Below are 57,671 nucleotides of genomic sequence, written 5' to 3' on the forward strand. Positions count from 1 at the left end.
GCAATGCCCCAGCCAGCATCTACAGGTGTAGTAGTTGACACGAGTTGTCTAATTTCTTGTTGTTGTTCTTCCGTCAGAAATGGCACGCGACCAGGCGGCAACCGACGATCGAGTAAATGATCGAGCCCTCCTTGATTAAACCGTGCAACGTAAAGGGCAACGGATTGACGGCACAGATTGACCATTTTTGCGACATCTTTACCGAGGTGACCTTCCATGACAAGACGAACAGCGGTCACCCGAGCACGAAGTGAAGCGTTTTTGATTTTCCGTTCTTGTTTCCGAAGGGTTCGAGGCGTCCAGCCGTGATCATTTGTGATTTTTAGACGTTTCATGTCTTTTCCGCTCCTTTTATATAGAAATATTTAGGAGCAGTATAGCCATGAAAAAAGGTGTTCATACAGAAGTCATGGTTTTAAGGTGCATGTATATAGATAGGGAGGAAAGAAACAAAACCTCGCTCATAAACTTTTTCTATGTAGGGGCTGAATAGTTACTTTAAAATTAGTTTTCTTTGTGTTAATATTTTAACATGATTATTAAAATTAGGAAGAGTGTTTGTCAAATGAAACAATATTATTTATCTACCGAAACCATTAGACAAGCATATCAAGAACTTACAAAAATCAACTTAAAAAACACTAGCATTCTTTTTAGTTTTTTAATATTGAAAGGATGTGGTTTCAACAATATAGCCTTCGAACCTTTAGATAGCATTTCTACCAGAGGATTGAACTTAGCTAAACGACTTAGTTGGTTATTTGCTCCGAACGAAAAACATCCCGATAAGTGTAACTTTATAAACCCTTTTAATATGGCTGAATGGGGAGCTAATCCTAAAGAATCCCTAGAAAAATGGATTAGAACGAGACTGAAAAATAATATTATTGGTGGAGCGACCACATGGAGAAATATTATTAACGAGGACTTAAAGCTAAATCAAATAAAATTCACCTATAACTATCTTGACGAAATTAAACAACTTACGAATATTGAGCAAAATAAAATAAATCTTATTGCTCTGGCGATTTGGAGTAACCGTTTTACTCCTTTTTCTCGAAAAGCTACAGTTGGTGACTTATGCGGAGAATTTTTAGAGACCTTCTGCTTAACGAAACCGGAACAGAACATATTTTTCCATACACAAAATACCATAGATTTAAATTACCAAGAATCGTTACATGATACAAAAGAAATTAGAGCTTTAATCGGAAAGCCAGATATTACCGAAGAATGGTTATCTGTACAAAATATCCCTGATCATCAATTACACACATCCCCAGAATTTTATCAAACAAAGGTGAGTTCTATGGAAAAAAGCAATCTTAATCATATCTCAGAAGAAATGCTTTTGAAACTATTAAAAAATTATTATCAAGTAATTTTGAGTGGCCCTCCCGGAACATCAAAATCGTACCTATGTTCTCAGATTGCAAAAAAATTTGATTCTGTAAGAAAGATCCAATTCCATCCTCAATATTCATACCAACAATTCGTTGGTGGTTATGTCGTTGAAAAAGATGAAGTACACTATAAACGCGGTTTATTATTAAATTTCCTTGAAGAAATTAAAACTCTAGAACAAAATAATCCAGACAAACAACTACAACATCTTTTAATAATCGATGAAATAAATAGAGCAAATTTAAGTCAAGTTTTCGGGGAAGTAATACAATGTCTAGATAGAGATCATCATACCCAAATAATTGTTGATGGTGAATTAGAGGAAATTAGATTACCTAAAAATCTATATATAATTGGAACTATGAACTCCACCGATAGAACACTAGGATCGGTTGATTACGCATTGAGAAGAAGATTTTTGAATATTTATTGTCCTCCTAATACAGAATTGTTGCTTGAGCTCTGTCCTGCACAAAATGGAATTTCTGTCTATGATTTATTAAAGAAAATTAATGAAAATCTTATTCAATCCCATAAAAATAGGGAGCTAGTTATTGGTCATGCCTTGTTTTTGAACGAAAATGTAAAAGATAGTAGGGATAATAGATATTATTGGAACGGAGAGTCTTTAGAAATGTTATTTAACTACAAAATTTTACCGATCATTGAGGAATACTGCTATGGAAACCCAACTCAAGTAAAAGCTGTTTTAGGTGAAAAATTACCATTAAGACTACAAGGGGAGGAATTTATTAAAGCTATCAAGGATTATATATATAAATGAAAAAAATTGTAATTGAAGAGAATTCTTTCTTAAATCTAGAAGACAAATACCTCCCCTTTGTAAAGGAAATCATAGAGTTAAATGAAAATACCTCTATTAGGCTAAATGAAAATACAGTTTATTTTGGTGAATATACTGTAGGGATAATAAAATTAGATGATTTAATTATCGAAATCCGATCTAGAAATGAAGCTATAACAATGAGCACGATTTTTGAAATGTATTGGTTCGTTAATAATGGTCAAACAGAATTTAGAATGGAAACTATGGGCTTTGATTTAAATAGTTCTTTTGAGCTTACTTCTGTTACTGATTTTTTCTACAAGATCTGTTCGAAACTATTACAAATGGGTTTAACCGGTAGCTTTAACAAGTATAAGGATTTTTCTCAAATAATTAGAGGAAATATTGTATTTGAAGAATACATAAAAAAAGAAATTACTATTAGGGGATTAAGTGTTATTACAGAAGAATACTCAATAAATTGTTTAGCTAATCAGTTAATAAAAGCAGCAATTTTTAAACTTATTCAATCAGAGGTAAAGGAAGAAAATATTATTAAGCTAAATTCTTTGCTTCGTGAATTTGCCTACGTGGATGATTTACGTTTTACACAATCAGATTTAAATAGAATTGAAATCCTAGTAAAAACTTTTTATTCATCAAATCCATATTACCCTATTGTTATAGAAACTTCTTTAAAAATTCTTAGGGATTTAAAAATCTCTTATAACAAGGGCAATTTAGAGTGGTATATGTTTTTAGTAAACTCCAATGATTTATTTGAAAAATATGTGCGAAAAATGCTTCAAATTGGGATGGATGAAAATGTTATAAAATGGAAAGAACCTAAAAAATATGCTACTATCGTAAGTGAACAAGGTATAGGATATAAATCTTTCTCACCAGACATCATCATTGATTACAACGAAACATACGATCAAGGTAGAATCGTGTTAGATGTAAAGAATAAAAAGTTTAATCCTGCTACTCAGAATATTTCTGAATTAATAAGTTCAGCAGATTTATATCAAATTTTATTTTATTGTCGGCAACTCAAGACTAATGCAGGCGGAATCATCTATCCAACTAATAGCAACTTTGAGCCTATAAAGATTGAAATCAATGACGAAAACAATCCTTTACTATACTTATTTTCAATAAATATGACAGATGTTTTTGAAAATAGGCTAATAAAGCTAAAATCTGAAATTAAAAATAAATTATTATCATATACTTAATCAAAGTGCTAACACTTAAGTGTTAGCACTTTAATTCTAAAATTAATTGTTCAGGCTCTTTTATTGGAATATTTGCCTCATAGTAATAAATCATTTTATCAACTATTGCTCTTACTACAGGAACAGTTACAGCATTCCCTAATTGTTTTTTTGCTTGTACATTCGAAACATTAAACTCAAACCATTCAGGAAATCCTTGAAGTCTTTTGCATTCTTCAACTGATAGTCTCCTTTTTAAATCCCAAAGTTTCGGCTCTCTTGAAGCAATAATCGCAGGCGCCACACTATCAAGACTACTGTAATAAGCCTCCTGTATCTGTGTTTTAGCCTTATCACCTATATGAAAACGAAGAGTATTATCAGGTTTTAAATAAGAGTAGATTCCGTACTTCCCTTTTTTTGTATTAGGAGCGTATTTAGAATTATCATGCTTTACCCTAACTTCATTGGAACTAAAGTGAAAATTTATACGATCTATTTCAAACTGGCTTAATTTTAAAGATTCGTCATTATTATTTATGTCAACAATATCCCTAAGAACTTTTCCACGTTGATTTCCTTTGGGAAATTCAAAATAGATCTCTTTATCAAACCCTACACAAAACCATCTCTGTCTATATTGCGGCACCCCAAAATCATAACTATCCAATATTTCCCAGTAAATTGTATAATCTAACTGTTTAAGGGTGTCCTCAATAATTTTTAACGTTTCACCCTTTTTATGGGATTTTAATCCTTTTACATTTTCCAAAATAAACATTTTGGGTCTTTTTTCTTTTAAAATACGAACTATATCAAAAAATAAAGTTCCTCTTACTTTATCTTCAAATCCCTCTAGACGCCCAGCATAACTAAAAGGTTGGCAAGGGAAGCCAGCGGCTAATATATCAAAATCCGGAATTTCACTTGCCTTAATTTTTGTAATATCACCAGCCGGGATATCTCCAAAGTTATGCTTGTAAACTTCTCTTGCAAATTTATCAATTTCCGAAGAAAATACACATTCCATATTATGAGCACTTAAACTTTCAAAGGCGATTCTAAACCCACCTATTCCAGCAAATAAATCAATAAATTTGTAATTTCCCATTTAAACCACATCCCTTTTTCAAAGATGTATAAGATTTTCAATTACAACATTTTATTATAACATAATTTGTCCAATTTTGTTCAAGTTAGTCGATTATTTTTATATAAAAAATCACGGTTTTTGATTATCCAAAATTAGGTGTACACCTCCCACATATTTGGGCATACTCAAATAAGACAGCTGCCATCTCCGATTTCCATTTGAGAGGAAGTTTCCCAGAGAAAAACGACGGACAAACGAAAGAAAAGAAAGGGGCGAGGTTGTCCGTTTTTCCGTGCGATGATATAGCCATCGCAATAGTGTGTTTGGCAAGTAAAAAATACACAATATAGCGGTGAATTTTTACACAATCTTGCCAGTTCCCATTATTTATCGATTTTTTTGAGATAGAGCGTTCCGAAATCGACTTGAGCTTCTCCCCCAGGATGATGCAAATCCACGTACGTTTCTTGTGCTTCTGCTAATTCTGTGTATTCCGTCCTTTTTGTACCAGAGAATTTGCAAAAATAATAGATTAGAAAGGTGACTCCACTGTTCCCAGAGCAACAATGTGTAGAGTGCTTTTTTCGTCAGCGGCCGAATCAGCTATAATGGAATCCGAAATGCAGCAGGGCGAGTGGCGCGATTGTTATGAAACGGTCGGTAAGTTAATGCAGTGCTTTCTTTTTCACCACTTTCTTATTGCTGAGGAAATTTTCTTCATTTCCTCAGCTTTTTATTATTGTTTAATGGATATCATCTATTTGCCTCTATCCATTGAGCGCTTCTTTAAGATTACGTTAGGTCACATCGATAAGCTTGGTGATTATTTCCTTACCCATGAAGTATATATAGGTGATATATATAAAGATAGGTGGTTTTAGGTGTGTGGCAGTTTTTTCGTTTACAAGTCGCGCAAATGGTGAAAGATGTTTATAATGGAGATGTTCTATTGGAAAAATGGGTAGCGTCAAAAAATCTATGAAAAGTCATCATGTGCTACCTTTTGAAGGAAAATAAAGAGGATAGTGGAATTGGATTCGCCCTTGACCAACACTCGCCAAAGGAGAAAAACGGTCAGTAAGGGCAAGGACAGAAAAGAAGGGCATAGGAAAGCAGCCCTTGCCCTATCCTGATTTTACCTTTGGCGAGGTTCGGATGGTCAAGGGTACGCTCCGCCGAATCCGTCCTTAGGATGCGGCTTGTTGGGTCAACATCTCTTGAGCCATGACAATGAGCCTTGCCCAACGTGCCGGCATATGCGGAAGGCTCTCTAATGCTGGGATGACGACCGGTACCCGTTTTTCTAACGCGCTATGCGGACGCAAGAAGTTGAAATACGCCACAAAGAGTGTGACAAAGGAAACCGAGCCTTCTTCTGCGCCAAAGCCGTGAGTCGGTCGGTAGTTGCCTTTAAACGTTCGGTTGAATCGTTCAATGATCTGTTTGAGTGGTCGATATTCCTCGGACACAGGATCCTCGTTTGTCAGCCCGATGACTTGGCGAACATCGAAAGAAATCCCGTGTTGGGCGAAAAAGTGCTGTGCCAACAAGTAGATCGGGTTGCCATCGACGACAAAAGACAAATCTTCAGGAATCGACGGCAGTTTCTTGAGGACATCGTCGATCGCACGGATGGCAGAGAGTGTATCCCGATGTGGAGAGACCCGATAAGACAGCACGACCTTTTTCACGGCATCAAACATAAAGAACAAGTAATGCCAGCGTCCTTTGACGCGGATATACGTCTCGTCGCCGCAAAAAGAACCAGACAGTTCGTAAGGAAAGTGATCGATGAAAGGTTTGACGATCAGCGCAACACTATTGGCATAGTTGATGACCGTTTGGTGAGAAATCGACAACCCATGGACGTCTTTCATGATACTCGCCGTTTTTCGTGCAGAGAGCCCATAGTTGACGTGATACGTCAAGATGAGTCCGAGTGTATGCGAAGACACGGAAAGACGCGACAAATCCACCTTCGATTGTATCGGTGACGACGGTGCCAACGGCTGAAAATCAAAGAGAAACTCACGGAAAATGTATCGAACTTTAAAGGCATACGGTGCGTATTGAAACTGTTCTTTTTCCTGAGGTGTCATCTGTCGCAAGTTTGCTTGGTAAAACGAACAATCATCATTCTTACATTTGTGGATGTAATAATCGTTGCGCTCTTTGATTTTCTCGAGTGCCTTTAAACAATGTGGGCACCGAAAAATCACTTCTTTGGCAAAACGGCTGCGATGGTTGAAACGGCAATGGCATACTTTGCATTGATACTGACCTTTGCCTCCGTTGTTGGCGTACACGTACGCAGAAGGAGCTTGGCATTGTGGACACGTCAATGTATCTGGCACCGTGGTTTTTGTGTTTGTATGCCTTTTAATCGGTTTCAATGGTTTCCCGTGTTGTTGTTCGTATTCGACCAGAAGTTGGCGATAATCCAAACGCGGAAGCGTTTCGATGACAGGCAGTTCATCGACTTGGAGTTTCTGATACGATTGATTCACCGGTTCTTCGTCATCCCAGTCTGTGAGGGACTTTTCAAAAAGTACACCTAGTAAATAAATAATGATTTGATATTGGATCTTGATTATTTGGAGCATTTTGATTAATAATTGAGGTAACAAGCTTGTCACTCCTTTGTTTTGATTGGGTGTGGGGTTACCTCAATCGTACCAAAAACAGCAGGGGTGGCAAGCTTTTTTTGTCGAGAACTGCAGAAAATCAATAAAAACTTAGGGTATGCCTTTAAAACTTTTGACAATACCGAAAAATGAGATGAGGTGAATGTATGGGTATCAACAAGATCGAGCGTCTTTTTCAGTATCTCATTGAACTAAGCAATCAAGGAAGTAAGGTGATCCGCAAGTATCGTGAATATAACGATTTTTACATATGGGATGCAGAGCTTTTTAAGCTGGAGAACTGTACCGTATTTCCAAGTGAACTTCATGATGTGTGGCTAGAAGTACGAAAGGTACATATTGACAAAAAAGAGGAAGTTCCACCGTCTCCTCCGAATTCGCTACAAGGGTGGCTTGAGGATAATTATAGTGACTGGAAGCTTGAAACCGTCCACGCGAAGCCGATGAGGGTCATAGAAGGAGAGGATGGTGAACGTCCAGAACGCTTTGCCGACGATTTTAATCGCCAGCGCGCATATGAAACGTGGCTTGCAGAATGGAAAAACTGGAGAAATCGTTTAGCGCGTAAAAAACGTGAGAAGAAAATATATGAGGATCTTTTCCAAGTGTATCAACGTTTTGAACGCGAAGGGGAGCGACTAGAGTTCGTTTTTGGGACAGGAATGCTCACATGGAAAAAAGAAGAGAGTATTGAGCATCCAATCGCGACGGTGCGCATGGAACTGGAGTTTTTAGCGGAAAATGGCGTATTCCATCTCAAGCCGGCAACGAACGGTATACAGGCGGAATTGGAAGTATTAAGTGGATTTTCTATTCCAAATGCCCCGCAAATTCAAGACATGGCAGATCAATGGCGAGAGATGGAACTGACGAAGGATATCTTTCATGTACTCGATGAGTCGTTTGTGAAACTTGTCCATTTGCTTGATGCGAATGGAGAGTATGTTCGGGATACTCGTGTACCGCTTTCCGCTGGGGATGCTCCAAAGCTGTACCAGCGCTTTTTGTTTATGGTGCGCCCGAAAGATCAACGCGTGCTAAAACGGGATTTGCGCATAATTTTGCAAGGGATTCAAAACGGAACGCTTGAGGTGCCACCGACGATTCAATCACTTGTCGGGGAAGCGATAGCGGCTGTCCCAGTTGATTCCGACGAATGGAAACAAGCACAAGAAGACCTGTTTTTCCCGCTTCCGGCCAATGAAGACCAAAAAGAAATTGCTAGACGTATTGCAGTTTCTTATGGTGTGAGCGTACAGGGCCCACCAGGAACAGGGAAGTCACATACGATTGCCAACTTAGTGTCACATTTGCTTGCGCATGGAAAAAAAGTGTTGATTACAAGTCAAAAAGAAAGTCCGCTTCGGGTATTACGTGATAAAATTCCAAAGGATATTCAGAGTCTATGCGTCCCGATGCTTGGTGGCAGCCGTGATTCGTTACAAGAAATAGAAAATGCTATCAATTCCATCTCGGAAAAGCTAGGGAGTGCCAATATTAATCAATTGACTAAAGACATTGAACAAGCGAAGAAGGCTCTAGAGAATAGCCGTAGACGGGAAGCGCAATATCGAACAGAGTTACGGCGTTTGGCGCTGAAAGAACATGAAACGGTTCATTGGGATGGAAAAGCCATTTTCCGTGCGGATGCAGCACGTATGTTGCAAAAACCACCTGTCCCATATGATTGGATTGCGGATGATATCGAAATGAATCGTTCGGTGCCGATATCGGAGGAACAATTCGCAGAGCTTTGGAAATTGAGGGGGGAGCTGACGTCAACCGATTACCGTCTCTTGATGTATGAATTGCCGGAGCGTCAATCACTTCCTTCATCAGGAGATTTTCACACGCTTTTAGCCGAAGGGGAGGCACTGGCAGAGCGGGTGAGAGCGGGAGAAACTGATTTGTCCGTTCCATTGCCGAAAGAAGTGTTGCATGAGGTGCTAACGATACTGAACCACATTTTAGCGGGCGAGTATTTGTTTGAACGACCGCTTTATCGCGCAATACTACAAGATGTCGACAGTGGTGGTGTGCGCAAAGAAATTTGGGAGCAGTTTGCTTCTGAAGTCAAGCAGACGATGGAGTCGTTGCTTCTTTCTTATAAGAGATTGAGTGATTATGTTATCTCTCTCCCTGCAAAACCGTTGTTTGTGTTCAAACAAGATGTCATGAAAGCGAAAGAAGCGCTACAACAAAGAAAAACAGGCGCGCTGTACTTTTTGTTAAAGGGAAAAGATGTAAAATATTTATTTAAGGAACCAGTACTTAACAACAAACCGGTTGAAACGGTGCAAGAGTTTGAAATCATCGAACAATACATCGAGGCGCAAGAAGAAAAAGAGCGACTTATTCGAAAATGGAACAACATGATGGAACCACTTGGGGGAACACACATTGAGGATAGCCCGACTACGATTAGCCAAATGGATAATGAATTAGCGGTCGTTTATCAAGTGTTTGAAATGGTGCGGAAGATAGACCAGCTTCGCTTAATGCTCAAAGAAGCCGCTGCCTCTATGTCTTTAAAATGGGAGGAACTGTCGACATATCATCTTATTCGACAAGCAGTCGAGCAGGAGATTCGTAAGTGTGAGCTGCGCGAATGGGAAGAAAAATATGAAGGAATTCAAGCAGAATTGAAGCAACGCATGAAGCAACATAACATCCATCAAATATGGGAAGAACTGTTACAAGCACTGCAAACGAGAGATGTAGTCGCTTGGAAAACAGCGCTTGACAACCTTAATCGCCTGCAAGAAACGAAGCAGAAGGCAGCCCGCTTCGAATCGCTACTTACTGTGATGAAGAACGTTGCACCAAAAACTGCACAGTGGATCGAAAGTCTGCTCGGACAAGATGAACCGATGCCAGCATCGTTTCATGTAGCTTGGAAGTTCAAGACTCTTCATACATGGCTACATGAACTAGATCGTTTTGATTCTGTGGAACTGGAAAAGTCTATAAAACTGGAGCAACGTACTCAACAAAAGCTTATTCAACAAATCGTTGCGAAATCGAGTTGGAAATATCAGCTTGAAAACATAACAGAAGAACAAAAACGGGCCTTGTTTGCATGGAAAAAGTATATTAAGCGCTATGGAAAAGGAACAGGGAAAAATGCGGCGATGTATTTACGAGAAGCGCAGCGAGAAATGGCAAAATGCCAAGGAGCGATTCCTGTTTGGATTATGCCGATTCAGCAAGTGTTGGAGAACTTCCCGGTCATGAATGAAAAGTTTGATGTTGTGATTGTCGATGAAAGTAGCCAATGTAACATTTTAGCTTTACCTGTGTTGCTTCGTGCAAAACGTGCCATTGTGGTCGGGGATGATGAGCAAATCAGTCCGTACGATTTAGGTGTAAAATCGGAAGATGTCACGAACCTCGTTCAACAATATTTGCAAGGCATTCCAAACGCGAGATTATTTGATTTGCAAACGTCGTTATACGATATAGCCGATCAAACTTTCCCAAAATCGGGACGGCTCATGTTAAAAGAGCATTTCCGTTGCGTCCCAGAAATTATTCAGTTTTCTAACGATTTAAGCTATAACGGCAACATGATTCCTCTCCGTTTGCCGACGAAGGAAGAAATGTTGACACCACCTGTTCTAGCGATTCGTGTAGTAGACGGCTATTGTTCAGAAGGAACAGAAGCAATCAACAGATCAGAGGCGGAAAAAATTGTTCAGGATATCGCCGCGCTACTAAAAGATCCCGCATATGACGGTCAGACAATTGGTGTGATAGCGTTACAAGGCAATAAACAGCACGAGCTCATTGAAACGATGTTGCGTAACACAATCGGTGAGCAAGCAATTATTGAACGAAAAATTCGCTGCGGCAACGCCTACGCATTCCAAGGGGATGAGCGCGATGTTATGTTCTTGTCGATGGTCGTCGCGCTGAATCGTCGTTTTCAGTCACTGACGAAGAAAAACTTCCAACAAATTTTTAACGTCGCTGCAAGCCGTGCACGCAATCAAATGCGCCTCTATCATTCGGTCGGATTAGAAGACTTGAAACCGGAGGATTTGCGGCATCGATTGCTTTCGTATTGTTTAAATCCAGCGCGCATGCAAGAGGAGATGAAAGAGTTAGAACAAATGTGTGATTCTCCATTTGAAGTGGAAGTGCTTCACCGCATTCGCGCACGGGGATTCCGTGTCATTCCGCAAATGAAAGTAGCAGGACGGCGCATTGACCTCGTGGTGGAGGGGATGCGTAATCGTTTGGCAGTGGAGTGCGACGGGGAAAAATTCCATGGAATTGAGAAGTGGGAAGCGGACATGGAACGTCAGTATATGTTAGAGCGGATTGGTTGGACGTTCTGGCGCGTGCGCGGCCGTGACTTTTACCGCGACCCAGATCGCGCGCTTGCAAGTTTGTGGGTTAAATTAGAGGAAATGGGGATTGAACCTTATGAGGTGCAGTCGAATATTGAATGTACGTCGATAAATGAAGAGATTACGTATGAAACTCAGAGTCAGTCTGTTGTTCGTCAAGTCGCGTCCGACAATCCAAAGGTACACTCAGCTCATGAACGAAGCAATGTTCGCGATTTCGCTGTTCAAGAGAAAGAAGGGGATGATGTCAGTGATTTCGAAATGGCGTCTTCCGCTCACGAATGGGAAGGTTTTGAGGATAATTTCACAGTAGAACAACAAACGGTTCACGTTGATTCTCGGAATGAAGAAGCTGCCGTTTTAGCGAACGTCAAACTAACGCCTGAACTAAAGTCCACTGAAGCACAGACGGTTAAAAAGGTAGCTGCAAGCGAGGGGAAAGTTGGGGAAGTAGGCGACCATTTTAGTAAGGAATGGGAACGCATCGACAGCAGCAATATTGTCGATTATTTGCGGTCCAAAGGATTGGAAGTACTCGACAATCGAGAAAACAACGGAGTACTTTGGGTGCTAGGAAACGAAGAGCTGGAAGAACTATTAAGTCCATTAAAGTCGCATCGTATTACTTTTCGTTATTCACCGAACGGTGTTCAAGCAACTGCATACCGTGCTGCCTGGTATTGGGCAGGAGAAGATTGGGAAATGTAAGGGGAAGAAGGTTAGCCCTCTTATCACGCGAACGATGCACAAGGCACGTTGGTGGTTCACCAGCGTGCCTATTTAATTTTCCAAAAAATGTGATAGGTGAAATATAGAATAGTTTACCTATTTTTTAGAAACCGCGTTATAATGAATGTGGATGAGAATAATTAGGAGTGTTGTGGAGCCATGGACAACGCGAAGTATTCTTTGTTGATTTTTTCGCCTGATCTTCAACTGTCGTTGTTTCAGGAGATTTGTCAGTATGTTCAGAGTGGACGAAAAGTATATATGTTGACATTTGATGATCCGGAGCTATTGTTGGAAAATCCTATTTTTCAAGAAGCTCATCAAAAAGAATTATTGAACATATCGATGGTTCGCTATTCCAAAGAATGGGAAGGACGTTCATTGTTTATTGAAGATGGCCGTGTAGATGATCCGAGGTTATTAGATTATTTGTCACAAAACAGCTCGTTCAATAAAGAACAATATTTGCTCGAACACGATCATATGAGCAGCCATTACATCGTCAAAGCAGGTGCAGGTACGGGAAAAACGACCACAATGATTAACCGTATTATGTTTCTTAAGCACATCGATCCTTCTTTCGATTTACGCACCGCTGTCATGATTACTTTCACGAACGAAGCGGCGGCGCATATGCGATCAAAATTGTTGCAAAAACTAAAAAACTATTATGATATGACGAAAGACCGAAAATATTTAGAGTGGATGGAACAAATCGATGGCATGACGATTGGAACGATTCATTCGTTCGCCCGCAAATTTCTTGTGACAGAAGGGCAAGCACTCGGCTTTTCCCGTACGATGAAAATTCGCTCATATAAGCACGAACGACGAAAAACGATTGAAAAATATATTGACCAATTTTCTCGTGAGCAACCAGATATATATAATCGTTTTCGCCACATTCCTCATTATCAAATTATTCGTTCGTTGAATGGGATCATTGAACAAATTCAAAATAAGTCGATGTCTTTGGAACGAGTGCACACGCTTGATTTCGGTAGCGATACTCATTATTTTCACGTGTTCGTTGATTATGTGGTCAAACGCACGATTGTAGAGTTGGATGAACAGAAACAAATGGAAGAAACGTTGGAAATGAGCGATTTAATTAGTCGCCTAACGTTGCTTTCCGATCTCCCTTCTGATTCCTTAAGGCTTGACATTCGCTATTTGTTTGTTGACGAGATGCAGGATACAGATGAGATGCAAGTCGAGTTTATTAGTTGGCTTGTCGAAAAATATGGCTGTCAGCTATTTGCAGTAGGAGACGTCAAACAAAGCATTTACCGGTTCCGCGGCGCCGATTATACCGCATTTTCTCAACTGCAACAGCGCCTTGAAGAGATAGGAGCGTTATATCGTTTATATGCTTTGCAAAAAAATTACCGTTCCACGCCAACGCTGCTTCAGCAATTGAACACGTTATTTCGAAAATGGCCACATGTCGTGACAAAATTTTCGTTCGATTCCACCGATGAACTACTTTCTGGACGCGAAGATCTAGAAGAGGAAGAAGGGTTAGTGGCACTTGAATTGGATGATGTATCGCTCCAATATTTGCTTTCTCGTTTAAAAGGGAAAACTATCGCCGTGCTTGTTCGCTCGAACCGTGAAGTGCTTGAAACGGTCAAACGGATTGAACATCTTGGATTTTTTTGCGATGCAGTCATCTCAGGAGATTTTTACCGCTCATTACCTGTTCGCGAGTTTTATTTATTAGTCCGACGCTTAACCCATCCGAAAGTAGCTAAAGATCGGTATTTGTTTCATCAAAGTTCTTATGGCGAAAACGACCTAACGATTGCTCGTGTGCTCTCCTCTTATTCTGCAGAGAAGCAGTTTATTCTCGAATTGCTCGAGCCGTTTGATCGGTCTGTCTATGAAAATTACAATTGGCATACGGAAGCAGCGCTTGATGTGCTGCAAAAGATCATTGCTGACATCCGACCGCATGAAGTGTTCCGGCGTCGCTATTATGCATATTTGCGGACGAAGTTTCCAGACGGGAATGTGGAGATGCAGAAAAAAGAGGCGATTGCTAAAATGAAAGAGTATAAGTTGAACATCGATAAACTCATGTATTTGTTGAAAAAAGAGCTCGGAGGCTTTCGTGCTACCTTATATGATATCGAAGCATTTTTGGCGGTAAAGATGGCGACCGACACAACAGAAAACGAAGAGAAGTTAGAAGAAGAAGTGGCTCACCGTATTAAAGTGATGACTGTGCATAAGGCGAAAGGACTGGAGTTTGAGTATGTCATATTGCCGCTGACGAAAAACCATTTTACAAAACAAGGAACGACCGATGTATTTCTTACCTCTCACGGTTCTAGATGGAATGTCGGCTATTACGTCAATTGGGATGGGTTTGAATTACAAAATAACCACTATAAAGAGCACATAGGGGAAGAAAAACAAGAGATAGTAGCAGAAGAAGCAAGGCTGTTATATGTCGCTTTAACACGAGCAAAAAGGGCGGTGTACGTTAATAGTTCTTCGCCAATGACTCAATACACGGCGCAATGCTGGGACGATTTGCTTGAGAGTGGAGGAGTGCTGTATGTTTAAAGTGAAGTATTATAAGCATACAAAAAAATTTTATGAGCAATTCCGCATCCAGAACGGAGAGATTCATATTACCCAAAGTGCTGCTTTTGCCGACTACTTAAGCAGTATCGGCGGTCAAGCAAATCGCGTCTGGTCATATCCGCCATTTATTGAGGCACTGTTTCCGCATTGGCATCATCCTTACACGGAGGTGTACATACGCTCGCTCGTTCGCGATTACGTACATCGTCACGCACCGAAGGAAAAGGTGACGTACTTTGAAAAACGGCTCGATGATTTTTATGCATCTGTCCGTTTTTTGGCAGAAATCGGGCCATTTTCTTTATCTCCTCTTCCTTCGTTAAAGTTAAACGAGGAGCAGAGGTTTTTCATTGGCATGATGGAAACATTACGCTCTGATAATGTCTTATTAGAATATTGGAAAGCGCGCGCCCACCTTTCGCGAAAAAGCGTAGCCGAAGCGTTGGGACTTGAGGATGACGCACATGTGATTTGCGTCCATCACGTCGATTATATTGACGCACCTAAAATGTTGCTATTTTATTTGCTCGCACAAGTTGGATTTGATGTTGTTTTTTACATTCCGTTTAACCCAGGGGCACCAAACTTATATAAAACGTGGTGTGACATTTATCGGCATGTGAGCAATGATGAAGGGAATTGGGAGTGCGTAGAAGAGTCGCAGCCACTACGGGGAGCGAAGTTTGCCCAGTACGTCGATGCTTCTTTTTCGATTTCAGATGATTCGTTTGACGGCATTAATTTTCTTTCGTTTGCTCATCCTACGGATTTAAAAAACTATTTAGAACGGTGTCCGATCGAAAAAGAGCGGCATGAGGTGTTGGCGACTTACGAAGAAGAGTTGAACGTGTACGTCGGTCATCATCGAAATTCTCATTTTTATGCGAGTCGATACGGAAAATTTTTTCTATCGTTGCAAAGATGCAAAAAAACAGAGGCGGGCGTTCTTCTGACGTATGACGACTATGTGAACATGATGACCTCCGGATGGGTGCATTATGGAGCAATTGACGGGTCGCAAGCACTCACATTGTTAATTGATTTACGTAATTACATGGAAGGGGTCGCGACATTTGCGGATATTATAGATCGGTTGCAATCACTCATTAATCTGCAAGAAGTAAGCGCAGCTTTTGATGAGGTTGCCAAAGAGCAAGCGGGCCGCCATCGACTTAAGCAATATTTGAGCAATCCGTTCCGCAGCTTTTCATACGTCCATCGTTCTCGATACGACATCACTATTAAGCAGCTAATGGAGTGTACGAAAGACTTAGCGCGCAAAGTGCAGCGTTTGTTACTAGGGGAGCGAGAGAAGCGAAATGTTCGTGCGTATCTTCAAGAATGGAAGCAAGTATATGATTCTGTGAAAACACAATGGGACGCAAAGTCCCAAATGAAGATGGAGATGCTCTTTTCGCTTTCGATACCGGAGCATTGGGAGTTTGCGAAAGAAGAAATGCACTTGTTTCTTTCCCTCCATTTCGGAGCGAAGGAACATAAGCACGATAAAATTTTGAATTTCGATCAGTTAGTGGGCAAGGCATTGAGTGCGAAACACGTGCATCTGACAGGCATGTCGTTTCAACTGTTTCCATGGAAAACGCCGGAACTGCCAAACGTGCTGACGTATACGTGGATGAAAGAATGCATTCGCCGCTCGTTTATCGGCTTGAACCAAACGATGCGGATTAACGCTTTGTTAGTCGATTATTATTCGCGGCATGCAGCTAACAGCACGGCTGTATACGCTCTCTACCACTTATTAGCGTTTGGAAATGAAACGGTCACGTTTAGTTATATCCAAAATTGGCGGGAACATGATGGACCAAGCATTTATTTTACTATATTGCAAGAATTATATGGAATGAAAGAAACGACGTTTGTGGAAGAAGAGAATGAGTTGTCGTGGGAAGTTCCGACGCTTGAGGAACAGTCATTTCCGGTGGAAGCGCTTCGACACATTCCTGATTTGTTATGGATCGACAGTGATTTTTGCAAGCGAAAATTCTTCTTGAACGCGTTGGTTGAACATCATCCTGTTTATGAAAATGACTTCCACCAACAGCAAGTGTTTTCAATAATTGGTCGTCTTCTGAGCGAACAAGGGGATGGGGAGGCGTTGTTCCGCGAAACGATATTTCCACTCTTTCCGCAATGGACGAATGCGTTCAAGCAAAACTTGCTCGATACGTTAGGAATTTCAGGATTACGTGTCTACAAACAATACGAGAACATCTATTATCCGAAGGCGATGAAATATCTTCAGCGTTTGAAAAGTAAGTATCTTGTCACAAAAAATTGGAAGGCAAGACATCAGTATGATAACGATACATTTAAAGTGGACGAACATATACGCGGGTTGATGGACTATGTCGGCGTCTATGAAGTGGAAGCAGAGAGCGGTGCGCATTGCCGTATGTGCCCATTCCTTCACGTATGTAAGGACGGTGAATATGTCATTGATGCAGTCAACAATTAATCTTCATAAAAAGCGGCTTGATTTTGCGAAAAAATCGGCAAGAGCGTGGCAAAATTATTTTGATGCCCAAGGTCTTTTGCCGAATATTACGTTGAGCGCGGAACAAATTTCCGTTGTGCAGCAAGAAGAAGAACAAATGTTAATTAATGGGTCGGCAGGTAGCGGCAAAAGTTTAACGCTATTGTATAAATTGCTGAAAGTGATGGAGCAGGAAAATGAACCGCGCCGCATTTTATATTGTTCCTTCAATACGACGCTCATTGAAGATGCACGAAAACGAGTTGCGCAATCGCAGCGATTCCATGAAATGAAAGACAAGCACACGCTTCACATGACGACGTTTCACAACATGGCTGCTGAACTGTTAAGAGAAATAGGTTTTAAAAATGCTGAGTTTTTGCGAGTAAATTTACAAAATATACGCCGATACGAGGAGGCAATTATTCGTCGTACAATCGCTCTCGTTGATTCATTTATGGATAGCGATGAATATCAACAACTGCCGCCTGAGCAAAAACTTTATAAAACACACGTGGGAACGTTTTTAATGGACGAAATTCTTTGGATGAAAGCGAATGGTTTTATTACGGAGCAGTCATACTACGATTGTGAGCGCTCCGGCCGAGGGAACAATCCGCGTTTAACAAAAGAGCAGCGCCGTACAATTTTTCATTTATACAAACAATATCAAGAGTTGTTGAAAAAACAGTTTCATAATTATTTAGATTTAGAAGATTACGCGTTGCTACTTTTGCAACATTTAGAAGATATTCCAGAGTCGTTAAAGTATGATTATATTTTTGTTGATGAGGTACAAGATTTGCAGGCGATGCAGTTGAAGGCACTCATCGGGCTTGTAAAAAAATCGATTGTCGTTTCTGGAGATCCGAAACAGCGTATTTACAAGCGTAGCCCGTTTTCGTACCGTGAGTTAGGGTTGCACATTGAAGGGCGGAAAACAAGGAATTTGCGGACAAACTATCGATCGACAAAAGAAATTATGAAGCTGGCGAGCAGTCTGCAGTTCCTAGATGAAGAAAATGATCGCTTCGATGACCAGCGATTCGTACGTGAAGGGAAGAAACCTAGTATTTATTACTTTTCGCATGTGAGCGAATTGAACCGTCATCTCATTAGTCAAGTGAAAGATATTCACCGCCGAGATCCAGAAGCGACAATCGCGGTCATCCATCGCCATGACGCGGATGGTCATCTCATTCGTCAATGTCCTGTTTTCCATGAACTTAATCGTAATTTTGATGTCGTGACGGTGTCGCAATATGGGAAGCGCTTTGATTTGAATAAACAAAAAAAGCCGCTCTTTTTCACTGATGCGTTCAGCGTGAAAGGGTTGGAATTCGATTACGTCTTTTTAATTCATTTCGATCGCGAACATTACCCGAACAAAAAAAGAATCGAGGATTTGGACAAAAGAGCGGGCGACAATAAAAACAGTGACAGCTACAACGCCGATTACGACGCGATATTAAACGATGAAAAGAAAGTGTTGTATGTTGCGGTGACGCGAGCGAAGAAAGAAGTACAGCTCATGTATACAGGTAAGACGTTCCGCAGCATTTCACCGTTTGTGCGCGATTTTTACCGAGCGGATTATGACGCCTTTGGCTTTGATTCAGCCATTTATTCGAAATAGAGGTGACGTGTCATGTCGAAAATTCAGTTTGATATTAAACAAAAAATTGCCGTTTTGTCGGAATCAGGGAAGGGATGGAGCAAGGAGCTTAATCTCATTAGCTGGAACGGCTATCCGGCGAAATTCGATATAAGGGATTGGGATGCAGCTCATGAGAAAATGGGAAAAGGGGTTACGTTGACGGAGGCAGAGCTTAAGGCGCTGTACCACGCTTTGCAGCGCTGGTTTGAGGGGGAAAATGAGAGGCAAGTTGTTTCGTGGCACGGTTTATTAGAGCGATGGACACAGCGTGCCCCCTTGTTTATTCAGCAGTTGAAAAATATTTTATTATATTTGCAAGAGCGCCAATACCCGCTGGAGAAACAAAGACAGCTGCTGTATGCCACCGTCTTTCCAGAGTTTGAAGAGGCGCTCCGTTATGAAATAGAAACTATTCGTAGCATACACGAAGTCGAGTATACCGAATTTGTCCAATTGCTTCGAACATTAAAACCGGAACAGGTGGAGCAGTTTTTTGTGACATTGAAACAGTAAGTATATTAAGCAATCGGGTTCAAACACTGTTTTCTGAATTCTTAACTAATGAGGTGTATATACGATGACACATGGAAAAATAGATGCCGATAAAAGAGTATTACAGAAAATTTTCTCTCCAGATTTTTGGTTTGTTATACCAGAATACCAACGTTCATATGTTTGGCAATCGGAAAATATACAGGATTTAATTGACGATTTGTATTACGCATTTATGAATAAACGCGATAGCGAGTATTTCCTTGGTTCACTTGTGTTAAAGCGAACCAAAAACAAAGACTTTGCGGAATATGAAGTGTTAGATGGGCAACAACGGTTAACGACATTTTTTTTAATGTTTGCTGTGTTAAGGGATTTATTAGAAGAGCGAGCGTTTAAAAATAACCTTCAACAAAAAATTTATCAAGAAGCTGATGAACTCGATATGGTACCTGAACGGCAACGTATTACTTATCAGATTAGGGATCAAGTAGAAGATTTTATAAAAAAATATGTCATTGCCCCGGATGGAACTACTTTCGTCGATGAATTAAAACAAGAAAGCGAAAAAGATAATGTGTCAATTTCCAATATGGCGAATGCGATACTCGTATTAAGAGAACAGCTAAAAGATAAAGAAGAATTAGGAGAGTTTGTTAAATTTATTTTTAATAAAGCGTTGGTTATTTACGTATCAACGGACAATACGGAAGATGCGTTTAGGATGTTTACAATATTAAATGATAGAGGTATCCCTTTAACGAGCGCAGATATTCTTAAATCAATGAACATTGGGCAATTGCATAATGAAAAAGAAATAAAAAAGTATGCAAAATATTGGGAAGAAATCGAGGGACGTTTTGGAGAGGGATTTGATCGTTTTCTAAACTTTGTCAGAACCATTATTGTAAAAGAGAAAGCGAGAACGAATTTATTGGAAGAATTTGAGGAAAAGATTTATAAAGCTGGGAAGCTGACGCAAGGAAAAGAAACGCTGGATTTTATTAAACAGTATGATGAAGTGTACGAAAATGTCATCGAATTAGCTGACAATGAGTTGAGTAACGCATTTAAAAATCTCATTACTATTATGAAGATAGGATTCCGTTCAGAGGACTGGATACCTCCTGTCATGTATTATTACGCTAAGTTTAAAACAAATAAGATAGATGAATTTTTACGGAAGTTGGAATTTAAGTTTGCTGGTGATTGGATTTCTGGGGTAAATTCAACTCCGAGATTAGAAGCGATGAATAATATTTTAAAAGCCATTGAACAAACGGATGCGTCTAATGTGAATGATTTAATAAATAATGATGACATTTTTTCAGTGGATGTGGAGGAGTTTAAGCGACAGATTAGCGGTAACGTGTACAAAAAGCAATATGCAAAGTATTTGTTGTTAAAGATGGAGTATTTATTTGGGGATAACACCGTTCATTTATCTGGTTATAAAAACATAAGCGTGGAGCATATTTTGCCGCAACATCCGGACAAAGATAGTCAATGGGTACAAGATTTCACAGAGGACGAGAGAGCGTATTGGACAGATAAAATTGCTAACCTTGTCCTCATTAGCAAGAGAAAAAATAGTTCGTTAAGCAACTTAGATTTTAAGCAGAAAAAGGAACGTTACTTAAAAGGACATATGGACGTTTTCAAAGGAAGCAAAGTATTTATTGACCAGAAAGATGAGTGGACACCAAAAGTTTTAGAAGAACGCCAGCGACAAATGATTGATTTATTGGCAAGACGCCCATGAACAATGAACCACCGGAGGATAATCAATGGCTGTATATCAATTTTACGCAATCATTCAAAAAGACGAAGAGGACGGTGGCTATATCGTCACGTTTCCGGATTTGGACAACTGCTTTACTTATGGAGAAACGTTGGTGGAGGCAGTAGAGATGGCAGAGGATGTATTGTTGACAGTGCTCGACTATATGGAAGAAATAGGGGAGGACATTCCTATTGCTTCTTCTGTCGAAAAGTTAAAGGGACTCTTGCCTAGCGGCGCCAGCCTTGTAAGTATTGAGATTGATACAGATACACTTACAAACGTGAGCTAGTTTCCGTGATTTTAGCGAGAAAGCTCCTGTCTTTAGGCATAGGAGTGAATCACATTTCATCTTCTTGAATCGGACGCACAGGGCGCAAGGCACCATCGAGTAGGGTCTTGCGGAACAAAGGCGGGTTCTGCACGTAGGTGTACGGAAAAACCTTTTGTACGCAAGAACCCCGCGACTTTAGTCGTTGGGAGATTCAGGGATTGGCTACCGTAGGCAACGGTACGAGCGACTAATAGATGAAGGGGCATTTTTATGAGAAGATTATCACAAATGACCATAGATGAATTATATGATCGTGAGGAACAACTTCTTGAAGAGCTAAATAGCGGTGAGGCAAAAGATTGGATTTATCATGAAATTGTAGGTGTGTATGAAGAAATATGCCGTCGCTTATCGAGATGTTCGATAGAAGAGAGAAAAGAACACGGGTTTGAATATGTGAAAAAACAGCTAGTCAAATATTTGATTCGTTACGGAACGTATTTGAAAACGCAGCTTATGAAAGATGATTATATGGCGAAAAAAGCTTTTCGAAATGCGTTGAGGTATGATAAAACGAATCCGGTTGCCCATTATCGTCTCGGATTTTTAGCGTATAAGGAGGAAGAGTACGCAACGGCACAGCGTTACTTTGAAAAAGCGCTTGAATATCAAAAGGGATATTCGAATCCGGAGTTTTGCTTAAATGAACGACAGCTATATTATGCTCATCTGTATTTGGCGAATAGCGCTTTGTTTATCGCAGAAAAAACGTATCAATCGCTTGAGAAATTTCCTGATTACATAAGCGATCAAGAGAAACCTGCGGAACTTTCATTTTTGCATGAATGGTTGCAGCGCAATGAAGCTATTTTAACGATGCAAGCATTTACGAAACGGACGTCGAGCGGAAAAGAGTATTGTTCAAAAGAACAATGTGAACAAGTGATGATGGATCCTCCTAAAAATACAGTCGTTCTTTATTTTTCCGATCATGAAAACGTTGTATCTTATCACTGTAGGAAAGTATGTTTGCCACGCGATCCTGCGGAGATGCTCTGTTATTTTTTAGTGAAGACAAATGAAACGCGTCCGGCAACGAAATATGATATGGAGGCATTTTTTCAATTGAGACAGGATGGGGACATTCCTACAAATACGTTCGTTCAAAAAATAAGGCGTCTTCGGGAAAGGCTGCGATATGTTCAAGTGCCTGCTCTGATCGACTCATGTCAGTTTCGAGGGGAAACCGCCTACTATTATAACGGCTCTGTCGATTATATCGTCATGTATCGCAGTGACTATACGTTTTTGTTTCGTGACGAATTGTGATGACATGTGTGTCATCGCTCTTTTTTTATACTAAGTTTGTAAATAATGAAAAGGAGCGATGATGAGATGAAAACATGGAATCAATTATTTACTCGCCAAGGTTTTGTGGTAGAGGAAAAAAGTCCAAATGAGTTTATTTGCACGAATGAGAGAAAAGAAAACGTTGAGTTTTTATTAGAAAGCTTGGATAAAGCGAATGTGAAGTATTTGTTTTTTGCTGATGTATTAACGATTGATAGCCCGCCGATTAGCGAAAAACAATGGCTCCAAGCAGTCGATTTTCCAAAGCGTGGAGTTTGGGAAGCAATCGGGGTAGAAGAACCAAAAGTATTTGAGTTAGATACGTATATGAGCGGTGTCATTCGTGAGTTGAATCGTCTTGGATTGCGTACAGTGTATTGTTGTGATGGTCATGGTCAACGTCGTCCTTATGTATCTTTCGGCGAGCAGACGAATATGGAAAAAGTGATGCAGTTGTTCCATGCATTGGAAGTCGATGTGAGTTTGCGGCCGTCTCGTTTTCCTAGGGTCGTGTTTTCCGTAAACAGAGAACGACTCCTTGATCTTGCTGAACAAATGTGGAAAGTACAAATCGATTGGTTAGAACAAGGGGAAGCCTATATCCGCAAAATGCTATTTCTCTATGAGCTTGAAGAATTGCTTAGCGTTTCAGGGGAGAGTGGGAACGAAGATGCTATTCGTGCAGTTGTATATGAAAAACTTGCGCCATATGTCGATCACATTACAATCGATCGATACGGCAACTTGCTTGCGCAAAAGACATGCAAAACAGGGAATGGACCAACGATTTTGTTAAATGCACATTTAGATACGGTAGAATCCTTCGTACTAGGAAGAACGATTGTGAAACAAGGGGCGATTTGGTCGAGCAGCGAAGGGATTTTAGGAGCGGATGATCGCGCTGGAGTGGCTGTGTTGCTTGAAATAGCGAAATGGCTTGACACCTCTTCATTTAACGGAACAATAAAATTTGTTTTTACCGTAGAAGAAGAGTGCGGACTTGTTGGTGCAAGAAAGCTTAGCGAATATTTTCTATGGGATGTAGATGCGGCGATTGTCGTCGATCGGCGAGGAACAGGGGATATCGTCACATCATGTGGTACCACTCAGCCATTTTGCGATATTCGCTACGGACAGTTTTTTGAACAAGTAGCTTACGATGCGGGATTAACTGGTTGGAAATGTACTGCTGGTGGAAGCAGCGATACGAGAATTTGGGCAGAACATGGCATTCAAAGTGTAAACTTATCTGCAGGATACGAGTGGGAACATACGAACGACGAAACATTAGATACGGATGCTTGTTACGGAACGGTGCAACTCATTCAAGCGGTGCTTAATCAATGGCGAGACTTTTCAAGAATGTTGCGAGATGTGCGTATGGCCAATCGAGAAGGTGTAACAGTGATGCGGATGTAAGGTGGAAAAAGGGACGTCATTTAGGCGTCCTTTTTTGGTGGTTGCATAAGAAAATGACCCCAAATAGCTCATGAAATGTTGTATAATGGAAAAAAGAAGGTGAGATACATGTACATAAACAACGCATTTTCGTTTATTGTGTTTAGCCTTTTATCTTTTCTGCTAGGGATTAGCGGTGTTTTTAGGTTAAGTGATTCAATGGACTCATTTGACCGAGTACTCGGATTCGTTCTTGTCGTATTAGGTTTTCTTAGTGCTTTTCTAGGCATAAAGACGTGGTGGGGAGATCGAAAGCTAAGAAAAAAGCGGAAAAGATGATAAATACACTATAATAAAAACATATGGAAAGGAGTGTATGTGTGTGGGTCATTCGTTGGAAGATTACAAAGAATCAATTGTTTTATCTTATCAATATGCGTTTCGCTTATTGCTTCATTTAAATAAAAAATGTGATTGCTGCTTCTAAGCAAATTCCGGCGGAAGATGAGTTAATGAAAGAAGTATATCGAGATTCAATCGTGAAGAAATATGAAATTCTCGAAGATCAACTTTGGAAGTTACTATCAAAAATTTTTAAAGCATCTGGGTTAGAATTACATAGTCCGAGAGCGTGTTATCTGCAAGCTTTCAAAGAAGGATGGATTGAACATATCGATATATGGAACGATATGTTAAGTTCGCGTAATGCAACGGCACATGTATATAATGAAGAAGATTATGAACAAATTAAGCAAAAAATTGTTGATGAATATGTCCAGCCAATCGAGGCGTTGTTGCAAAAAATAAAAGAAGAAGTGATTGATCGTGACAACATATGGAATTAACCAAACCGTATTTGAACGCTTAATGGCATATTTTCAAAGTGAAGAAGAGATCCGACGAGTTATTTTATTCGGCTCGCGTGCGAAAGGGATGGCACGCTATAACTCTGATATTGACCTATGCATTGATTATACAGGAAAGCAAAAGTGGAAAGTCATCGATGCGATTGATGAAATCGTCGGTATTTATTCGTTCGATGTGTTGTTTGCTGACTCGTTGAACAAAGAAATTGCACGGCAAATTAAGCGTGATGGGGTTGTGATTTATGAGAAATGAAAAGCAGGGGACAATCGTCCACCTGCTTTTTTGCTTACACCGTCACCGATGCTTTTGTTTTTTTTCGAAGGTCAAAGCGGTCAGCGTTCATCACTTTTACCCAAGCTTGAATAAAGTCGCGGACAAATTTTTCTTTGTTGTCGTCTTGGGCGTAAAATTCCGCGTACGAGCGGAGGATCGAGTTCGATCCAAACACTAAGTCGACACGCGTTGCTGTCCAGCGGACTGCCTTTGTTTTCCGATCGCGAACGTCATACAAGCCGTCTTCTTTCGGTACCCATTCATAGTTCATATCCACGAGGTTGACGAAGAAATCATTCGTTAGCACGCCGATACGATCTGTAAATACGCCGTGAGGAAGGTTGCGATACGTTGCCCCTAACACGCGCAACCCGCCAACTAATACAGTCATTTCTGGAGCGGTTAAGCCGAGCAATTGCGCTTTGTCGACAAGAAGCTCCTCTGGTGTGACGCTGTATGCTTTCTTTTGATAGTTGCGGAATCCGTCCGCAAACGGTTCTAATACCGCAAAGCTTTCGACATCCGTTTGTTCTTCGGTTGCGTCGCCTCGTCCAGGCATAAACGGTACGCGAACGTCAAACCCAGCATCGCGTGCGGCTTTTTCGACAGCGGCGCTACCGCCAAGTACGATTAAATCCGCGAGGCTCACTTTTTTCGGAAGCTCACGTTGAATATCTTCGTAAATAGCAAGCACTTTGGCAAGTCGTTCTGGTTCGTTTACTTCCCAATCTTTTTGCGGTGCGAGTCGAATGCGCGCCCCGTTTGCGCCGCCGCGTTTATCAGAGTTGCGGAACGTGCTAGCGGACGCCCAAGCGGTTTTCACAAGCTCGCTTACTGTGAGTCCTGATTGTAAAATGCGTGTTTTAATGTCTTCGATTTCTGCATCCGTTAATTCCACATTTCCTTCTGGGATCGGGTCTTGCCAAATGAAATCTTCTTTTGGCACTTCTGGACCAAGGTATCTCGTTTTTGGCCCCATGTCGCGATGAATAAGTTTAAACCACGCACGAGCAAATGCATCCGCAAATTCCTCTGGATGTTCATAGAAACGGCGGGCGATTTTTTCATATTCTGGGTCAAAGCGTAACGCTAAATCGGTCGTCAACATCATCGGTGGTACTTTTTTGTTCCCATCTTCGACATCTGGTGCGAGATGTTCCTCTTTTAAGTTCACTGCTTCCCATTGATACGCACCAGCTGGACTTTTCGTTAGCTTCCATTCATATTCAAAAAGCAACTGTAAATAGCTGTTATCCCATTGTGTAGGTGTTGGTGTCCAAGCGCCTTCAAGACCGCTTGTAATCGTATCGCGCCCTTTTCCTTTTCCATATGAACTGATCCAACCTAATCCTTGCGCTTCAATCGGAGCAGCTTCTGGATCTGGACCGACGTGTGACGCATCGCCAGCTCCGTGCGCTTTACCGAACGTATGACCACCTGCGATGAGCGCGACCGTTTCTTCGTCGTTCATGCCCATTCGTTTAAACGTCTCACGAATGTCACGTGCGGCTGCAAGCGGATCTGGATTGCCGTCAGGACCTTCTGGGTTGACATAAATGAGTCCCATTTGCACAGCGGCGAGCGGATTTTCTAATTCGCGGTCGCCCGTATATCGTTCTGAGGCGAGCCATTCTTTCTCAGCACCCCAATAAATGTCTTCTTCTGGATGCCATACATCTTCACGGCCAGCGCCAAAACCGATCGTTTTTCCACCCATCGACTCAATCGCCACGTTACCAGCTAATACGATTAAGTCCGCCCACGAAATTTTATTACCGTACTTCTGTTTAATCGGCCATAACAAGCGACGTGCTTTATCTAAATTCGCGTTGTCTGGCCAACTGTTTAACGGGGCGAAACGTTGTGTACCGGTTGAAGCGCCACCTCGTCCGTCGCCAATGCGATATGTTCCTGCAGAATGCCAAGCCATGCGAATAAATAGCGGTCCGTAATGCCCATAGTCGGCAGGCCACCAATCTTGGCTTGTCGTCATAAGCTTGCGCAAATCTTCTTTTAACGCCCAATAGTCAAGTGTTTGAAACTCCTCGGCATAATCGAACGTTTCATCATGAGGGTTCGTTTTTCGATCATGTTGATGAAGAATGTTTAAGTTTAGTTGATTTGGCCACCAATCTTTGTTCGTTGTTTTGTTCGAAGTATGATTTGTCACACTACCATGAAATGGACATTTGGATACGTGTTCGTTTTTGTTTTCCATTCTTTTATTCCCCTTTCGTGCATATAAATCAATAAAGTCTAGTTGCTTACTCAACGATAGTGATAACGATTAGTACATTAGAATTATACTAAATTAATATTTAATAGTAAAGTATAAAAAATGTTTTTATTTAAAAATTATAAAAATCCCCCATTTCATTCTGTTCGCAGAATAAAATGGGGGATTTATACGTTTACATCTGTTTTTTCGTTCATCGTTTCACTCCAATCTTTAACTTTGGATCATATGTTGAACTTGTTCTGTTGTTAAGTTGCGAATAAATTCGATCAAATCGATCGCTTCGATGCCAAACTCATGGCATTTTTCGACGTATCGTTGATAAGCTTTTGTGTACATATCCATAAACAAAAACCCCTTTCACACGTTTCTTTTGTTAATTACATTGTAATATAACAGATTTAAAAAATCAATAACTGTTATATAATTATTTTAACGAATGGTTTTGATATTTTGTATGTACGTGTAGTAGAAATCGAACGTTTGTAGTACAATGAAGTAGGTCATGAAAAGGAATTATACATATTTCACCAATCAAGAAAGGATGGACACGAATGCATATTATTGAATTAATGAAAGCGATCATTTTAGGGCTAGTCGAAGGGGTGACAGAGTTTGCGCCTGTTTCATCGACGGGGCATATGATTATTGTTGACGATATGTGGCTAAAGTCAAGCGAGTTTTTGGGGAAATATGGGGCGAATACGTTTAAAGTTGTCATTCAGCTCGGTTCCGTCTTAGCTGCCGTTGTTGTGTTTAAAGATAAGTTTTTTGAGTTGCTTTATTTGCGTAAACGTGAAAGAAAAACAGGACCGCATTTAACGCTCATGCACATTTTCATTGGACTTGTGCCTGCTGGGGTGTTAGGAGTTTTATTCGAAGACTATATTGATGAACATTTATTTTCCACAAAAACGGTGCTCATCGGACTTGTGCTTGGGGCGTTTTTAATGATCGCAGCAGATCGTTTCGGAAAACGAACGGTCGCACAAACAGTAGATGATATTACATATAAGCAAGCGTTTATTGTCGGTCTTGTTCAATGTTTATCGCTTTGGCCAGGATTTTCTCGTTCAGGATCGACCATTTCAGGCGGGGTACTTGTCGGCATGAGCCATCGTGCAGCAGCCGATTTTACATTTATTATGGCGGTGCCAATTATGGCTGGAGCGAGCGGCATTTCGTTGTTGAAAAACTGGGAGTACATCACGATTGATGCTTTACCATTTTTTGTTGTTGGTTTTATTAGTGCATTTATTTTCGCCTTGCTAGCTATTCGCTTTTTCTTGCGTTTAATTAACCGCGTTCGTCTCGTTCCGTTTGCGATTTATCGCATCGTACTTGCAGCGGTCATTTATATCGTTTATTTTTCATAAGTGAAAGGCTCCTTTCGTGGGAGCCTTTTATACGTTTAACTGTTTGATTATTTTTGCTGGGTTGCCCCCGACGACAACGTGATCAGGAACGTCTTTTGTGACAACAGCCCCAGAAGCGATGACAACGTTATTTCCGATTTTGACGCCTGGATTAATGATTGCCCCGCCACCAATCCACACATGATCGCCGATCGTCACGGACTTTCCGTATTCTAAACCGGATGCTCTTTCGATTGGATCGATCGGATGCGTTGCCGTATAAATATGAACGCCGGGACCAATGAGACAGTTGTCCCCGATACGAATTTCACATACATCTAAAAAGACGCAATTAAAATTGGCAAAAAAGTTTTCCCCGACGTGAATGTTATATCCGTAATCGCAATAGAAAGGGGGTTCAATGTATACGTTTTGACCTGTCGAACCAAACAGTTCTTTCAATAAAGAAACACGTCGTTCATGCTCCGTTTCTAACGTTTCATTCAATAGTCTTGTTAATTTACGGGCATGTTCACGTTCTTTCACTAACTCTGGATCGGTAGCCCGATACAATTGACCGCTTACCATTTTTTCTTTTTCTGATTTCATTTTTTTCAGCTCCTTTATTTTCCTTATTCCATTTTAGCATAGGGATGTTTAAAAAATCGTCAAAAACATGCGCGTGTATCACTAAAAAATAAGCCTATAATGAATGTGAAAAATAACACAAGAAGCTGGTGATGGAATATGCATAAACATGCGCATGAGGTAGATTATAATGAAAATCCGTTTATCGTCATTTGGGAAGTGACGAGAGCGTGTCAGTTAAAATGTGTACATTGTCGTGCGGACGCCCAGCCTCTCCCTGATCCGCGTGAACTAACATATGAAGAAGGTCTTCGATTGATTGATGAGATATATGAGATGAACAATCCAATGCTTGTATTTACGGGCGGAGACTGTATGATGCGTGAAGATTTGTTTAATCTTGCTGAGTATGCGATAAAAAAAGGAATGCGTGTTTCGATTACACCGAGTGCAACGCCGAATGTGACGAAAGAAAAAATGAAAAAAGCAAAAGAGATTGGATTGACGCGCTGGGCATTTAGCTTAGATGGGCCGACGGCTGACATCCATGATCGATTTCGCGGTACACCAGGATCATTTGATTTAACGATTGAAAACATCCGCTATTTAAACGAACTGCATATGCCGTTGCAAGTGAATACCGTCATTTCGCGCTATAACTACAATCATTTGGAACAAATGGCGAAATTAGTTGGCGATTTAAACGCAGTGATGTGGTACATTTTTTTACTCGTTCCAACAGGTCGTGGACAAATGAATGACTGCATTACTCCAGCCGAACATGAAGAAGTGTTTCGTTGGTTATATGAATTAAGTAAAACAGCACCATATGATATTAAAACGACAGCAGCGCAACATTATCGTCGCGTTGTGATTCAACAAAAAATGCGAGAAAAACAAATTGAAGCGGGTGATATTCGTTATGAACATGCGATGACGACTGACCGTGCTTCAATCATTGACGGCTTAAAACGAGCGCCAAAAGGCGTGAATGATGGTAATGGCTTCGTTTTCGTTTCCCACACAGGAGATGTCATGCCAAGTGGCTTACTTCCGATCGTATGCGGCAACGTACGTGAACAACCTTTAGCGCGCATTTATCGTGAATCGGAAGTGATGAAACAATTACGCCAACCAGATTTATATAAAGGAAAATGTGGCATTTGTGAATTTCGCTACGTTTGTGGCGGATCGCGTGCTCGCGCCTATGCAGTCACTGGCGATTATATGGAAAGTGAGCCGTTTTGCGTATATGTTCCTTTAGGCATGAGAAAAGAAAAAAACCGAACGGTGTTCGCTTAACGCGAGCGCTGTTCGGTTTTTTTGTTTTGACTTTTTTTTCGAAACAGATGGAGGGATGTATCAAGTATCCATAGGACGATCAGAAAAAACAAAACGCCTAGTTCGACGGGCTCCATCACTTTAAATGGATTAAAAATATCAATAAACGCTTGGTACATGCTCATCCCTAACAATACATTCATACTGATGGCTAGACCACCTAACAACATAGGGATAAGAACAGAAATGACGACAAGCTTCATTTGTTCCTCCATGAATATCTTTTTTAGACTAGCGTGCAACTTTTTGACGTGTTTTATTCCTTTTTGCATAACATATGCATTTATTGCTTATTCTAACCATAAGCGATAGTGAATGGAGAGAGGCGAATGTGGTTGCGGTTAAGAAATCAGAACAAACAGCAAGCATATCAATATGATAAAGTAGCGCAAGAAGGAATATATGGGACGATTGAGCGAGATTTACACGCAAATATAGAAAAGGTACGTAATATAACGGGAAATAGTGCAGATATTGTCATTCGTCATTTTTTGCTCGGGAAAGAAGATAACCTTTTATCAGCTCTCTGTTTTGTTAGCGGAATGGTTGATGAAAATATGGTTCAACAATTGTTCATTGAAGCAAGTGTACAACTGTCTTTTCCTTCAATGTGTTGTGATCAATTAGACTATATTGAGAAAAAGATCGCTACAGCCAATACAACGAGACGTGTTAAACAATGGAATGACGTATTTTCCTTGCTCATGTCTGGGGAAAGCATTTTATTTATTCACGGTATGCAAGAGGCAATTAGTATAGCGGTAAAAGGTGGAGAGTACCGTGCCATTACAGAACCGAGCACACAATTATCTATCCGTGGACCACGCGAAGGGTTTACAGAATCACTAGCAACAAATGTAGCCATGGTGCGCCGACGCATTCAACATCCACATGTATGGGTAGAAGCCATTACAGTTGGTGAAGTGACACACACAAACGTACGTATAATGTATATCAAAGGAATTGCGGATGACAGCATTGTCGAAGAAGTACGTAACAGACTGCAACGTATTTGTATGGATGGTGTACTAGAATCTGGATATATTGAACAACTTATTGAAGATGAAACGTTTACGACGTTTCCAACCATTTATCATACAGAACGGCCGGATAGTGTTGCAGCAAACTTATTAGAAGGACGTGTTGCTATTTTTGTAGAAGGGACGCCTTTTGTTCTTATTGCACCAGCGGTGTTTATTCAATTTTTTCAAGCGGTTGAAGATTATTATGCACGTTTTGATATTGCAACAGCACTTCGTTTTTTACGCATACTCGTATTTTTCATCTCACTTGTTGCGCCGTCTCTGTATATTGCAGCGACGACATTTCATCAAGAAATGATTCCGACTTCTCTCGTTATTGCGATTGCCGCACAACGTGAATCTGTTCCGTTCCCTGCGTTTGTAGAGGCCGTTATCATGGAAGTAACGTTTGAAATTTTACGCGAGGCGGGAGTGCGGTTGCCCCGAACTGTGGGACAAGCTGTATCGATTGTCGGTGCACTAGTCATTGGACAAGCAGCGGTGGAAGCGGGATTTGTTTCTTCCGTCATGGTTATTGTTGTATCGATTACAGCAATTGCTAGTTTTGCTACACCATCATTTGCCATTGCAGTTTCCGCGCGTCTCATTCGCTTTTTGTTAATGGTGCTAGCTGCATTGTTTGGTTTTTATGGTATTTTAATTGGATTAATTTGGATGACTATTCATTTATGTAGTCTTCGTTCATTTGGTGTACCGTATATGACACCGCTCGCTCCGCTTATTCCAACGAATTTACGTGATACGTTCGTACGTTTTCCTTTATGGGCATTAACTGATCGACCACATGGGATTGCAGAAGAAACAAATATCGTTCGTCAAGGGGACGAACAACGTCCGAAGCCTAATCAGGAAATGAGGAGAGAAGGGGATGAAAATTAAACGATATCCTTTTCTTATTTTTACGTTGTTCATATGTACGCTACTTTTCGGATGTTGGAGTAAAAAGGAGTTAAGGGATTTAGCATTAATTATTGCAGTTGGTATAGATAAAAAGGATGGAAAGTATATATCGACGTTTCAAGTCGTCAATCCCGGGAACGTAGCAGGGGCGACGCAAAGAGGTGGGGGAAGTACAGGGCTCCCTGTAGCTTTATATACCTCAACAGGCGATACGTTAGTGGAGGCGAGTCGGAAAGCGTCGAAGCAAATATCTCGCATTCCATACTACGCTCATACGAATCTTGTTGTGGTTGGGGAAGAACTTGCGAAGGAAGGAATTCAGCAAATTTTTGATGTTGTTGAGCGTAATCCGCAATTTCGCCCAACAGCAAATATTGTGATTGCTCGTAGGCAAACAGCAAAGCAATTGTTATCTGTGCTCACACCAGTCGATAAAATCCCAGCAAATCAAATGATTAAAACGTTAGAATTAACAGAAATGATGTGGGGAGAAAATGTTGGCACTCGTTTACGAGAAGTAATTGAAAGTTTTTCGCTTGCTGGAAAGGAAGTCATAATGAGCAGCTTTCATGTAGACGGAAATCGAAAGCATAGCGACGATCAAGAAAATGTTCGTACGATGGAGCCTACTGCACGTCTTCGAGCGAGTGAATTAGCCATTTTTAAAAGAGGAAAGCTTGTCGGATGGATTGGAAAAGAAGAAGCGCGAGGAGTATTATGGATTCTCGATAAAATCAAACAGACAGCCGTTACAGTTGATTGGAAAGGAGAAAAAGAAGCATTGTCTTATAAAGTAGTGCGGGCAAAAACAAAAGTGACAGCACAATTAAGAAATGGGAAGCCTATCATATTTGTTACAGTTGAAACAGAAGGGGATATTGGTGAAACATTTGTTGCGATTGACTTTACCGATCCGAAACAAATCGTTGCACTCGAAAAAGTGATGCAACAAGAGATTAAAGCAGAAATTGAAAAAGCGGTACATGTTGCTCAAAAGAAAAAAAGCGATATTTTCGGATTCGGAGAAGTTGTTCATCGTACATATCCAAAAGAATGGAAGAAGATGAAAAAAACGTGGGATGATAAATATTTCCCGAAATTAGATATTCAAGTAAAGGTGGAATCATTTATTCGAAGAACAGGATTGCGAACTCGTTCATATATTCAGTGAAAAGGCGGTGAGAAAGTGGAGCGAGCGCGTATAAGTGCGCGACAGCTATTTATGCTCGCGATTTTGTTTGAACATGGTAGCGCGATGGTTATTCCACTTGGGGTGGATGCGAAACAAGATGTTTGGCTTGCCATTTTATGCGGCATGGTTTTCGGTGGCGGATTGTTGTTTGTCTACTATCGCCTTTTCACGTACTATCCGAATCTCCCTTTTACATCGTATAGTCAGCGCATTGTGGGTTCCTTCTTTGGAAAAGTACTTGCGCTCATATATGTGCTTTATTTTTTATATATTTCTGCTCGTGTATTGCGTGATTTTGGAGAGCTGTTATTAACGTTTGCATATCCTGAGACACCCTTGTTTATTTTAAATGCGGTCATGATGTTGACTGTGATGTATGCTGTATATAAAGGGATTGAAGTGATCGCACGAGCGAGTCAATTATTTTTCTTTTCCCTTTACTGGATACTTATGTTAGGTTTCGTGCTGATTATTATTGCAGGAGAGATAGATGTTCGCCGCTTACAACCAATATTAGAGGAAGGCTGGTCACACATTTTTCATGTTGTATTTACGCAAACATTATATGTTCCGTTTGGAGAACTTGTTGTTTTTACAATGATTTTTCCTTATTTACAAAGGGAAGAAAAAGTGTGGAAGGCAGGGTTTCTTGCATTATTGTTAAGTGGCATAAATTTAGCAATGATTATGGGGATGAATGTAGCTGTATTAGGCGCAGATATTGTTTCACGTTCAACTTTTCCACTACTAAATACGATTCAAGAAATTCGCGTGGCAAATTTTTTAGAACGGTTAGATGTACTATTTATGATTGCATTAATTGTCGGCGGATTTTTCAAAGTCGGTGTCTTTTTTTACGCGGGAGTTATCGGCGTGGCCGACTTATTTGCGCTTAAAGAATATCAACGTCTTGTTTATCCGCTAGGCATTTCAGTCTTGTTTTTGTCTCTTGCCATTGCAAGCAATTTTGCTGAACATATTAAAGAAGGGCTTCGAATCGTTACAATTTATATGCACGTTCCTCTTCAAATGATCATTCCTATCTTCCTACTTTTGATCGCAATGGTTAAGCATCAAAAAAAAGAAAGAAAGGGGCGATGAATTGCCCCTTTAAAAATCAAAATTATCCGGATCTGGACCGATGCGGCGATTTTCGTTTAGCGCATCAATCGCATCCATCTCTTCTTTCGTTAATGCAAAGTCGAAAATGTTTGCGTTTTGCGCAATTCGTTCAGGTGTGACAGACTTTGGAATAGTGACGACTTCATGTTGCAAGTCCCAACGCAAAATGACTTGGGCTGGAGTTTTATTATATTTTTGCGCAATGTTGACAACCGTTGGTTCGTTTAGCAGTTCACCGCCACGCATGAGTGGCGACCACGCCTCAAGTTGAATGTCGTGTTGTCTACAAAAGGAAAGAAGCGGTTTTTGCGTTAAACGTGGATGAAACTCGACTTGATTAACCATCGGTTTAATCTCACAATCGGCAAGGATGTCTTCTAAATGATGAATTTGGAAGTTGCTAACACCGATCGCGCGAACAAAACCGTCTTTATACAACTTTTCAAGCGCCTTGTACGTTTCTTTATATTTTCCTTTGACAGGCCAATGTACTAAGTATAAATCAACATAATCGAAGCCGAGCTTTTTTAAACTTGTGTCAAACGCTTTTAATGTCGCTTCATATCCTTGGTCGCTGTTCCATACTTTTGTTGTAACAAAAATTTGATCGCGTGGAATGCCTGATTCGCGAATCGCTTGACCGACACCTTCTTCGTTTTGGTAAAATGCAGCGGTATCAATGTGACGATAGCCAACTTCAAGCGCTGTGCGAACAGCTCGGTTTACTTCGTCTCCTTCTTGCACTTTATAGACGCCTAACCCAAGCCAAGGCATACGCACTCCATTATGTAACGTGGCACCATCTTGTAAACTTTTCATCACTCTGCCCCTTTCCAATATTTGTCCCTTTTATTATCAGATGGATTGCCTAAAAAAGCAAAACATATGCTCATATGGAAGGAGCTACAAGTTCAAATCGCGATAGTTTGGATGGTGTTTTAACAGCTCCGAGACAGTGACGAACGTATATCCTTTTTCCTTTAAAATCGCCAAAATCTCTTTTAAAGCTTGAACGGTTTGTTTGCGACTACCGCTTCCATGGTCGTGAAATAAAATAATTTGTCCAGGCTGAATATGGCTAATGACACGGCGCACGATGCGGTTTGTTCCAGGGTTTTGCCAGTCATACGTGTCTTGATGTTTTGACCACATCACGACGGTATATCCTTGTTGTTTAGCAATATCAATGATACGTTTATTATAGTAACCGAGCGGGGGACGAAACAATGTCGGTCGTTTTCCTGTTATGTTATATATCACATCTTCGCTTTTTTTTATTTCCTCTTCAATCATTTGCTTTGATTTGCCTCGAAAATCGAGATGTTTATACGTATGATTGGCAATTTCATGTCCTTCGTCCATTTGGCGTTTAATAATGTCAGGGTATTTTTCCGCTCGAAATCCAACGACGAAAAAAGTCGCTTTCGCGTCATACTGCTTTAAAATGTTTAAAATGTCAGGCGTATATAACATATCCGGTCCATCATCAAATGTAATCGCGACCATTTTTTCATCGGTCGGAACGTTCCAAACAATATCGTCATTCATTCGCTGAACAGGCGTTGTCGTCATAACGAATAAAGACAAAAATAAGAAAAAAGCATTCATTTTTCATCCCCACTTTTTTTATATATCATGTGAAAAAAGTCGTTTCGTCATTCTCTTTTCTATGCAAAACATAGTAAAATAAAGATAATCGATATGTGGGAAGGGATATAGATGAAAAAAATTGTTGGCATCATCGCATTTTTATTCGTCCTTGCTGTGGGAGGAGTATATTTGTTTGCGCAAGAAAGACAGCTCATGCGCGCCACATGGCTTTGGAATCCGTGGCTGCTTGTGAAAAATGAAGAACGCATCTTTTCATTTTTAGAAAAGAAGCAAATAAGCGATGTATACGTGCAAATCGACGAAGAAATCCCGATTGATACGTATCGTCAATTTGTTCGGCATGCAACCGAAAAAGGGATTCGTGTTTATGTACTAGATGGGGCACCGCGTTGGATTGAAACGAACGAAGGAATTGAACGTTTATTCCGATGGATTGACCAATATGAAAGCGCTGCCGAACAAAATGAAAAGTTTAGCGGTGTACACTTAGACGTTGAACCGTACTTGCATGAACGTTGGCGTACGAACCGAGAAGAAGCGATCGTTTCGTATCAAACACTTTTACAACGTGCACGGCAACTCGCAAGTGAACGATCGCTACGTTTTGAAGTCGACATCCCGTTTTGGTTTGATGAAGTACAATACGTAAACGGCAACTTAGCGGAATGGGTGATTTCACATACAGACGGTGTGGCGATCATGGCGTATCGCGATGAAGCAAAGGCAATCATTAACATTGTAAAAAAAGAAATGAACCTTGCGAAAAAGTACAACAAATCGATTGTCATCGGTGTTGAAACCGGACAAGTCGATGAAGGAGATAACGTTTCGTTTTTTGAAGAAAGCGAAACGTATATGAATGAACAATTAGCGATCGTTCAGCAACATTATGTTCGTACAAAAAGTTTTTCTGGCATTGCGGTGCATCATTTAGAACAATGGATGAATAGGAATGAAAAAACAGGCAAAGGTGGGATGGATGAGTGAGCGTGAAGAAAAACGACTATATACGTTTGCCGAGTTTTTTGAGCTTTTCGGAGAACGACGAATGGAGTTGTACGAAGGCACTCCTGTGCTCATGCCCCCGGCTTCGTACGAATATGGAGGGGGGAAGGTGTAATTGGAGAAATGACGTTCCACTTTATTTCCAAATATAAAGTTCTCGACGCATCATATTTTTTCATTTCTTGATATATAAACAAAAGAGGAAGGGGCAAATTTATGTCGAAACATACGAAGCACATTCATGAAGCAGAAAGACGAGTACAACGAGCAAAAGAAAAAATGAACCGCACATATCGGCTAGCATATCATATTATGGCTCCGGTAAACTGGATGAATGATCCAAACGGGTTGATTCAATGGAATGGGGAGTACCACGTATTTTATCAGTTCCATCCCGACAGTCCAACGTGGGGGTCGATGCATTGGGGGCATGTGAAAAGTAAAGACCTTGTACATTGGGAACGTGTACCGATTGCGCTTGCGCCGAGTGAATGGTACGACGAAGGCGGCTGTTTTTCGGGAAGTGCAGTCAATGACAATGGCGTGCTCACGCTCATTTACACCGGAAATGTCTGGTTAAATGAGGAACAAACGGAGTTGAAGCAATATCAATGCATTGCGACAAGCAAAGACGGCATTCACTTTGAAAAAGACGAAGCGAACCCTGTTTTAGCTGAGCCTCCGTTTAATTGCCAAGGCCATATTCGCGACCCGAAAGTGTGGAAACGCGGCGATAATTGGTATATGGTGCTTGGGACAAGAGAGGGGAATAACGGAAAAGTTGTTTTATATAAATCGAACGATTTACGCCATTGGAAATATGTAAATATCATGGCTGAAAGCGATGGTAGCTTAGGTTATATGTGGGAGTGTCCAGATGTCTTTCATTTGAACGGCAAGGATATTTTGTTATTTTCACCGCAAGGGATTGAACCAGACGGGGATCGTTTTCAAAACCTTCATCAAACAGGCTACGTCGTTGGTACGCTTAATGATGAAACGGGAAAACTTGTGCACGGAGCGTTTGAAGAGCTCGATAAAGGGTTTGATTTTTACGCGGCGCAAACGTTTGAAGATGAAAAAGGTCGGCGTATTTTGTTCGGCTGGATGGATATGTGGGAGTCACCAATGCCGACGCAAGCGCACGGTTGGGCAGGAGCGTTGACAATTCCGCGTCTTTTGGAATTAGCGGATGATGAGAAGCTATTGATGAAGCCGGTGCCGGAATTGCAATTATTGCGCCAAGAGCACGTGAGACTGGAATCGATTTCAGTAAACGACGGAACGCACACACTTCCAGTTCAAGGTGATCGACTAGAATTGCTCGTTCGTTTTTCATTAGCCGATTTTCGTGGGAATGCATTTGGTGTAAAGGTGCGCTGTGCGGAAGACGGAAGCGAAGAAACGATTTTTCGCTATGACGTAAAAGACGCTTTCGTTACATTTGACCGAAACCGATCCGGAAAAGGAGAGGGCGGCATTCGCCGTGCCGTATTGGATAAACAAAAAGACGTTGTCACGTTCCATGTCTTTATTGACCGTTCTTCTGTTGAGTTATTCGTCAATGACGGTCGGCTTGTGATGACAGGGAGAATATATCCATCTGAAACGAGCCAAGGGATTGAATTGTTTGCAGAAGGCGGAAAATTGACCGTGCTTTCTGTTGAGGCGTGGACGTTGAAAGATATTTGGGGTGAGCTAGTGTAAAGAGGCGGGACAAAAACCGTCTCTTTTTGTTATAAACGGTTATCGTGTCCATATAAAAGGAATAATATAAATGATAAAGAAAAGAGTTGGAGGATAGCGATGGGGCGACTTATTGGTTATGTTATAGTGTATGTCGGGATGGTGTTTGTGAATGTGATGGCTGAGTGGCTTCCGTTAAATGGTCAGACAACAGGAGACATATCGCGTAAAGTTAACGTGTTGTTTACACCTGCAGGGTACGTATTTTCGATTTGGGGATTTATTTATGTGCTATTAGCAATTTGGATTTTTAGACAAATTCCCACTTCTCGTCGCCATTTACCTATGTACAGCCAAGCGTTTATTCCTTTTGTCGCTAGCTGTATGTTTAATGCGTTATGGATTGTCGTATGGCATTATGAATATTTTCTTTTCTCTGTTATTGTAATGGTCTCTCTTCTTTTAACCCTTATTTCGTTATATATGGCTATTAAACGTACGAATCCAACAAGTCTTGATTTGATCTCATTTTCTGTATATCTCAGTTGGATTAGCGTTGCGACAATTGCAAACATTTCCTTTGTTTTAAAATACAACGGTTGGAACGGATTCGGATTGTCTGATGCATTCTGGGCGATTGCGATGTTACTTATTGCAACAACTTTAGCTCTTCTTTTTATGCGCCTACAACGAGATTACGTATATCCGCTTGTGTTCGTTTGGGCGTTTGTTGGAATCGGGGTGAAAAATCAAGGAACCGCGTCGCTTGTCGCATACGTTTCATTTTTGTTGGCAGGAGTCATATTAATTAGCACAGCATCTTTATACAAAGAAAAAACATAATCGCTCACGACATACGTGGGCGATTTATACATATTTGCTGATCGCTTTGTTGAACTGTTTTTGCATATCTTTATCATGCAACAGTTTTTTGTAGTTTGTTGTTGAAAGTAAATATGTAGAAATGCTCGGATCTTTTAACAAACGCTTTACAGTGTTTTTGTCGAACGGTTTTTGTGCTTCAATAACTCTTGTTTTTTGGAGGTATTTTAATTTTCTTTTTGCTACGAGGTAATCAAACTGACCTAACAATAAAAAATTTAACAATCCTCCTACAAACTCAAAACATATCGTGACTAGTGTTTCCATTTCCTCCTCCGTCCCTTTGTTATTTTTGATATATGATGCCCTCTAATGTTTTTGCATCATTTTTGCTTAACGTACCTATGTTTTCATCTGGATCACTACTTATTATCGTTGCCCCAACGTCTGCATGTTCGAACCATATTTTGTACTGGATCGTTTTTTCAGGCATATGTTGTTTCACTTGTCTGAACATAATGATCTTCGCATCTTCTTGTCTAACCATTTTCACTTCTATATATCGATTCCATTCAATTTTTGCAAATACGCGCTGTAATGACTGTAATGTTTTTAGGTCTGTTATTTCTTTTTCAGATGATGTTTTTCCGTCGGTATAAATAATTACGTTCGCTTTTGTTATGACATCGTCCTCTTTCTGAATTAAGTAAAAGAGGAATATTCCAACGATAATCAAGAGAATCATCCACAAATTCTTATACATTTGATTTCCTCCATCTTCCTAATTGGATAATATTTTATCATGATCGACTAGTTTTTTGAACAAAGAAAATGTGAGAAGAAGCTTATAGAAGCAGAAGGAATGGGAATTTTGGAAAATAAAGAAATTGATGTTTGGTCTAAAAACGTTTTGGATAAATACGAAAATTGTCGATACAAACATCAGAGCGATCATGCTAGTTCACTATCACAACTCCACCAAGCGCATGTCGTCTCTCCACATTTTCTCCATATTTTTTCTGCTATAATAAAGAAAAACGCGTGTAAGGAAGGAATCTTCGTGCGAAAACTTTCATTTAAATTAGGGCTATTGTTTTTTGTTTTTGTGCTAGGAATTGAAACGGTGTTATTTGCGTCGCTATATGTGACGCTTGTGAACGCGAGAATTCATGAGGAATTTGAGCAGTTGTTGGCAAGAGGGAACAATCATCGGGATGTATTGGAAAAAAGCTATCATCTTTCCACGTTAGAACATGTCGTGATGATGGAGTCGGAAGCGGAAACAGATGTCGTCATTACAGATGCGAAAGGGAATATTTTATATTTTTCTGATCATATTTTGCCGTTTGCAAAAAAACTCATCCCGTCTGTCGATGTTCGCCACATTTCTCATAGCGGAATGGTGGTGCAAAACAACTGGAAAAGACAACCGTATATCGCTACCGCCAGCCCGATTCGGATGGACGGCAAGACAAAAGGATATGTATATATGTTTCAGCGGACGGCTTCCATTCAAAATATGATTTCTAAATTAAAACATCATTTTCTTGTTGTTGGGATTGTTTCTGTCTTTTTGACGATTATGACGATTTTTTTCTTATCAAGAGTCATTACGATTCCGCTCATTCGGATGAAACAAGCGACCGAGAAACTAAGCAAAGGAGATTTTTCTGTTCGCCTGCAAGTAAAAGGGGAAGACGAGTTAGCGCAACTCGGAAAAGCGATTCAAACCCTTGCGACTGATTTGGAACATTTGAAAAAAGAACGAAACGAATTTTTAGCGAGCATTTCACATGAGTTGCGTACTCCGCTTACATATGTGAAAGGATATGCGGACATTGCGCGTAGACCGAATATTGCGGAGGAAGAACGAGCGAACTATTTGTCCATTATTTATGAAGAAGCTGAGCATATGCAAAAGTTAGTGAAAGATTTGTTTGAGCTTGCGAAAATGGACCGACATTCGTTTCACATCGAGAAAGAGCCAACCCCGTTGTGCCTTTTTTTGAAAAAAATATACGAGAAAATGGCTCCTGCGTTTCAGGCGAAACAAATGGGGCTGATTTATCGTTGCGAGGAAAACGTTACCGTCCATATCGACCGACAGCGATTTGAACAAGTGATGATCAACCTTTTAGACAATGCGTTAAAATATTCTCATGAAGGCTCTACCGTTTCGATGAATGTCAAACGAGAGAAAAAGAACGTAATCATCACGATTTCTGACGAAGGAATAGGGATCCCTGAAGCAGATTTGCCGCATATTTTTGAACGGCTTTACCGAGTCGATAAATCAAGATCGCGAATAGGCGGAGGGACGGGGCTTGGATTGGCGATTGTAAAAGAAATTGTCGAAGCGCACGGCGGTTCGATTTCCGCCACAAGCCAATTCGGAAGAGGAACAACTATGCTTATTACATTGCCGAGGGGGTGATGAAGGTGTACACGGTTTTATTGGTTGATGACGAAAAACGAATGTTAGAATTATTAGAGCTGTATCTTACCCCGAACGGATACCGTTGTGTGAAATGCGAGTCAGGAGTAGCGGCGATTTGCTATTTAGAAAATAATAAAGCAGACCTTGTATTGCTTGATATCATGATGCCAGAAATGGACGGATGGGAAACGTGCAAAAAAATACGAGAGTTTTCGAATGTCCCAATCATTATGGTTACCGCACGGGATGCGACGACAGACGTTGTCCAAGGGCTAAAAATTGGCGCAGATGATTACATTACAAAACCGTTTGACGAATCCGAATTGCTCGCTCGGATGGAGGCAGTATTGCGCCGTTCGGTCGGAAAACAAACGAAACTCGAGTTTAACGGCTTAGTTTGGGATGAAGCGCAGCATAAAGTCCAATATGCTGGGCACGATATTTTTCTCACGCCAAAAGAGTTTGCCATTTTAGGACTTTTTCTCAAAAATCCAAATCGAGTATTTAGTCGCGAGCAACTCATCATCACATTATGGGGGTATAACGCCAATACAGAAGAACGAACCGTCGATTCGCACGTGAAAAATATTCGCGAAAAGCTCCGCCAAGCTGGTTTTCCGATTGATGAATTTTTGCAGACCGTTTGGGGTGTAGGATATAAATGGGGGGGGTAAGGTAAAAAGAAATGGAAGAGAAGCTCATTACACTATTTCATACATATGAAAGCGTTGCTTATCTCATCAGTATTGCGATCAATATTGTGATCAGTATTTTAGGCGTTGTCCCGAGCGTCTTTCTCACTGTCGCTAACTTGGCGGTATTTGGCTTTTGGAAAGGCACTTTTGTATCGTTTGTCGGGGAAGCGGTTGGCGCGATTGTATCGTTTCTGTTGTATCGAAAAGGGTTTCGCCAGCTTTCAGAAACGAAATGCTTTTCCTATCCGAAAGTGAAACGTTTGCTTGCGGCAGAAGGGATAGAAGCCTTTTCTCTTGTTTTGTCTTTGCGTCTTCTTCCTTTTGTTCCATCAGGAATAGTCACGTTCGTTGCCGCTATTGGGCGCATGTCGCTCCTTCTTTTTACAGCCGCCAGCTCGCTTGGGAAACTGCCAGCACTGTTGTTAGAGGCATATTCGGTGTATCAAGTGATGAATTGGACATGGCAAGGAAAAGTCATTTTCACGTTCGTTGCGTTAGGGATATTTATAGTTGTTGTACGACGTATGTTTGCACGTTGAGTTTTATACCCGCTACCGGTATAATGTATGATGAAGGTGGTGAAATAAATGTCTCATTGTGAGTCTCATGAACAACGAATGGTTCCGCGCACGGAAGAAGAAATCGAAAACATTATTAAGCGCTTGAAGCGCATTGAAGGACAAGTGCGCGGGGTGCAAAAAATGGTCGAAGACAATCGGTATTGCATCGATATTTTAGTGCAAATTTCTGCAATCACGGCCGCGTTAAATAAAGTCGGATTGAATTTGTTAGAACGCCATGTCAGCCATTGTGTGTCGAAAGCGATCCGCGAAGGAGATGGTGAAACGTCCATCCGCGAGCTGATGGATGTCATTAAGCAATTTTCAAAGTAAGGGAGGGGAAATGGATGCGAACGGTGACACTAAAGGTGACCGGCATGACATGTGCTGCCTGTTCTGCCCGTATTGAAAAAGTGTTGAATAAAATGGACGGCGTAGAAGCGACCGTCAATTTAGCGATGGAAAAAGCGACCGTTCAATACGACCCGAATAAATATAGCCTTGCCGATATTGAAGCGAAAATTGAAAAGTTAGGGTATGGCGTGGCGGCTGAAAAAGTGACGCTCGATATTGAAGGCATGACATGTGCAGCATGTGCGACACGGATTGAAAAAGGGTTACAGCGGATGGAAGGTGTTACAAGCGCTACGGTAAACTTAGCGACAAACAGTGCGGTTGTCGAATATAAAGAAGGCGTTACATCGGTCGAAGACATTTTAGAGAAAATGAAACAGCTTGGGTACAAAGGGCAGATTCGAAGCGAAGAACAAGATGATGCTCGTCGGAAAGAAGAGAGGCTTAAACAAAAACAACGGCAACTTGTTATTTCTATCCTTTTATCCTTACCTTTGCTTTATACGATGGTTGCCCATATGCCGTTTCATATCGGCTTGCCGATGCCACATCTGTTAATGAATCCGTGGTTCCAGCTTCTTTTAGCTACACCGGTTCAGTTTTATATCGGTGCTCCGTTTTATGTCGGGGCGTACCGAGCGCTACGAAACAAGAGCGCGAATATGGACGTTCTTGTCGCACTTGGCACATCGGCTGCTTATTTTTATAGTTTATTTGAAACGTTGCGGGCGCTCACGAATCATGAACCGCGCTTATATTTTGAAACGAGCGCCGTCTTGATTACGCTTGTGCTTGTCGGCAAATACTTTGAAGCGCTTGCGAAAGGGCGGACAACAGAAGCGATTTCAAAGCTACTTAGCTTGCAGGCAAAAGAAGCGACGGTTATCCGACATGGAGAAGAAAGAAAAGTTCCGCTCGAAGAAGTGATGATCGGGGATACGATCCTTGTCAAGCCAGGAGAAAAAATCCCGGTAGACGGTACAGTGATTGCTGGCTCTTCTTCGGTAGACGAATCAATGATTACGGGGGAATCAATTCCAGTAGATAAAAAAGAAGGGGATTTCGTGATTGGTGCAACAATCAATACAAACGGAATACTAACGATTCGCGCAGAAAAAGTCGGAAAAGATACCGCACTCGCCAATATCATTAAAATTGTCGAAGAGGCGCAAGGGTCGAAAGCACCGATTCAGCGGATGGCGGATACGATCTCCGGCATTTTCGTTCCAATTGTTGTCGGCATTGCCGTGTTAGCATTTATCATTTGGTATTTCGTTGTGGCGCCAAATGATTTACCAACTGCGCTGGAAGTGGCGATTGCCGTTCTTGTCATTGCGTGTCCTTGTGCGCTCGGTCTTGCCACGCCGACATCGATTATGGTCGGTACAGGAAAAGGAGCAGAACATGGCATTCTTTTTAAAGGAGGTGAGTATTTAGAAGGAACGCATAAAATTAACGCGGTGCTATTCGATAAAACCGGAACAGTGACAAAAGGAAAACCAGAAGTGACAGATGTTTTGTCATTTCAAGAACATATGCTCGACTATGCCGTTTCGGCCGAGAGCGCTTCGGAACATCCGCTAGCGCAAGCGATTGTGGCGTACGGAAAAGCAAACGGAATCGTCGCGCAACCGTTGACGCAATTTTCTGCGCTCGTTGGTCATGGAGTGGAAGCGACGGTAAACGGAAAGCATGTGCTCATCGGCACGCGCAAGTTAATGAACGAACGTGCGGTCAATATTGCCGAACATGAGCCAACAATGATAAAGCTTGAAAGCGAAGGAAAAACGGTCATGCTCGTTGCCATCGACGGACAGCTTGCTGGAATGATCGCTGTTGCCGATACGATCAAGGAAACGTCGAAACAAGCGATTGTGGCATTAAAACAAATGGGCATTGAAGTGTATATGGTAACAGGCGATAACAAACGAACAGCCGAAGCGATCGCCAAACAAGTCGGTATAGAACATGTGTATTCGGAAGTGCTTCCGGAACAAAAAGCGACAATTGTCGAACAGCTACAAAAAGAAGGGAAGCGTGTTGCGATGATTGGCGACGGCATTAACGACGCCCCAGCTCTTGCGAAAGCGGATATTGGGATGGCGATTGGCACAGGAGCGGATGTTGCGATTGAAACGGCGGACGTGACGCTTGTTGGCGGCGATTTGCTGCACATTCCAAAAGCGATTGAACTGAGTCGGCAAACGATGCGCAACATTCGGCAAAACTTATTTTGGGCATTATTTTATAATAGCGTCGGCATTCCCGTCGCTGCAGCTGGATTGTTACAACCGTGGATCGCTGGGGCAGCGATGGCATTTAGCTCTGTATCCGTTGTGACAAACGCGCTTCGTTTGAAACGCGTGAAACTATAAACATTAAAATATAAACATTTAAGGAGGAATGGATGATGACGATTACATTACAAGTACAAGGGATGACATGCGGACATTGCAAAGCAGCGGTAACAAATGCGCTTCAAGAACTAGATGGCGTCAGCCGCGTCGAAGTGCATTTGCAAGAAGGTACCGTTGATGTCGAGTATGATGAAACAAAAGTAAGCGTAGACAAACTGAAAGAAGCGATTGAAGAGCAAGGATATGATGTGAAGTAAGGGAGAAAAGGGTATTCCTCTGTCGAAGGGATGCCCTTTTTCAGTATCGAAAGTTTTTTTTCTTTTTATGAAGAATAATGAAAAAACGAGATGTGAATGGATACGATTTATCAGACAGTCGTGCATTGGATCAAGTGCTTCCTTGGTCTAAAACACTTCCTGTTTCATCTATTGCTTTTCATCAACTAACTCAATAATACCCTAAGCCCCGGCCTTAAAAAAGGTGGGGGCTATTTGACGTTTACTCGGTAACCGCAAAGAAAGTTATTAATCTTGTTGGCTTATTCCTTGGTCGGGCTAGTTGAGCGCTGAGGCTCAACTAGCACCACGGGTTTTTGTAAACAGTTTTTGTATGGAATAAATTAAAAGAATACTTGAAATAAAGATTAACAACGTATAAGCATTAACATAAACAGTATTTGTATATTGATTTATCCAGCTAAAACGGTAGATTCTAGAATTTATGTTAGATGGGGGTCCTCCGAGTTGTTTAATTAAGTCTAAAACATATATAATTTCTAAAAAAGCGGACATGCTTAAAATACAGAGTGAACCAATACCCATAAACAACAAACCTCTCTTTGAGATACTCATGTTAGTGAGGATTTTCCATAACCCCCTCCCAAAGAACAAAAATGAAATTGCAGCTAACATAATAATAAGAAGCCCTGGATTTCCGTTCCCTGAAGTTACGTGAGGCTCTATCGTAAAAAGTTCCGTTAGATATAACATCAATAAACAAACTAAAAATGATATAATAAGTTGTTTAGAGAATAACTTCAATATAATTCCTCCTCGTATAGTATGTTTAGAAAGATTTTTAAATCGAATTTCCAATACGATATGCTCCTTGACAATCGCATATTCTTGGGTGACTTGCCCACGGGGGAGGGGCGCCCCTCCCCCGTGGGTCGCAAACATATTTCACAAACATCGGGGTTGGACTTTTCGCGATGTTCCTGGATAATGATCTTGAGGCTCATCGGGGACACTCTTCTTCCTCCTGTAGCCTTGACTACTCGTGAAGTCTGTCTCCCCGGCTCCTGTTCGGACGTCTAACCCGCAGGCTTTTCCCGTTGGTTCCCCATGCTGGAAGGAGCAGCTTCCAGGCAGCCCATGGCCCAACGTGAGTTCTCATACGCGAGGGTGACTGGTCAACAAGCGCGATCCGGGGGCATCCCGAAGAGTCCCACCCCCACGATCCTACTTATCCATTTTTATAAATTTATATGAATGATAAAAGCCCTTAATTAACATAAGGGCTGTTTTATGTTTAGGATAGCCACGCAAAATCGATGTCTTGGTCATCGTCTGTCCAATCAAACCAGTGCGTACCTGTATTATCCGCACCATTATCAGGATCTTTGTAAGCGACATGTAAATCGCCTGCATAAGAACCGTTTTTATCATATCCAATTCCACAAACAAAATGATATTCGATTGATGTTCCACCAGAGTCAAATAAATCAAAACGGATGGCAACAGGAGCGTTGCTATCTATGGCACCAATAAACTTAGAACTATTCCCAACCGCATCTGTTACTGTATTAGAGCTCCAAGCATTACTTGTATGGTAAACGTGTGTAAGAGCACCGTTGGTCCACATTGTAATTGTTGTTCCTAACCATGTACTCCCCATCTCGTTATAAAGATGATTAACTAACGCGGCCCATGAGCCATAATAAGAGTTATCTCGAACATTATAACCTAACTCATCATGATAATAATCCATAATCATAGCGGCTACTGTTGGACCACAAGCTGAATTCGGATTATTAATTGCGGAACTACGCTGATAGATACGGTCAACGCCACTTAATACTTTATAGTCTGTAGCGGCGATATCTGGGGTATAGTCCGATTTGTAGTCGGTATATTTGACCTCTGTCACCATTCCCGCTGACGCATGGTGCAAGTCGTGGCAATGGAACATCCAATTTCCCGGATTATCTGCTTGAAATGCGACAACATATTCTTCACCCGGATTTATATTTAACGTATCTTTAATCAATGGAGAGCCTGTAATAGGCTTCCCGTTTTTGCTTAATACTTGGAAGAAATGTCCGTGTAAATGCATCGGGTGGACGTCCATAGGTGAATGGTTCACGAATTTGACTTTGACGAGATCGCCTTTTTTCACGTTGATTGGCGCTATGTCAGGATACGTTTTCCCATTAATCGTGAAAACCACCCCATTTTTGCCCATTGCTGTTCCTAAATTCATTGTGTATTCGACATCATATGTTTGGTCTAATGTAAATCGAGCCGGTTTCTGTTTTCCGTATGTCGTTATATCTACAACAGGAAGCGTTTCTTTTGCATTTGCTTTGTCCGTATGGCTTGTTTGTCCTTCGTATTGAATTTTCACTTTCATGCCATCGGTGCCTTTCATATTTCCATGGCATTCTAGTAACCATTCGCCTGGATTATTCGCTATAAATTCAATGTCGTAACGCTCGCCGGGAGCGATATTTAACAATTCGTCTTTGATTGGTTGTGGGCTGTTGATCGGCTGACCATCCGTTGCGACAATTTGAAACTCATGTCCGTGCAAATGAAGCTTGTGGGACATGTACCCTGCGTTAATTAGGCGAAGCCGTACTTTTTCTCCTTTTTTTACTTTTAACGGTTCAATGGCCGTTCCGCTCTTTCCGTTTATAGTGAAAATATCGTACATGCTCATATCATGCATCATCCCATTGCCACCGTGATGCATATTTGTATGCTGAGCATGTCCGTTTGTTGACGATGTTTCTGGTTGACTCATCCATTCGTCTAGCACTAGCGTATAGTCTCGATCGACTTTTTCTTCCTTTTTCGGTTCGACGATCAGAGTGCCGTATAACCCTTTATCCACTTGCTCGGCGCTTTTTTGATGCGAATGATACCAATATGTCCCAGGGATCGTTGCCGTAAATTCATACGTAAATGTTTCGCCAGGTTTGACTGCGTCCATTGTGACGCCAGGTACGCCATCTTGGTTAATTGGAACAGGATAGCCGTGCCAATGAATCGCCGTCGGTTCTGGTAATTCATTTTTAAAGACAATTTTTACGCGCTCTCCTTGCTTTACACGAATTTGCGCTCCGGGAACGGAACCGTTATACGTATAAACAGGAACGGTTATGTTGTCATTTATTTGCAACTGCGCCTCTTTTGCAACAAGATGAATTTCTTGTCCGGACAATACGTCCGATCGTTTCGTTTTTTCTTTATGCTCTGTTGAATGATGTGGAGAATGATTTGTGCATGCAGCAGTGAACGTAACGAGCACAGCTAACATAAACAGTTGTCGTAACATTCTATTTCCCCTTTCTAAATCTTATTGCTACTATTGTAAAATAAAAATATGGAGAATTTATGAATGTGGTTGACAGTTCTCGTTTCAGCATAAGATGAAGAAGAAAAAGAAAAAAGGAGAACGTGTATGAAAAAATGGTTTTTGGTATTTAGCATGTTGCTTCTCTTTGCTTGCGGTGTATCAAAAGTGGATGAACGATATGAAGAGGAAGAAACCATCGCGTACGAAGTTGTAACAGGCGAACAGCTTCCACCACATGTAAAAGCGTTATATGATAAACAACATAAACAATTTCAAACGTACACGGTTCAACAAGATGACATGACGTATGCGATCATTCATCTCGGGGAAAGAAAAACAGGGGGATACGGGGTTGAAGTGACCGAGGTCCGATATAAAAAAGGCAAAGCAATCGTCTATTATAAAGAACAAAAGCCAGCACCAGATGCAATCGTTACACAAGCGTTAACGTATCCGAAAGTCGCTATAAAAATAAAAACAACGATTCCGATCGAAATAAAGAAAAAATAGCTCTATGTGTTGGGCATAGAGCTATTTGTCCATAGCAATCGCATCCGCCACGATCCATCCTGATAATGCGCAACCGAGCGAGCCTGCCCCAGGAAAAACAGTATCGCCACAAAGCCAAAGCCCTTCGACATTCGTTTGAGGTGCATACGTGGACAATAAACTGAAGGGACCATTTGGAATATAGCCACCTACTTTTCCGAACGCACGGTGAGTAAAGCGAGCAAATGTTACAGGTGTGCCGACTAATTGAACATGTATATTCGTTAATGGGAATGTTTTATTCACACGTTGCAATATTTGTTCTGTAAGCATCTTTTTCTGTTCATCATACGCATGACGATTCCACCAATGAAGTGGTTCGGTATGCGTGGAAATCGTGATGGAACGTTTTCCTACAGGCGCCATTTGTCGATCAAACGGTGCGGAAGTGGACAATAAAAATTGATTTCCTTCACTCATCGGCTTTGTTTTGTCAACGATAAATTGATGGTATAAGCTATCTGTCTGAAAGTTGTCGTCTACTCCCATGTAAATCGTAAACGCTCCCCAAGCCGGGCGTTTTTTTTCTTTTTCTTCGCGTATCGAAAATGTACGTTTAATAGAATCGTCTAAAATGGCAAAAATACTATGGACAGAGCCGTTAAATACAACATGTTTTGCTTCGTACGTTTGGTTTCGATTTGTCGTCACAAGCCAATGGCGTTCTTTGCGAATGGAAATGACTTTCTCACGCATCCGTAATTCTCCGCCAAGCTGTTTGTAACGTTCTGCAAGTGCATGAACAACGGTTGCAAGACCGCCCTCAACGTAAAATGCACCGCGATGGAAGACGCTTAAGGCAACGGCGCCAAGTAAAGCAGGACAACGTTCAATCGTTGTTTGCACACTATCAACGAGTTGGCCGTTTAAAAAAGCGATAAACGTCTCGTCGTGAATGCCATAATGTTGCAGACGTTTCGCAATCGATTGAAATAAAAACGGTGCTGCGCTCAATAATTTTCGATCTGCTTTTTGTATCACTTCGAATATATGTTTCATCGTTTTTGGTGGAATCATCGGTCGTTTATATACAAAAGAAAGAAGTGCATCTGCAAGAGAAAACATTTCTTTAAAAAAACGGACAATGGCTCCGCTATCTTTTGGAAACTGTTGGGCAATTTCTTCGAACCAACGCTCTTTTTGTTGGTAATAACGAATCGTCCGCTCAGAAAAGTGTACATCCATTACGGTGTGTAATAAATGAACGGGAGGAGAGGACATGCCGAGCTCATGAAAAAGTTGTGAAAATACACCATCTTCTTCAAATCCCATCCCAAGCGTCGCTCCTGCTTGAAAGCGAAACGACTGCCGTTCAAATTTTCCTGCGCATCCACCGAGTTCGTTTGCGGCTTCAAGCGTCAATGTGCGATATCCCTTTTTCGCAAGAAGGGCGCTTGTTGTTACTCCTCCAAATCCTGTTCCAACGATTATGACATCGTACAATATAGTCACCTTCTTTTTTCTTTTTATTATACAATTATTGAACAAATATTGTACAATAAGAGCGTGTAAAAGATGAAAGGATGGGATATATGCATACAGCAGTTGTTTGGTTTCGCCGAGATTTTCGTCTGCACGATCATACAGCGCTCGCACAGGCACTTCATTGGGCCAAAGAAAGACAAGGGAAACTTCTTTTTTTCTTTCACTTTGACCCTTATTTTTCAAACGAACGAACGTATCATCATGAATATTTTTTTCAAACAGTAGAACAGTTTCGACAAACGTTGCGTCAACAATACGGGATACATGTACACATTTTGCATGGAGATGTGGATGATGTATTTGTTCGACTAATTCGTTGTACACGTATGAATGCCATATTTTTTAATAAAGACGAAGTCGGGCGTGGAAAAGAGCGGGACGATTACGTTCAGGCGTTGTTACAAAAGCATGGTGTTGACGTATATGCATATGATGATGCACATATGCACGAGGCATTTGATGTGCTGAAAGCAGATGGAACTCCTTATAAAGTATATACACCGTATTACCGTGCCTGGCGGAAACGTCCGAAACGTTTCCCACTTTCTATTGATATGGATCTATTGTGTGCACATATGTTGCATATCACACCGCTGTCAGAAGATGACGAACGCGCTTTTACGCATTGGCTTTCAAAATGTACGAAACGTTGGGAGCGTACGAGTGAACAAGATGCGCTGATCGCTCTACAACATTTTATCGAAACAGCTCTTCCACATTATGACAAAAAGCGTGATATTCCGAGCGTTGCGGGAACGAGTCGATTATCTCCACATTTAAAAACAGGAACGATTTCGATTCGGACGGTTTTTCATGCTGTTGTTCAACAATTTGGCAATAGCTATGACGAAGCGGTAGAAACATATATAAAAGAATTAGCATGGCGTGATTTTTACCATATGATTTACGCGCATTTTCCATTTACAAAGACAGAAGCGTTTATAGAAAAGTATCGTCATCTTCCATGGTCACGCGATGATGAACGGTTTCAAGCTTGGAAAGAAGGAAAAACAGGGTTTCCGATCGTTGATGCAGGGATGCGCCAATTAAAAGAAGAAGGGTGGCTGCACAATCGTGTTCGCATGATTGTTGCATCATTTTTAACAAAAGATTATTTGATCGATTGGCGCATGGGTGAGCAATATTTTCAGCACATGTTAATCGACTATGATGAAGCATCAAATATTGGAGGGTGGCAATGGGCTGCTTCTGTCGGGACGGACGCTGTGCCGTATTTTCGTGTGTTTAACCCGATTGAACAATCGAAAAAATTTGATCCGGATGGCATGTATATTCGCACATATGTACCAGAACTTGCTTTTTTCCCTTCGCCACATATTCATGAACCGTGGAAAAGCAACTTCAACATCAATTATCCTGCGCCGACAGTCGATCATCGCCTGCAACGCCAACGTGCGATTGCGTTATTTCAGATGAGTGAACTAGTATAAAAGCCCGCTTGATGAAGTGGGCTTTTCATTTTTGTTGCGACTAAGACGTAAAGTTTGTGAAGGATTATAAACAAAGAAAAAAGAATAGGAATAAATATCATCTATGTTAGACGGATTGTATAGCACTATTCATCACCAAGTAAGGAATAAACGAAGAAGGGAAGGAAAACGAGATGAGAACAGCAATCGAAAGAAAGAAGTTCTATATTAATGGTGAATGGGTCGAAGCACAGTCGTATACCAAGCTTTTCTCCCCGTATTCTAGCGAAGTGTTAGCGGAGATTCCACTTGCGTCAGAGCAAGATGTGAAGCGGGCGATTGCGGCTGCGTACGAAACACGGAAAAAGATAAAAAAAATACCAGCGCATGAGCGGGCGGCGATTTTAGAACGAGTCGTTTCGTTCCTACAACAACGCGCAGAAGAAGCGGCTACGATTATCGCAAAAGAAGCAGCAAAACCAATCACGACCGCTAAAGCAGAAGTCGCACGCACGATTCAAACGTATAAATTTGCGGCGGAAGAGGCGAAACGGATTCACGGAGAAACAATTCCGCTTGATGCCGCACCGGGTGGAGAGCATCGCGTCGCATTTACGATGCGAGAGCCAATTGGAGTCATTGGAGCGATTACACCGTTTAACTTTCCGATGAATTTAGTAGCACATAAACTAGGTCCCGCGATTGCAGCAGGAAACACCGTTGTATTGAAACCAGCCAGCCAAACGCCGCTTTCTGCGTATTTTATTGCGGAGTTGTTTGAACAGGCGGGACTGCCGAAAGGGGCGCTTAATGTCGTAACTGGAAGTGGAAAAACAGTCGGCGACCAAATTGTTACAGATCCTCGTGTGAGTATGGTGACGTTTACTGGAAGCCCAGAAGTAGGCATCGGCATTCGCAACAAGGCGGGTCTAAAGCGTGTGACGCTAGAGTTAGGGTCAAACTCCGCAGTCATCGTTGATGAAAAAGTCGACGTCGACCGAATTATTCCACGGTGCGTCGTCGGTGCTTTCTCGTTCCAAGGACAAGTGTGTATTTCGTTGCAACGCATTTATGTGCATAAAAATCGGTATAAAGAGTTCGTTGAAAAGTTTACTGAAGCGGTGAAACAGTTGAAAGTCGGTGATCCGCTTGACCCAAGCACAGACGTTTCGGCTCTTATTTCTGAAAAAGACGTTGAGCGTTCGTTACAATGGATTGAGGAAGCAAAACAAAACGGTGCGACCGTAGCGATCGGTGGAGAACGGCAGGGAAATATTTTGTTGCCGACTGTCATTTTAGATGCGGCGCCAACGATGAAAGTATCGTGCCAAGAAGTGTTTGCGCCAATTGTATTAATTAATCAAGTGTCTTCCATCGATGAAGCAATTGAACGAGTTAATGACTCGCGCTACGGATTGCAAGCCGGCATATATACAGACAACGTTCATACCGCATGGGACGCAGCCGAGAAACTGCATGTTGGTGGAGTGTTGATTAATGACATTCCAACGTTCCGTGTCGATCATATGCCGTATGGTGGGGTAAAAGAAAGTGGCTTCGGACGTGAAGGCATTCGATATGCAATAGAAGAAATGACAGAATTAAAGTTGATTATTTTTAATCGGAATCGGTAATGCTTACCCGTACTATCAAATGGTAGTACGGGGTTTTACGTCGAAGAGAGGTGTTTTTCTTGACCATTTTCGTCCGCATAGTTGTTGATGTCATGTTGCCGTTATTTTTGTTGATTGGCGCAGGGGCGTATTTGCATCGATTGTTTCATTTTGATATGAAGACGTTGTCGAAAATCACGACGTACTTTTTACTTCCAGCGGTAGGGTTTGTGAACGTCTATGAAAGTGACATGAAAAGCGATGTATTGTTCGATGTTTTTTTCTTTCTTGTTTTACAAGCTGGGACGCTCATCGTTCTTAGTGCGATGATGGCAAAATGGCTAAAGCTTGACCGCAGCTTAGGAGCTACGTTTCAAAATACGATTGTCCTTAACAATTCCGGCAATTTTGGCATTCCAGTAAGTCAACTTGTGTTTCGCCAAGAGCCGTTAGGTTTGTCGATCCAAATTGTCGTAACGATTTTTCAAAACTTTTTAACGAACACGTATGGATTGTTTCAGTTTATTTCTGCAAGTAAAAATAAAGGGACAATGAGTCGTGAATTTTTAAAAAATCCAATTATTTATGCGCTAATCATTGGTGTCATTTGTCGATTTTTTCATATTTCAGTACCGACATTGATTTGGCAACCGCTTACACATGTCGCTGATGCCTTTCTGGCAATTGCTTTGCTGACGTTAGGTGCTCAACTTGCTTATATGAACATCAAACAGATTCCGCGTCTTATGTTTTTAACGATCAGCAGTCGGCTCATTATATCGCCTTTGATTGCTTTTTCTATCATCTTGCTTTTACATATCGAAGGGACGACAGCCCAAGCGCTGCTTATTGCTAGTGCATATCCTTGTTCGCGAAATACAGCGTTATATGCATTACAATACAACCATCATCCAGAATATGCTGCTCAAGCTGTATTTTTATCTACGTTAGACGGTATCGGGTGTCATCGGGCTTGCCCGTGTTTATTTTTAACTTGCATGCCAAAGGAGTGCTCTGACCTCGCTCCTTTGGCAATGTTTGTTCGATTATTTACGTATAACCGGAACCCATAATTCACTTTCTGGCAGGTGATTTGGTGCGTAGTAACATTCAATACATGGAGCATTAGCAAGTTCATATTGAGAAGAAGGGAGCCATTCATATAATTGCTTCCACGCTTCAGCTACGTTTGAAATCACTGCCCACGTGTCGTGAGAGATCGTCATATATTGCATATCGCTTGGAACTTCTCCATCATAACGCACCCCCATAAAATAAATAAACTCCTCATCTGTAATTTTCGCTTCTTTCCCACAAACACCTAATAGCCCTTCAAGCGTGCATTTTGGACGCTCCCATGAGAGATCAATTAGTTTTTGCATAAACCCATCCTTTTTGGCATGATCCCAAAGCGAAGAAATCGTTTGGAATGCTTCGTTTGTTTTCACGCGGTATCCTTTTCCTACAATGGTTAATTCAAATGGAATCGTCTCAATTTTGTGCTGCTCCATGTTTAATAGCCCCTTTTATTGATATGGATATTTTTGTATGAGTTGAAATTCCTCACCTTTTTATATTAACATAAAAATCCAATATACATTTGTAAATTTTTAAGAAGGTGTTGCATGACATTGAATAACATCGTTACGTTCTTTCGTTTTATTGTTGTTGGAGTGAGTAATACACTTGTGGACTTTTTTGTATTTTTTTCCCTTGTAGCACTTGGTATGCCGTATATGTGGGCTCAAATATTTGGATATAGTGTAGGTGTAATGAATAGCTATATTTGGAATCGTTCGTGGACGTTTCGAGCAAAAGGAGCGATTATGAAACCATTTTTTTGCTTTTTAGTTGTAAACGTCTGCTCTCTTATGGTTACAATCGCTATTTTACATGTGTGTAAAGAAGGCTTGCCCATTTTTTGGGGTAAAATGATAGCGACAATGAGTGGAATAGCAATCAATTGGTTCGGTATCCGTATGTGGGTATTTTCTACAAAAAGTGTGTCGTAAAGATAAATGACACACTTTTTTGATTATTAAGAAAATTGTTTGTTTTTTTACATCAATATGTTATATTTATGTTAGTAAATATAACATAGGGGGTTAGGTGTATGTTCTTATTAAGTAAGAGGTTGAAAGGAGAAGAGGGAAAAGAGGAGAAGCAAAATGAGACGTTAAGTCAAATTGAAGTGGCGGTTGATCAATTAAAAGCCGTTGTTGAACAAATGAAATTAGCTGCTAGTTCACTTCATCACACATCTCATGCCACTCAGCAAAGTACAGGACAACTTGTTGATCATTT

The 57,671-nt window shown here is 41.0% G+C and carries 48 protein-coding genes and 1 pseudogene (1 of these 49 running past the window's edge); 34 read left to right on the plus strand and 15 right to left on the minus strand.

The annotated features are described in order from the left end of the window. Positions 1-335: helix-turn-helix domain-containing protein (locus HNR43_RS05975; protein WP_183242147.1), on the minus strand; the 335-nt coding region annotated here is incomplete at its 3' end. Positions 336-565: 230 nt separating this feature from the next. Here HNR43_RS05975 and HNR43_RS05980 point away from each other — a divergent pair. Both HNR43_RS05980 and HNR43_RS05985 read left to right on the plus strand, forming a co-directional pair. Beyond that, positions 566-2,188, plus strand: a complete 1,623-nt coding sequence (locus HNR43_RS05980) for an McrB family protein (RefSeq protein ID WP_183242149.1) — start codon at positions 566-568, stop codon at positions 2,186-2,188. After that, on the plus strand, positions 2,185-3,429 hold the full coding sequence (locus tag HNR43_RS05985; RefSeq protein ID WP_183242151.1) for a 5-methylcytosine restriction system specificity protein McrC: 1,245 nt from the start codon (positions 2,185-2,187) through the stop codon (positions 3,427-3,429). Before HNR43_RS05980 ends, HNR43_RS05985 begins: the two co-directional genes overlap by 4 nt. Positions 3,430-3,451: 22 nt before the next feature. Here HNR43_RS05985 and HNR43_RS05990 read toward each other — a convergent pair whose 3' ends face one another. Together HNR43_RS05990 and HNR43_RS06000 are read right to left on the minus strand one after the other, a co-directional pair. Beyond that, positions 3,452-4,519 (minus strand): DNA cytosine methyltransferase, encoded by a 1,068-nt coding sequence (locus tag HNR43_RS05990; protein WP_183242153.1) that lies wholly within the window; start codon positions 4,517-4,519, stop codon positions 3,452-3,454. A 1,169-nt stretch (positions 4,520-5,688) separates the two neighbouring features. Further along, entirely contained in the window at positions 5,689-7,128 is a 1,440-nt protein-coding gene (locus tag HNR43_RS06000; RefSeq protein ID WP_246346259.1) for a DDE-type integrase/transposase/recombinase, read from the minus strand. A gap of 164 nt (positions 7,129-7,292) precedes the next feature. On the opposite strand from HNR43_RS06000, the gene HNR43_RS06005 reads away from it, so the two are divergent. The 11 genes and pseudogenes from HNR43_RS06005 to HNR43_RS06055 all read left to right on the plus strand — a co-directional run bounded on the left by HNR43_RS06005 (position 7,293) and on the right by HNR43_RS06055 (position 25,386). Continuing rightward, entirely contained in the window at positions 7,293-12,206 is a 4,914-nt protein-coding gene (locus HNR43_RS06005) for an AAA domain-containing protein (protein ID WP_183242155.1), read from the plus strand. A gap of 180 nt (positions 12,207-12,386) precedes the next feature. Continuing rightward, positions 12,387-14,798, plus strand: a complete 2,412-nt coding sequence (locus HNR43_RS06010; protein WP_183242157.1) for a UvrD-helicase domain-containing protein — start codon at positions 12,387-12,389, stop codon at positions 14,796-14,798. Continuing rightward, on the plus strand, positions 14,791-17,298 hold the full coding sequence (locus tag HNR43_RS06015) for a hypothetical protein (protein ID WP_246346260.1): 2,508 nt from the start codon (positions 14,791-14,793) through the stop codon (positions 17,296-17,298). Before HNR43_RS06010 ends, HNR43_RS06015 begins: the two co-directional genes overlap by 8 nt. Continuing rightward, entirely contained in the window at positions 17,273-18,952 is a 1,680-nt protein-coding gene (locus tag HNR43_RS06020; protein ID WP_246346261.1) for a UvrD-helicase domain-containing protein, read from the plus strand. Before HNR43_RS06015 ends, HNR43_RS06020 begins: the two co-directional genes overlap by 26 nt. A 12-nt stretch (positions 18,953-18,964) precedes the next feature. Continuing rightward, a pseudogene (locus HNR43_RS14145) lies at positions 18,965-19,171 on the plus strand (YdbC family protein); the annotation flags it as partial. A 379-nt stretch (positions 19,172-19,550) separates the two neighbouring features. Then, the gene (locus HNR43_RS06030; protein WP_183242161.1) at positions 19,551-21,227 is read left to right on the plus strand and encodes a DUF262 domain-containing protein; all 1,677 of its coding nucleotides are present in this window, start codon (positions 19,551-19,553) and stop codon (positions 21,225-21,227) included. A gap of 25 nt (positions 21,228-21,252) precedes the next feature. Continuing rightward, the gene (locus tag HNR43_RS06035) at positions 21,253-21,537 is read left to right on the plus strand and encodes a type II toxin-antitoxin system HicB family antitoxin (protein WP_183242163.1); all 285 of its coding nucleotides are present in this window, start codon (positions 21,253-21,255) and stop codon (positions 21,535-21,537) included. A 252-nt stretch (positions 21,538-21,789) separates the two neighbouring features. After that, on the plus strand, positions 21,790-22,848 hold the full coding sequence (locus HNR43_RS06040; protein ID WP_183242165.1) for a tetratricopeptide repeat protein: 1,059 nt from the start codon (positions 21,790-21,792) through the stop codon (positions 22,846-22,848). A 66-nt stretch (positions 22,849-22,914) separates the two neighbouring features. Beyond that, positions 22,915-24,288, plus strand: coding sequence for a M20/M25/M40 family metallo-hydrolase (locus HNR43_RS06045; RefSeq protein ID WP_183242167.1), 1,374 nt, complete (start codon positions 22,915-22,917; stop codon positions 24,286-24,288). Between the two features lie 491 nt (positions 24,289-24,779). Then, positions 24,780-25,112, plus strand: a complete 333-nt coding sequence (locus HNR43_RS06050) for an HI0074 family nucleotidyltransferase substrate-binding subunit (RefSeq protein ID WP_246346262.1) — start codon at positions 24,780-24,782, stop codon at positions 25,110-25,112. Then, a complete protein-coding gene (locus HNR43_RS06055) occupies positions 25,093-25,386 on the plus strand; it encodes a nucleotidyltransferase domain-containing protein (protein WP_183242169.1) in 294 nt (97 codons plus the stop codon). Before HNR43_RS06050 ends, HNR43_RS06055 begins: the two co-directional genes overlap by 20 nt. A gap of 34 nt (positions 25,387-25,420) precedes the next feature. On the opposite strand, the gene katG is transcribed toward HNR43_RS06055, so the two are convergent. Continuing rightward, positions 25,421-27,625, minus strand: coding sequence for a catalase/peroxidase HPI (gene katG / locus HNR43_RS06060; RefSeq protein WP_183242171.1), 2,205 nt, complete (start codon positions 27,623-27,625; stop codon positions 25,421-25,423). Positions 27,626-27,856: 231 nt separating this feature from the next. Beyond that, positions 27,857-27,988 (minus strand): hypothetical protein, encoded by a 132-nt coding sequence (locus HNR43_RS14275; RefSeq protein WP_281380358.1) that lies wholly within the window; start codon positions 27,986-27,988, stop codon positions 27,857-27,859. A 209-nt stretch (positions 27,989-28,197) separates the two neighbouring features. Here HNR43_RS14275 and HNR43_RS06065 point away from each other — a divergent pair, with 209 nt between their 5' ends. Continuing rightward, the gene (locus HNR43_RS06065) at positions 28,198-29,019 is read left to right on the plus strand and encodes an undecaprenyl-diphosphate phosphatase (RefSeq protein ID WP_183242173.1); all 822 of its coding nucleotides are present in this window, start codon (positions 28,198-28,200) and stop codon (positions 29,017-29,019) included. Between the two features lie 27 nt (positions 29,020-29,046). Here HNR43_RS06065 and HNR43_RS06070 read toward each other — a convergent pair whose 3' ends face one another. Next, on the minus strand, positions 29,047-29,607 hold the full coding sequence (locus tag HNR43_RS06070; RefSeq protein WP_183242175.1) for a sugar O-acetyltransferase: 561 nt from the start codon (positions 29,605-29,607) through the stop codon (positions 29,047-29,049). A gap of 138 nt (positions 29,608-29,745) precedes the next feature. Between HNR43_RS06070 and HNR43_RS06075 the strand changes: the two genes are divergently transcribed. Then, the gene (locus HNR43_RS06075) at positions 29,746-30,888 is read left to right on the plus strand and encodes a TIGR04053 family radical SAM/SPASM domain-containing protein (protein ID WP_183242177.1); all 1,143 of its coding nucleotides are present in this window, start codon (positions 29,746-29,748) and stop codon (positions 30,886-30,888) included. Here HNR43_RS06075 and HNR43_RS06080 read toward each other — a convergent pair. After that, on the minus strand, positions 30,885-31,130 hold the full coding sequence (locus tag HNR43_RS06080; protein ID WP_183242179.1) for a YczF family membrane protein: 246 nt from the start codon (positions 31,128-31,130) through the stop codon (positions 30,885-30,887). The two genes, HNR43_RS06075 and HNR43_RS06080, sit on opposite strands and share 4 nt — an antisense overlap. 126 nt (positions 31,131-31,256) lie before the next feature. On the opposite strand from HNR43_RS06080, the gene HNR43_RS06085 reads away from it, so the two are divergent. From HNR43_RS06085 to HNR43_RS06095, 3 genes are read left to right on the plus strand one after another with little or no spacing between them, the layout of a single operon-like run. Further along, on the plus strand, positions 31,257-32,849 hold the full coding sequence (locus tag HNR43_RS06085; RefSeq protein WP_183242181.1) for a spore germination protein: 1,593 nt from the start codon (positions 31,257-31,259) through the stop codon (positions 32,847-32,849). Further along, positions 32,845-34,041, plus strand: a complete 1,197-nt coding sequence (locus HNR43_RS06090) for a Ger(x)C family spore germination protein (protein ID WP_425486526.1) — start codon at positions 32,845-32,847, stop codon at positions 34,039-34,041. The genes HNR43_RS06085 and HNR43_RS06090 overlap by 5 nt, the downstream gene beginning before the upstream one ends. A 15-nt stretch (positions 34,042-34,056) precedes the next feature. Beyond that, positions 34,057-35,163 carry a GerAB/ArcD/ProY family transporter gene (locus HNR43_RS06095; RefSeq protein WP_183242185.1) on the plus strand — a complete coding sequence of 369 codons (1,107 nt, stop codon included), beginning with the start codon at positions 34,057-34,059 and terminating at the stop codon, positions 35,161-35,163. Between the two features lie 9 nt (positions 35,164-35,172). Here the strand turns inward: HNR43_RS06095 and HNR43_RS06100 are convergent, their stop codons facing one another. Both HNR43_RS06100 and HNR43_RS06105 read right to left on the minus strand, forming a co-directional pair. After that, positions 35,173-36,003 carry an aldo/keto reductase gene (locus tag HNR43_RS06100; RefSeq protein WP_183242187.1) on the minus strand — a complete coding sequence of 277 codons (831 nt, stop codon included), beginning with the start codon at positions 36,001-36,003 and terminating at the stop codon, positions 35,173-35,175. Positions 36,004-36,087: 84 nt separating this feature from the next. Continuing rightward, positions 36,088-36,792 (minus strand): polysaccharide deacetylase family protein, encoded by a 705-nt coding sequence (locus HNR43_RS06105; RefSeq protein WP_183242189.1) that lies wholly within the window; start codon positions 36,790-36,792, stop codon positions 36,088-36,090. A gap of 111 nt (positions 36,793-36,903) precedes the next feature. On the opposite strand from HNR43_RS06105, the gene HNR43_RS06110 reads away from it, so the two are divergent. The 4 genes from HNR43_RS06110 (at position 36,904) to HNR43_RS06125 (ending at position 40,329) form a co-directional block, all read left to right on the plus strand. Beyond that, complete coding sequence (locus tag HNR43_RS06110; RefSeq protein ID WP_183242191.1) at positions 36,904-37,782, plus strand: amidase; 879 nt, start codon at positions 36,904-36,906, stop codon at positions 37,780-37,782. Further along, positions 37,775-37,915: a hypothetical protein gene (locus HNR43_RS06115; RefSeq protein ID WP_246346263.1), complete on the plus strand. Its 141-nt coding sequence runs from the start codon at positions 37,775-37,777 to the stop codon at positions 37,913-37,915. The genes HNR43_RS06110 and HNR43_RS06115 overlap by 8 nt, the downstream gene beginning before the upstream one ends. Before the next feature lie 101 nt (positions 37,916-38,016). Further along, positions 38,017-39,507: a glycoside hydrolase family 32 protein gene (locus tag HNR43_RS06120; protein ID WP_183242193.1), complete on the plus strand. Its 1,491-nt coding sequence runs from the start codon at positions 38,017-38,019 to the stop codon at positions 39,505-39,507. A 99-nt stretch (positions 39,508-39,606) separates the two neighbouring features. Next, positions 39,607-40,329: a TspO/MBR family protein gene (locus HNR43_RS06125; RefSeq protein WP_183242195.1), complete on the plus strand. Its 723-nt coding sequence runs from the start codon at positions 39,607-39,609 to the stop codon at positions 40,327-40,329. 24 nt (positions 40,330-40,353) lie between these two features. On the opposite strand, the gene HNR43_RS06130 is transcribed toward HNR43_RS06125, so the two are convergent. Both HNR43_RS06130 and HNR43_RS06135 read right to left on the minus strand, forming a co-directional pair. Next, entirely contained in the window at positions 40,354-40,635 is a 282-nt protein-coding gene (locus tag HNR43_RS06130) for a hypothetical protein (protein ID WP_183242197.1), read from the minus strand. 19 nt (positions 40,636-40,654) lie between these two features. Next, the gene (locus HNR43_RS06135) at positions 40,655-41,071 is read right to left on the minus strand and encodes a hypothetical protein (protein WP_183242199.1); all 417 of its coding nucleotides are present in this window, start codon (positions 41,069-41,071) and stop codon (positions 40,655-40,657) included. A gap of 297 nt (positions 41,072-41,368) precedes the next feature. Here HNR43_RS06135 and HNR43_RS06140 point away from each other — a divergent pair, with 297 nt between their 5' ends. Genes HNR43_RS06140 through copZ form a run of 6 tightly spaced genes read left to right on the plus strand, consistent with a single transcriptional unit; the run spans position 41,369 to position 46,968 of the window. Then, positions 41,369-42,742: an ATP-binding protein gene (locus tag HNR43_RS06140; RefSeq protein ID WP_183242201.1), complete on the plus strand. Its 1,374-nt coding sequence runs from the start codon at positions 41,369-41,371 to the stop codon at positions 42,740-42,742. A gap of 5 nt (positions 42,743-42,747) precedes the next feature. Next, the gene (locus HNR43_RS06145; RefSeq protein WP_183242203.1) at positions 42,748-43,419 is read left to right on the plus strand and encodes a response regulator; all 672 of its coding nucleotides are present in this window, start codon (positions 42,748-42,750) and stop codon (positions 43,417-43,419) included. Between the two features lie 11 nt (positions 43,420-43,430). Next, a complete protein-coding gene (locus HNR43_RS06150) occupies positions 43,431-43,979 on the plus strand; it encodes a TVP38/TMEM64 family protein (protein ID WP_183242205.1) in 549 nt (182 codons plus the stop codon). A 48-nt stretch (positions 43,980-44,027) separates the two neighbouring features. Next, the gene (locus tag HNR43_RS06155) at positions 44,028-44,333 is read left to right on the plus strand and encodes a metal-sensing transcriptional repressor (RefSeq protein ID WP_183242207.1); all 306 of its coding nucleotides are present in this window, start codon (positions 44,028-44,030) and stop codon (positions 44,331-44,333) included. A 14-nt stretch (positions 44,334-44,347) separates the two neighbouring features. Continuing rightward, positions 44,348-46,729, plus strand: a complete 2,382-nt coding sequence (locus HNR43_RS06160) for a heavy metal translocating P-type ATPase (RefSeq protein ID WP_183242209.1) — start codon at positions 44,348-44,350, stop codon at positions 46,727-46,729. A 35-nt stretch (positions 46,730-46,764) separates the two neighbouring features. Further along, a complete protein-coding gene (copZ, locus tag HNR43_RS06165; RefSeq protein WP_281380364.1) occupies positions 46,765-46,968 on the plus strand; it encodes a copper chaperone CopZ in 204 nt (67 codons plus the stop codon). 315 nt (positions 46,969-47,283) lie between these two features. On the opposite strand, the gene HNR43_RS06170 is transcribed toward copZ, so the two are convergent. Both HNR43_RS06170 and HNR43_RS06175 read right to left on the minus strand, forming a co-directional pair. After that, positions 47,284-47,805 carry a hypothetical protein gene (locus tag HNR43_RS06170; RefSeq protein ID WP_221248207.1) on the minus strand — a complete coding sequence of 174 codons (522 nt, stop codon included), beginning with the start codon at positions 47,803-47,805 and terminating at the stop codon, positions 47,284-47,286. A gap of 436 nt (positions 47,806-48,241) precedes the next feature. Next, positions 48,242-50,269 (minus strand): multicopper oxidase domain-containing protein, encoded by a 2,028-nt coding sequence (locus tag HNR43_RS06175; RefSeq protein WP_183242215.1) that lies wholly within the window; start codon positions 50,267-50,269, stop codon positions 48,242-48,244. 126 nt (positions 50,270-50,395) lie between these two features. On the opposite strand from HNR43_RS06175, the gene HNR43_RS06180 reads away from it, so the two are divergent. Beyond that, positions 50,396-50,800 (plus strand): protease complex subunit PrcB family protein, encoded by a 405-nt coding sequence (locus HNR43_RS06180; RefSeq protein WP_183242217.1) that lies wholly within the window; start codon positions 50,396-50,398, stop codon positions 50,798-50,800. A 21-nt stretch (positions 50,801-50,821) separates the two neighbouring features. On the opposite strand, the gene HNR43_RS06185 is transcribed toward HNR43_RS06180, so the two are convergent. Beyond that, positions 50,822-52,282 (minus strand): phytoene desaturase family protein, encoded by a 1,461-nt coding sequence (locus HNR43_RS06185; RefSeq protein WP_183242219.1) that lies wholly within the window; start codon positions 52,280-52,282, stop codon positions 50,822-50,824. An 80-nt stretch (positions 52,283-52,362) separates the two neighbouring features. Between HNR43_RS06185 and HNR43_RS06190 the strand changes: the two genes are divergently transcribed. The 3 genes from HNR43_RS06190 (at position 52,363) to HNR43_RS06200 (ending at position 56,440) form a co-directional block, all read left to right on the plus strand. After that, entirely contained in the window at positions 52,363-53,775 is a 1,413-nt protein-coding gene (locus HNR43_RS06190; RefSeq protein WP_183242222.1) for a cryptochrome/photolyase family protein, read from the plus strand. A 173-nt stretch (positions 53,776-53,948) separates the two neighbouring features. After that, on the plus strand, positions 53,949-55,388 hold the full coding sequence (locus HNR43_RS06195; RefSeq protein WP_183242224.1) for an aldehyde dehydrogenase family protein: 1,440 nt from the start codon (positions 53,949-53,951) through the stop codon (positions 55,386-55,388). A 59-nt stretch (positions 55,389-55,447) separates the two neighbouring features. Further along, positions 55,448-56,440, plus strand: coding sequence for an AEC family transporter (locus tag HNR43_RS06200; RefSeq protein ID WP_425486524.1), 993 nt, complete (start codon positions 55,448-55,450; stop codon positions 56,438-56,440). Here HNR43_RS06200 and HNR43_RS06205 read toward each other — a convergent pair. Next, a complete protein-coding gene (locus HNR43_RS06205; RefSeq protein ID WP_183242226.1) occupies positions 56,414-56,878 on the minus strand; it encodes a GyrI-like domain-containing protein in 465 nt (154 codons plus the stop codon). The genes HNR43_RS06200 and HNR43_RS06205 overlap by 27 nt on opposite strands. Positions 56,879-56,992: 114 nt before the next feature. Here HNR43_RS06205 and HNR43_RS06210 point away from each other — a divergent pair, with 114 nt between their 5' ends. Together HNR43_RS06210 and HNR43_RS06215 are read left to right on the plus strand one after the other, a co-directional pair. Further along, entirely contained in the window at positions 56,993-57,379 is a 387-nt protein-coding gene (locus HNR43_RS06210) for a GtrA family protein (protein ID WP_183242228.1), read from the plus strand. 101 nt (positions 57,380-57,480) lie between these two features. Further along, positions 57,481-57,671: the 5' end (the start) of a methyl-accepting chemotaxis protein gene (locus HNR43_RS06215; RefSeq protein WP_183242230.1), read on the plus strand. Its footprint extends 1,171 nt past the window's final position; 191 of the gene's 1,362 nt are visible here — the first part of the coding sequence; it begins with the start codon at positions 57,481-57,483; its stop codon lies beyond the right edge, outside the window.

It is taken from the genome of Anoxybacillus mongoliensis (assembly GCF_014201515.1).
In the GTDB taxonomy this organism is placed as follows: domain Bacteria; phylum Bacillota; class Bacilli; order Bacillales; family Anoxybacillaceae; genus Anoxybacillus; species Anoxybacillus mongoliensis.

What these genes read in the sequence shown, in the direction of transcription:
- HNR43_RS06040 (WP_183242165.1), top strand. Translation starts at nt 21,790, where the DNA reads ATGAGAAGATTATCACAAATGACCATAGATGAATTATATGATCGTGAG.
- HNR43_RS06160 (WP_183242209.1), top strand. Translation starts at nt 44,348, where the DNA reads ATGCGAACGGTGACACTAAAGGTGACCGGCATGACATGTGCTGCCTGT.
- HNR43_RS05985 (WP_183242151.1), top strand. Translation starts at nt 2,185, where the DNA reads ATGAAAAAAATTGTAATTGAAGAGAATTCTTTCTTAAATCTAGAAGAC.
- HNR43_RS06020 (WP_246346261.1), top strand. Translation starts at nt 17,273, where the DNA reads ATGTCATTGATGCAGTCAACAATTAATCTTCATAAAAAGCGGCTTGAT.
- HNR43_RS06050 (WP_246346262.1), top strand. Translation starts at nt 24,780, where the DNA reads ATGAAAGAAGTATATCGAGATTCAATCGTGAAGAAATATGAAATTCTC.
- HNR43_RS06005 (WP_183242155.1), top strand. Translation starts at nt 7,293, where the DNA reads ATGGGTATCAACAAGATCGAGCGTCTTTTTCAGTATCTCATTGAACTA.
- copZ (WP_281380364.1), top strand. Translation starts at nt 46,765, where the DNA reads ATGACGATTACATTACAAGTACAAGGGATGACATGCGGACATTGCAAA.
- HNR43_RS05990 (WP_183242153.1), bottom strand. Translation starts at nt 4,519, where the DNA reads ATGGGAAATTACAAATTTATTGATTTATTTGCTGGAATAGGTGGGTTT.
- HNR43_RS06175 (WP_183242215.1), bottom strand. Translation starts at nt 50,269, where the DNA reads ATGTTACGACAACTGTTTATGTTAGCTGTGCTCGTTACGTTCACTGCT.
- HNR43_RS06155 (WP_183242207.1), top strand. Translation starts at nt 44,028, where the DNA reads ATGTCTCATTGTGAGTCTCATGAACAACGAATGGTTCCGCGCACGGAA.
- HNR43_RS06120 (WP_183242193.1), top strand. Translation starts at nt 38,017, where the DNA reads ATGTCGAAACATACGAAGCACATTCATGAAGCAGAAAGACGAGTACAA.
- HNR43_RS06205 (WP_183242226.1), bottom strand. Translation starts at nt 56,878, where the DNA reads ATGGAGCAGCACAAAATTGAGACGATTCCATTTGAATTAACCATTGTA.
- HNR43_RS06110 (WP_183242191.1), top strand. Translation starts at nt 36,904, where the DNA reads ATGAAAAAAATTGTTGGCATCATCGCATTTTTATTCGTCCTTGCTGTG.
- HNR43_RS06030 (WP_183242161.1), top strand. Translation starts at nt 19,551, where the DNA reads ATGACACATGGAAAAATAGATGCCGATAAAAGAGTATTACAGAAAATT.
- katG (WP_183242171.1), bottom strand. Translation starts at nt 27,625, where the DNA reads ATGGAAAACAAAAACGAACACGTATCCAAATGTCCATTTCATGGTAGT.
- HNR43_RS06105 (WP_183242189.1), bottom strand. Translation starts at nt 36,792, where the DNA reads ATGAATGCTTTTTTCTTATTTTTGTCTTTATTCGTTATGACGACAACG.
- HNR43_RS06210 (WP_183242228.1), top strand. Translation starts at nt 56,993, where the DNA reads ATGACATTGAATAACATCGTTACGTTCTTTCGTTTTATTGTTGTTGGA.
- HNR43_RS06075 (WP_183242177.1), top strand. Translation starts at nt 29,746, where the DNA reads ATGCATAAACATGCGCATGAGGTAGATTATAATGAAAATCCGTTTATC.
- HNR43_RS06125 (WP_183242195.1), top strand. Translation starts at nt 39,607, where the DNA reads ATGGGGCGACTTATTGGTTATGTTATAGTGTATGTCGGGATGGTGTTT.
- HNR43_RS06135 (WP_183242199.1), bottom strand. Translation starts at nt 41,071, where the DNA reads ATGTATAAGAATTTGTGGATGATTCTCTTGATTATCGTTGGAATATTC.
- HNR43_RS05980 (WP_183242149.1), top strand. Translation starts at nt 566, where the DNA reads ATGAAACAATATTATTTATCTACCGAAACCATTAGACAAGCATATCAA.
- HNR43_RS06115 (WP_246346263.1), top strand. Translation starts at nt 37,775, where the DNA reads ATGAGTGAGCGTGAAGAAAAACGACTATATACGTTTGCCGAGTTTTTT.
- HNR43_RS06085 (WP_183242181.1), top strand. Translation starts at nt 31,257, where the DNA reads ATGTGGTTGCGGTTAAGAAATCAGAACAAACAGCAAGCATATCAATAT.
- HNR43_RS14275 (WP_281380358.1), bottom strand. Translation starts at nt 27,988, where the DNA reads ATGGATATGTACACAAAAGCTTATCAACGATACGTCGAAAAATGCCAT.
- HNR43_RS06195 (WP_183242224.1), top strand. Translation starts at nt 53,949, where the DNA reads ATGAGAACAGCAATCGAAAGAAAGAAGTTCTATATTAATGGTGAATGG.
- HNR43_RS06150 (WP_183242205.1), top strand. Translation starts at nt 43,431, where the DNA reads ATGGAAGAGAAGCTCATTACACTATTTCATACATATGAAAGCGTTGCT.
- HNR43_RS06180 (WP_183242217.1), top strand. Translation starts at nt 50,396, where the DNA reads ATGAAAAAATGGTTTTTGGTATTTAGCATGTTGCTTCTCTTTGCTTGC.
- HNR43_RS06100 (WP_183242187.1), bottom strand. Translation starts at nt 36,003, where the DNA reads ATGAAAAGTTTACAAGATGGTGCCACGTTACATAATGGAGTGCGTATG.
- HNR43_RS06035 (WP_183242163.1), top strand. Translation starts at nt 21,253, where the DNA reads ATGGCTGTATATCAATTTTACGCAATCATTCAAAAAGACGAAGAGGAC.
- HNR43_RS06010 (WP_183242157.1), top strand. Translation starts at nt 12,387, where the DNA reads ATGGACAACGCGAAGTATTCTTTGTTGATTTTTTCGCCTGATCTTCAA.
- HNR43_RS06045 (WP_183242167.1), top strand. Translation starts at nt 22,915, where the DNA reads ATGAAAACATGGAATCAATTATTTACTCGCCAAGGTTTTGTGGTAGAG.
- HNR43_RS06070 (WP_183242175.1), bottom strand. Translation starts at nt 29,607, where the DNA reads ATGAAATCAGAAAAAGAAAAAATGGTAAGCGGTCAATTGTATCGGGCT.
- HNR43_RS06080 (WP_183242179.1), bottom strand. Translation starts at nt 31,130, where the DNA reads ATGAAGCTTGTCGTCATTTCTGTTCTTATCCCTATGTTGTTAGGTGGT.
- HNR43_RS06130 (WP_183242197.1), bottom strand. Translation starts at nt 40,635, where the DNA reads ATGGAAACACTAGTCACGATATGTTTTGAGTTTGTAGGAGGATTGTTA.
- HNR43_RS06190 (WP_183242222.1), top strand. Translation starts at nt 52,363, where the DNA reads ATGGGATATATGCATACAGCAGTTGTTTGGTTTCGCCGAGATTTTCGT.
- HNR43_RS06015 (WP_246346260.1), top strand. Translation starts at nt 14,791, where the DNA reads ATGTTTAAAGTGAAGTATTATAAGCATACAAAAAAATTTTATGAGCAA.
- HNR43_RS06065 (WP_183242173.1), top strand. Translation starts at nt 28,198, where the DNA reads ATGCATATTATTGAATTAATGAAAGCGATCATTTTAGGGCTAGTCGAA.